The 57671-nt window shown below is 59.6% G+C and carries 51 protein-coding genes and 1 pseudogene (2 of these 52 running past the window's edge); 21 read left to right on the top strand and 31 right to left on the bottom strand.

The window, feature by feature from the left end:
* Both mutM and JQ845_RS19215 read right to left on the bottom strand, forming a co-directional pair.
* A protein-coding gene (mutM, locus tag JQ845_RS19210; protein WP_004419758.1) for a bifunctional DNA-formamidopyrimidine glycosylase/DNA-(apurinic or apyrimidinic site) lyase crosses the window boundary here: on the bottom strand, positions 1–157 show its beginning. The gene continues 656 nt to the left of window position 1, outside the view; 157 of the gene's 813 nt are visible here — the first part of the coding sequence; its start codon is at positions 155–157; its stop codon lies off the left edge, out of view.
* Positions 158–174: 17 nt separating this feature from the next.
* On the bottom strand, positions 175–987 hold the full coding sequence (locus JQ845_RS19215; RefSeq protein ID WP_177412988.1) for an HDOD domain-containing protein: 813 nt from the start codon (positions 985–987) through the stop codon (positions 175–177).
* Positions 988–1188: 201 nt separating this feature from the next.
* Here JQ845_RS19215 and JQ845_RS19220 point away from each other — a divergent pair, with 201 nt between their 5' ends.
* Positions 1189–2385: a class I SAM-dependent rRNA methyltransferase gene (locus JQ845_RS19220; protein WP_004419762.1), complete on the top strand. Its 1197-nt coding sequence runs from the start codon at positions 1189–1191 to the stop codon at positions 2383–2385.
* Positions 2386–2532: 147 nt separating this feature from the next.
* Here the strand turns inward: JQ845_RS19220 and JQ845_RS19225 are convergent, their stop codons facing one another.
* Entirely contained in the window at positions 2533–4227 is a 1695-nt protein-coding gene (locus JQ845_RS19225; protein WP_203009359.1) for a DUF4153 domain-containing protein, read from the bottom strand.
* A 317-nt stretch (positions 4228–4544) separates the two neighbouring features.
* On the opposite strand from JQ845_RS19225, the gene ilvD reads away from it, so the two are divergent.
* Positions 4545–6392 (top strand): dihydroxy-acid dehydratase, encoded by a 1848-nt coding sequence (ilvD, locus tag JQ845_RS19230; protein WP_004419765.1) that lies wholly within the window; start codon positions 4545–4547, stop codon positions 6390–6392.
* A gap of 706 nt (positions 6393–7098) precedes the next feature.
* Here the strand turns inward: ilvD and JQ845_RS19235 are convergent.
* The gene (locus tag JQ845_RS19235) at positions 7099–8154 is read right to left on the bottom strand and encodes an HAD family hydrolase (RefSeq protein ID WP_003444524.1); all 1056 of its coding nucleotides are present in this window, start codon (positions 8152–8154) and stop codon (positions 7099–7101) included.
* A gap of 218 nt (positions 8155–8372) precedes the next feature.
* On the opposite strand from JQ845_RS19235, the gene JQ845_RS19240 reads away from it, so the two are divergent.
* Positions 8373–9764, top strand: a complete 1392-nt coding sequence (locus JQ845_RS19240) for an L-cystine transporter (protein ID WP_003444526.1) — start codon at positions 8373–8375, stop codon at positions 9762–9764.
* A 50-nt stretch (positions 9765–9814) separates the two neighbouring features.
* On the opposite strand, the gene JQ845_RS19245 is transcribed toward JQ845_RS19240, so the two are convergent.
* Positions 9815–10327 (bottom strand): dihydrofolate reductase, encoded by a 513-nt coding sequence (locus JQ845_RS19245; protein WP_003444527.1) that lies wholly within the window; start codon positions 10325–10327, stop codon positions 9815–9817.
* 91 nt (positions 10328–10418) lie between these two features.
* Here JQ845_RS19245 and JQ845_RS19250 point away from each other — a divergent pair, with 91 nt between their 5' ends.
* A complete protein-coding gene (locus JQ845_RS19250; RefSeq protein WP_003444528.1) occupies positions 10419–11798 on the top strand; it encodes a DUF2868 domain-containing protein in 1380 nt (459 codons plus the stop codon).
* Complete coding sequence (locus JQ845_RS19255; RefSeq protein WP_003444529.1) at positions 11791–13155, top strand: GTPase/DUF3482 domain-containing protein; 1365 nt, start codon at positions 11791–11793, stop codon at positions 13153–13155. Before JQ845_RS19250 ends, JQ845_RS19255 begins: the two co-directional genes overlap by 8 nt.
* A 121-nt stretch (positions 13156–13276) precedes the next feature.
* Here JQ845_RS19255 and JQ845_RS19260 read toward each other — a convergent pair whose 3' ends face one another.
* The 7 genes from JQ845_RS19260 to JQ845_RS19290 all read right to left on the bottom strand — a co-directional run bounded on the left by JQ845_RS19260 (position 13277) and on the right by JQ845_RS19290 (position 22380).
* On the bottom strand, positions 13277–13834 hold the full coding sequence (locus JQ845_RS19260) for a phosphonate degradation HD-domain oxygenase (RefSeq protein ID WP_003444530.1): 558 nt from the start codon (positions 13832–13834) through the stop codon (positions 13277–13279).
* Positions 13834–14961, bottom strand: coding sequence for a TIGR03364 family FAD-dependent oxidoreductase (locus JQ845_RS19265; RefSeq protein WP_203009360.1), 1128 nt, complete (start codon positions 14959–14961; stop codon positions 13834–13836). Before JQ845_RS19265 ends, JQ845_RS19260 begins: the two co-directional genes overlap by 1 nt.
* Positions 14962–15091: 130 nt before the next feature.
* A complete protein-coding gene (locus tag JQ845_RS19270; RefSeq protein ID WP_003444532.1) occupies positions 15092–16114 on the bottom strand; it encodes a putative 2-aminoethylphosphonate ABC transporter substrate-binding protein in 1023 nt (340 codons plus the stop codon).
* Positions 16115–16161: 47 nt separating this feature from the next.
* Complete coding sequence (locus JQ845_RS19275; protein ID WP_060781710.1) at positions 16162–17886, bottom strand: putative 2-aminoethylphosphonate ABC transporter permease subunit; 1725 nt, start codon at positions 17884–17886, stop codon at positions 16162–16164.
* A gap of 1 nt (position 17887) precedes the next feature.
* On the bottom strand, positions 17888–18964 hold the full coding sequence (locus JQ845_RS19280; protein WP_003444536.1) for a putative 2-aminoethylphosphonate ABC transporter ATP-binding protein: 1077 nt from the start codon (positions 18962–18964) through the stop codon (positions 17888–17890).
* A 229-nt stretch (positions 18965–19193) separates the two neighbouring features.
* Positions 19194–20057: a LysR family transcriptional regulator gene (locus tag JQ845_RS19285; RefSeq protein ID WP_003444538.1), complete on the bottom strand. Its 864-nt coding sequence runs from the start codon at positions 20055–20057 to the stop codon at positions 19194–19196.
* 16 nt (positions 20058–20073) lie between these two features.
* Positions 20074–22380 carry a heavy metal translocating P-type ATPase gene (locus JQ845_RS19290; protein ID WP_203009361.1) on the bottom strand — a complete coding sequence of 769 codons (2307 nt, stop codon included), beginning with the start codon at positions 22378–22380 and terminating at the stop codon, positions 20074–20076.
* A gap of 84 nt (positions 22381–22464) precedes the next feature.
* Here JQ845_RS19290 and cadR point away from each other — a divergent pair, with 84 nt between their 5' ends.
* Positions 22465–22914, top strand: coding sequence for a Cd(II)/Pb(II)-responsive transcriptional regulator (cadR, locus tag JQ845_RS19295; protein ID WP_003444544.1), 450 nt, complete (start codon positions 22465–22467; stop codon positions 22912–22914).
* A gap of 121 nt (positions 22915–23035) precedes the next feature.
* Here the strand turns inward: cadR and JQ845_RS19300 are convergent, their stop codons facing one another.
* Together JQ845_RS19300 and lgt are read right to left on the bottom strand one after the other, a co-directional pair.
* Entirely contained in the window at positions 23036–24007 is a 972-nt protein-coding gene (locus tag JQ845_RS19300) for a thymidylate synthase (protein ID WP_003444545.1), read from the bottom strand.
* A gap of 53 nt (positions 24008–24060) precedes the next feature.
* Positions 24061–24864, bottom strand: a complete 804-nt coding sequence (gene lgt / locus JQ845_RS19305) for a prolipoprotein diacylglyceryl transferase (protein WP_010657386.1) — start codon at positions 24862–24864, stop codon at positions 24061–24063.
* Positions 24865–25031: 167 nt separating this feature from the next.
* On the opposite strand from lgt, the gene JQ845_RS19310 reads away from it, so the two are divergent.
* Positions 25032–25778: an NRDE family protein gene (locus tag JQ845_RS19310; RefSeq protein WP_203009362.1), complete on the top strand. Its 747-nt coding sequence runs from the start codon at positions 25032–25034 to the stop codon at positions 25776–25778.
* 63 nt (positions 25779–25841) lie between these two features.
* Here JQ845_RS19310 and ptsP read toward each other — a convergent pair whose 3' ends face one another.
* Both ptsP and JQ845_RS19320 read right to left on the bottom strand, forming a co-directional pair.
* A complete protein-coding gene (gene ptsP, locus JQ845_RS19315; RefSeq protein ID WP_203009363.1) occupies positions 25842–28121 on the bottom strand; it encodes a phosphoenolpyruvate--protein phosphotransferase in 2280 nt (759 codons plus the stop codon).
* A gap of 21 nt (positions 28122–28142) precedes the next feature.
* The gene (locus tag JQ845_RS19320; protein WP_003444551.1) at positions 28143–28622 is read right to left on the bottom strand and encodes an RNA pyrophosphohydrolase; all 480 of its coding nucleotides are present in this window, start codon (positions 28620–28622) and stop codon (positions 28143–28145) included.
* Between the two features lie 143 nt (positions 28623–28765).
* Between JQ845_RS19320 and JQ845_RS19325 the strand changes: the two genes are divergently transcribed.
* A complete protein-coding gene (locus JQ845_RS19325; protein WP_003444554.1) occupies positions 28766–29422 on the top strand; it encodes a histidinol-phosphatase in 657 nt (218 codons plus the stop codon).
* A gap of 61 nt (positions 29423–29483) precedes the next feature.
* Here JQ845_RS19325 and JQ845_RS19330 read toward each other — a convergent pair whose 3' ends face one another.
* A complete protein-coding gene (locus JQ845_RS19330) occupies positions 29484–29912 on the bottom strand; it encodes a DUF2269 family protein (RefSeq protein ID WP_003444557.1) in 429 nt (142 codons plus the stop codon).
* Between the two features lie 37 nt (positions 29913–29949).
* Positions 29950–31467: a threonine ammonia-lyase, biosynthetic gene (gene ilvA / locus JQ845_RS19335; RefSeq protein WP_203009364.1), complete on the bottom strand. Its 1518-nt coding sequence runs from the start codon at positions 31465–31467 to the stop codon at positions 29950–29952.
* Positions 31468–31687: 220 nt separating this feature from the next.
* Between ilvA and rpiA the strand changes: the two genes are divergently transcribed.
* Complete coding sequence (gene rpiA, locus JQ845_RS19340) at positions 31688–32359, top strand: ribose-5-phosphate isomerase RpiA (RefSeq protein ID WP_003444561.1); 672 nt, start codon at positions 31688–31690, stop codon at positions 32357–32359.
* 82 nt (positions 32360–32441) lie between these two features.
* On the opposite strand, the gene JQ845_RS19345 is transcribed toward rpiA, so the two are convergent.
* The gene (locus JQ845_RS19345) at positions 32442–33341 is read right to left on the bottom strand and encodes an SdiA-regulated domain-containing protein (protein WP_003444563.1); all 900 of its coding nucleotides are present in this window, start codon (positions 33339–33341) and stop codon (positions 32442–32444) included.
* A gap of 92 nt (positions 33342–33433) precedes the next feature.
* Positions 33434–34366, bottom strand: a complete 933-nt coding sequence (locus JQ845_RS19350) for an SdiA-regulated domain-containing protein (RefSeq protein WP_003444565.1) — start codon at positions 34364–34366, stop codon at positions 33434–33436.
* A 969-nt stretch (positions 34367–35335) separates the two neighbouring features.
* Between JQ845_RS19350 and JQ845_RS19355 the strand changes: the two genes are divergently transcribed.
* From JQ845_RS19355 to JQ845_RS19385, 7 genes are all read left to right on the top strand, one after another.
* Complete coding sequence (locus JQ845_RS19355) at positions 35336–36577, top strand: SfnB family sulfur acquisition oxidoreductase (protein ID WP_203009365.1); 1242 nt, start codon at positions 35336–35338, stop codon at positions 36575–36577.
* A 14-nt stretch (positions 36578–36591) separates the two neighbouring features.
* On the top strand, positions 36592–37788 hold the full coding sequence (locus tag JQ845_RS19360) for an SfnB family sulfur acquisition oxidoreductase (protein WP_003444569.1): 1197 nt from the start codon (positions 36592–36594) through the stop codon (positions 37786–37788).
* On the top strand, positions 37788–39149 hold the full coding sequence (locus tag JQ845_RS19365; RefSeq protein ID WP_003444571.1) for an LLM class flavin-dependent oxidoreductase: 1362 nt from the start codon (positions 37788–37790) through the stop codon (positions 39147–39149). The genes JQ845_RS19360 and JQ845_RS19365 overlap by 1 nt, the downstream gene beginning before the upstream one ends.
* An 82-nt stretch (positions 39150–39231) precedes the next feature.
* Positions 39232–40029, top strand: coding sequence for a MetQ/NlpA family ABC transporter substrate-binding protein (locus JQ845_RS19370; RefSeq protein WP_010657388.1), 798 nt, complete (start codon positions 39232–39234; stop codon positions 40027–40029).
* 2 nt (positions 40030–40031) lie between these two features.
* Positions 40032–41153 carry a methionine ABC transporter ATP-binding protein gene (locus tag JQ845_RS19375; protein ID WP_160626544.1) on the top strand — a complete coding sequence of 374 codons (1122 nt, stop codon included), beginning with the start codon at positions 40032–40034 and terminating at the stop codon, positions 41151–41153.
* Positions 41143–41787 carry a methionine ABC transporter permease gene (locus tag JQ845_RS19380; RefSeq protein ID WP_203009366.1) on the top strand — a complete coding sequence of 215 codons (645 nt, stop codon included), beginning with the start codon at positions 41143–41145 and terminating at the stop codon, positions 41785–41787. The genes JQ845_RS19375 and JQ845_RS19380 overlap by 11 nt, the downstream gene beginning before the upstream one ends.
* Positions 41788–41827: 40 nt before the next feature.
* Entirely contained in the window at positions 41828–42454 is a 627-nt protein-coding gene (locus JQ845_RS19385) for a class I SAM-dependent methyltransferase (RefSeq protein ID WP_127197071.1), read from the top strand.
* 45 nt (positions 42455–42499) lie between these two features.
* Here JQ845_RS19385 and JQ845_RS19390 read toward each other — a convergent pair whose 3' ends face one another.
* The 9 genes from JQ845_RS19390 to JQ845_RS19430 all read right to left on the bottom strand — a co-directional run bounded on the left by JQ845_RS19390 (position 42500) and on the right by JQ845_RS19430 (position 50539).
* Positions 42500–42958: an REP-associated tyrosine transposase gene (locus tag JQ845_RS19390; protein WP_039736989.1), complete on the bottom strand. Its 459-nt coding sequence runs from the start codon at positions 42956–42958 to the stop codon at positions 42500–42502.
* 206 nt (positions 42959–43164) lie between these two features.
* On the bottom strand, positions 43165–43380 hold the full coding sequence (locus tag JQ845_RS19395) for a TOBE domain-containing protein (protein ID WP_003444581.1): 216 nt from the start codon (positions 43378–43380) through the stop codon (positions 43165–43167).
* Positions 43381–43415: 35 nt separating this feature from the next.
* Entirely contained in the window at positions 43416–44222 is an 807-nt protein-coding gene (ssuB, locus tag JQ845_RS19400; protein ID WP_203009367.1) for an aliphatic sulfonates ABC transporter ATP-binding protein, read from the bottom strand.
* Positions 44219–45025 (bottom strand): aliphatic sulfonate ABC transporter permease SsuC, encoded by an 807-nt coding sequence (gene ssuC / locus JQ845_RS19405; RefSeq protein ID WP_003444585.1) that lies wholly within the window; start codon positions 45023–45025, stop codon positions 44219–44221. The genes ssuB and ssuC overlap by 4 nt, the downstream gene beginning before the upstream one ends.
* Before the next feature lie 7 nt (positions 45026–45032).
* Positions 45033–46181 carry an FMNH2-dependent alkanesulfonate monooxygenase gene (ssuD, locus tag JQ845_RS19410; protein ID WP_003444587.1) on the bottom strand — a complete coding sequence of 383 codons (1149 nt, stop codon included), beginning with the start codon at positions 46179–46181 and terminating at the stop codon, positions 45033–45035.
* A gap of 31 nt (positions 46182–46212) precedes the next feature.
* A complete protein-coding gene (locus tag JQ845_RS19415; protein ID WP_003444589.1) occupies positions 46213–47178 on the bottom strand; it encodes a sulfonate ABC transporter substrate-binding protein in 966 nt (321 codons plus the stop codon).
* A 204-nt stretch (positions 47179–47382) separates the two neighbouring features.
* Complete coding sequence (gene ssuE, locus JQ845_RS19420; RefSeq protein WP_003444592.1) at positions 47383–47976, bottom strand: NADPH-dependent FMN reductase; 594 nt, start codon at positions 47974–47976, stop codon at positions 47383–47385.
* Between the two features lie 268 nt (positions 47977–48244).
* Complete coding sequence (locus JQ845_RS19425) at positions 48245–48883, bottom strand: peroxiredoxin (protein ID WP_003444594.1); 639 nt, start codon at positions 48881–48883, stop codon at positions 48245–48247.
* Positions 48884–49177: 294 nt separating this feature from the next.
* Positions 49178–50539, bottom strand: coding sequence for an OprD family porin (locus tag JQ845_RS19430; RefSeq protein ID WP_203009368.1), 1362 nt, complete (start codon positions 50537–50539; stop codon positions 49178–49180).
* A gap of 497 nt (positions 50540–51036) precedes the next feature.
* Between JQ845_RS19430 and tauA the strand changes: the two genes are divergently transcribed.
* From tauA to tauD, 4 genes are read left to right on the top strand one after another with little or no spacing between them, the layout of a single operon-like run.
* On the top strand, positions 51037–52020 hold the full coding sequence (gene tauA / locus JQ845_RS19435; protein ID WP_003444597.1) for a taurine ABC transporter substrate-binding protein: 984 nt from the start codon (positions 51037–51039) through the stop codon (positions 52018–52020).
* 27 nt (positions 52021–52047) lie between these two features.
* The gene (tauB, locus tag JQ845_RS19440; RefSeq protein WP_010657426.1) at positions 52048–52842 is read left to right on the top strand and encodes a taurine ABC transporter ATP-binding subunit; all 795 of its coding nucleotides are present in this window, start codon (positions 52048–52050) and stop codon (positions 52840–52842) included.
* Positions 52839–53675 (top strand): taurine ABC transporter permease TauC, encoded by an 837-nt coding sequence (gene tauC / locus JQ845_RS19445; protein ID WP_003444601.1) that lies wholly within the window; start codon positions 52839–52841, stop codon positions 53673–53675. The genes tauB and tauC overlap by 4 nt, the downstream gene beginning before the upstream one ends.
* A gap of 56 nt (positions 53676–53731) precedes the next feature.
* A complete protein-coding gene (gene tauD, locus JQ845_RS19450) occupies positions 53732–54565 on the top strand; it encodes a taurine dioxygenase (protein WP_203009369.1) in 834 nt (277 codons plus the stop codon).
* A gap of 95 nt (positions 54566–54660) precedes the next feature.
* Here the strand turns inward: tauD and JQ845_RS19455 are convergent, their stop codons facing one another.
* Both JQ845_RS19455 and JQ845_RS19460 read right to left on the bottom strand, forming a co-directional pair.
* Entirely contained in the window at positions 54661–55320 is a 660-nt protein-coding gene (locus JQ845_RS19455) for a TetR/AcrR family transcriptional regulator (protein WP_003444604.1), read from the bottom strand.
* A 143-nt stretch (positions 55321–55463) separates the two neighbouring features.
* Positions 55464–56840 (bottom strand): glutamine synthetase family protein, encoded by a 1377-nt coding sequence (locus JQ845_RS19460; RefSeq protein ID WP_003444606.1) that lies wholly within the window; start codon positions 56838–56840, stop codon positions 55464–55466.
* Positions 56841–57118: 278 nt separating this feature from the next.
* On the opposite strand from JQ845_RS19460, the pseudogene JQ845_RS19465 reads away from it, so the two are divergent.
* Positions 57119–57671 (top strand): annotated as a pseudogene (locus JQ845_RS19465) (gamma-glutamyl-gamma-aminobutyrate hydrolase family protein) (it continues 101 nt past the right edge of the window).

Genomic DNA, 57671 nt, shown 5'->3' on the forward strand with positions numbered 1-57671 from the left:
CCAGCACGATCTTCTGCCCCGACAGACGCACATCCAGGTCTTCCGGGATCGGCCAGCGCAAACGGCGCTCGCGCACAATCACCCGGCTGACCCGTTGACCTTCAAGGTGCGGGGCAATGCCCCGGCGGGTGGTTTCGACTTCAGGTAATTCAGGCACGGGAGGCTCCTGCGAGACTAGTGGGCACCCAATTCGCGAATGCTTTCTTTAAGGTTGTCAAAGTCGTAGTCGGACAGACCAATGTAGTCCAGCACCAGGTGCCGGATGCTGTTCCATTCATGGTCTTCACGCTGGTTGCCCAGCACTGTGTGCGAGGCACAGATATGTTCGGCCATCTTGAGGATCGCCAGCAGGTTTTTAAGCTGGCTGTTGCGCGAAGAGTCGTCGCTGAAAATCGCCAGGGCATTGTGGTGATTGGCAATCGCCTCTGTCAGATGCGCAGGCAGACGCCAGGATTTTGCCGTGTAGTAGCCGACCACCGCATGGTTGGTATTGAAATGCCGGTTTTCAGTGTCAACCACACGGCTGCCAGTCCCGGCATTGGCGTAGCCCTGTTCCAGTACCCGCATGTAATCCGGGAAGCGCTTGAGCATCAACGGGATGCCACAATCGTGAAACAGCCCCAGGGCATAGGCTTCATCCAGAGCCTGGGTGCCCGTGCGCTTGGCCAGGGTCAGGCTGGTCATTGCCACGTCCTGGGCCGTGTCCCAAAACCGGTTAAGGGTCACGATGGTGTCGTCAGTCATCTCGCCCTTGATCGACTGTGCGTTGATCAGGTTGATCACGGTCCGGCTGCCGAGCACCGTGACTGCACGGCGGATCGAGGCAATCTTGTTGCTCAGGCCGTAATACGGCGAGTTGACGATTTTCAGCAGTGCCCCGGACAGCCCCGGGTCCTGGGCGATCAGGCCGGCTATCACTTCCAGATCCGGGTCCGGCATGTATTGCTCCATCTGCAAATCCACCATGATTTGCGGTTGGGGCGGCACGCTGATGCCTTGCAGGGCAAGGCTGATCTGTTCGGATGAAAGCTCTGGGGGCATAACGACGCACTCTGAATTGGACGGCGAGTCTAGCGGAAATTTCTGGCCATTTGCGCACGTAATCCGACGCAATACCGCGAATCAGCTGAGCTTGCAGGGTGCGTCTAAGGCTATAATCGCGCCCTTTTCAATACCCGGAGCGACGTCATGTCCCTGCCAAGCCTGCGCCTTAAAGCCAATGCCGATCGACGCCTGCGCGCCGGCCACTTGTGGGTCTACAGCAACGAAATTGATGTAGCCAACACCCCGCTGCACGGCTTCAAGGCCGGCGACCAGGCCGTGCTCGAAACAGCCGGCGGCAAGCCGCTGGGCATCGTTGCCATGAGCCCGAACAACCTGATCTGCGCTCGCCTGCTGTCGCGCGACATCAAATTGCCGCTGGACAAATCGCTGCTGGTACACCGCCTGAACATGGCTTTGTCCTTGCGCGAGCGCCTGTTCGACAAGCCTTACTACCGCCTGGTTTTCGGCGATTCCGACTTGCTGCCGGGCCTGGTCGTAGACCGTTTCGGCGACATTCTGGTGGTTCAGCTGGCCTCGGCCACCATGGAACAGCACAAAGACGACGTGATCGCGGCACTGGTACAAGTCATCAAGCCAAGCGGCATCCTGTTCAAGAACGACTCGGCTGCCCGTGACGCTGAAGGCCTTGAGCGTTATGTCGAAACCGTCTTCGGTCTGGTGCCGGAGTGGGTTGCGCTGGAAGAGAACGGCGTGAAGTTCGAAGCGCCGGTCATGGCCGGCCAGAAAACCGGCTGGTTCTACGACCACCGCATGAACCGCGCCCGCCTGGCGCCGTACGTTAAAGGCAAAAAGGTTCTGGACCTGTTCAGCTACATCGGTGGCTGGGGTATTCAGGCTGCCGCTTTCGGCGCCAGCGAAGTGACCTGTGTCGACGCCTCCTCGTTCGCCCTGGACGGTGTTGAGCGCAACGCTGCGTTGAACGGTTTTGCCGAGAAAGTCACCTGCATGGAAGGCGACGTATTTGAAGCCCTGAAAGAGCTCAAGGCCAACGAAGAGCGTTTCGACGTGATCGTGGCCGATCCTCCGGCCTTCATCAAACGCAAAAAGGACCTGAAGAACGGCGAAGGTGCTTACCGCCGCCTTAACGAGCAAGCCATGCGCCTGCTCAGCAAGGACGGGATTCTGGTCAGCGCATCGTGCTCGATGCACCTGCCGGAAGACGACCTGCAGAACATCCTGCTGACCAGCGCCCGCCACCTGGACCGCAACATCCAGTTGCTGGAACGCGGCGGCCAGGGCCCGGATCACCCGGTGCACCCGGCGATTGCAGAAACGCGCTACATCAAGAGCATCACCTGCCGTTTGCTGCCTAACAGCTAAGACGCCTGAATCGCTGGCAAGCCAGCTCCCACAGTGGAAATGCCCTGAGCATATCTCGTGGGAGCCGGCTTGCCGGCGATGACTCAACATCCTGCAAACCGAGTCGCCTGCCTCGCCGGAAGTCCGGCTCCCACAGGGGTGTCCTAGTTAAAGCTGCGGCGGTATCTCCGGTTGCGGGCTCAGTTGTTCATCCCCGGCCTGCAGCGATTGATAACGCGGCTTCACCACTTTCACCTTGCCCTGGCGAATCATCTCAATCATCTCCAGCGGGTTTTCGACACCTGTATAGGTGCCTGCACGCTGCCATTTGCCCTGCGCATCACGCTTGAAGAAGTACAGCGGATCAGACCAGCTGTATTTGGGTAACTGCAGCACTTCGTCCTGCCCGTCCTGATCCAGATCGACCGCCCACATGGCACATCCCGGGTACAGGCACTGCTGCCCGCCAATGCCGGGGTCGTTGAACTGCTCGCTGCCTTCCACGACAGGCCCGATCCACTCCAGAAGCCGCCCATCGGAGTCCCGCGCACCTTTACCGGCCTGGGCATCCTTGAGCCGTTTCAACAGAGCTTCGCGCGCGGGTTCTGCCAACACCCGGCCCTGCTCGACTTGCTCCAGCAATGCCTCGAACGCCTGCTTGCCCGGTGGCCCCAAGCGATAGAGCAAAGTGTCGGCATCAAAGCTCTCTACCGGACTTTTAGCCTCCAGCACGCGCTTTACCTGATTGCTGGCGCTGATCTGCAACGGACTGAACCACGGGGTATGAATCGCCAACAGCAGTACCACGCTGAGCAACGCAATCAGCGGGTTGCTGATGCGCAGGCTCCACAACCACTGACGCTGAGGCACCACCACCGCCCAGGCCGCGGCAAGGGTATGAACCAGCATCACCGCCACCAGCAACATCGCCAGAATGCGGCTGGGGGTCAGGCCATATTGTTCGATTCGCAGCCAGCTCGAATACCCCGCCAGCAGCACCAGTACCGGCAAGCACAGCAGGCACAGGTCAACCATGCGCAACAGCCATCGCGGATAACCGCTGCTCTGCTCGCCGACCTGGAACACGCCATTGAGCAGAAACAGATTGGCCGCCACCAGACACAGCATGATCGGCGTCGAATAGCCGGTGGCCCAAATGGGCTGCAGCCCGGTAAATAGCAGGGCCAGGGTGAAGACAATGGCAATCAGCGAACTCAGGGGCAGCAGAAAGCGGCACAAGGTCAGCAAAATGCCGCGTAACAGACCGATGACACGATCGTTGTCGCGGCCCATCTGCAGGCCCAGGGCAAACACCATCATCGAACTGATGCAGATAAACCCGGTGGTGGAAAACAACTGATTGAGCGCCACAATCCCGAGCATCTTGAACAGGCTGCCCCACAACAGCAGCAGCGCCCAGAACACGCCGTTCAACAGCAAGCCCAGCAACACGATAAACACCGTGTCCCAGGCGTGGCGGAACAGGTCTTCGTAGCGCGGGAAGCGCCCTTCGCGGATCGGCCAGCTAAGGATGAAAGCCGTCACTATATAAGTGATCACCACGGCAAAGCAGACCCAGGTGCCGGTCAGCCAGCTGCTGCTGCGCAAACTGTCGCCGCCCTCCCAGTACACCCAGGCGCTGATGGCGCTCATCACCAGCGTCAGCCCGAGCACCAGCCAGGCCGTACCGCGCTGACGCACGTCTGACCCCAGCAGCACCAGGTTGATACCGCCGACCAATACCGCAGTGGCCAGGGCAAACTGGAGCCCCGGCTCGGTCAGGGCGCTCGCCAGCCACAGCAGCAGCCCTTGCGCCAGGCCAATGGCCAGGCAGGTTCGCACGGATCGGTTGAGGGTCAGCATACGAATGTCCTTATCGAAAAATCATGCCTGCACTCTATAGCCTGAACACTGCCAACGCCTACCGGCCCGCCAAATGCAATGACTCCTCACGCAGGCAGCCAACCCTCTACCCCATTCCCTCCCGCCGCCAGCCGTGTAGAATCGACGGATTCATCGCCAATCATCCCCGGCGGGTTTATGAGCTCAGGCCCTGACGCGCGGCGATCCCGCAGCGTTAACGGCAGCTTGCTGACACGTGGTCATTTTCTGTGTAGTCCGCCAGTCATTAGAAGCTCACTTCCCTGTTTGTTACCTGATTAGCCGCCCGGAGTTGTTCCATGCCTGACTATCGTTCGAAAACCTCCACCCACGGCCGCAACATGGCCGGTGCCCGCGCTTTGTGGCGCGCCACGGGGATGAAAGATGCCGACTTCAAGAAGCCGATCATCGCCATTGCCAACTCCTTTACCCAGTTCGTACCCGGCCACGTCCACCTCAAGGACATGGGGCAACTGGTAGCCCGCGAGATCGAGCGCGCCGGCGGCGTTGCCAAGGAATTCAACACCATTGCCGTGGATGACGGCATCGCCATGGGCCATGACGGCATGCTGTATTCGCTGCCGAGCCGCGAGATCATCGCCGACTCCGTCGAGTACATGGTCAACGCTCACTGCGCCGACGCCATCGTGTGCATTTCCAACTGCGACAAAATCACCCCTGGCATGCTGATGGCTTCTTTGCGCCTCAACATCCCGGTGATTTTCGTCTCCGGCGGGCCGATGGAAGCGGGCAAAACCAAACTCGCCAGCCACGGCCTCGACCTGGTAGACGCCATGGTCATCGCCGCCGACTCCAGCGCTTCTGACGAGAAGGTTGCCGAGTACGAGCGCAGCGCCTGCCCTACCTGCGGTTCGTGCTCCGGCATGTTCACCGCCAACTCGATGAACTGCCTGACCGAAGCCCTGGGCCTGGCGCTGCCGGGCAACGGCACGGCGCTGGCGACCCACAGCGATCGCGAGCAACTGTTCCTGCAGGCAGGCCGCACCATCGTCGACCTGTGCCGTCAGTACTACGTCGAAAACGACGAAGCGGTACTGCCGCGCAACATTGCCAACTTCAAGGCATTTGAAAACGCCATGACGCTGGACATCGCCATGGGCGGTTCGACCAACACCATCCTGCACTTGCTGGCAGCAGCCCAAGAGGCCGAAATCGACTTCGACCTTAAAGACATCGACCGTCTTTCGCGCCACGTACCGCAGCTGTGCAAGGTGGCACCGAACATCCAGAAATACCACATGGAAGACGTGCACCGCGCAGGCGGCATTTTCTCCATTCTCGGTTCGCTGGCCCGCGGCGGCCTGCTGCACACCGATCTGCCGACCGTGCACAGCAAGACCATGGCCGAAGGTATCGCCAAATGGGACATCACCCAGACCGACGATGAAGCTGTTCACACCTTCTTCAAGGCCGGCCCGGCCGGTATCCCGACGCAAACCGCGTTCAGCCAGTCCACCCGTTGGGAAACACTGGATGACGACCGTGAAAACGGCTGCATCCGCAGTGTTGAGCACGCCTACTCGCAAGAAGGCGGCCTGGCCGTGCTGTACGGCAACATTGCGCTGGATGGCTGCGTAGTCAAAACCGCAGGCGTCGACGAATCGATCCACGTGTTCGAAGGCAACGCCAAAATCTTCGAAAGCCAGGACAGCGCCGTGCGCGGCATCCTGGCTGACGAAGTCAAAGCCGGTGACATCGTGATCATTCGTTACGAAGGTCCGAAAGGCGGCCCGGGCATGCAAGAGATGCTCTACCCGACGTCCTACCTGAAATCCAAAGGCCTGGGCAAAGCCTGCGCCCTGCTCACCGATGGCCGCTTCTCGGGGGGTACTTCGGGCCTGTCCATCGGTCACGCTTCGCCGGAAGCGGCTGCCGGTGGCGCGATTGGTCTGGTACAGGACGGCGACAAAGTGCTGATCGACATTCCGAACCGCTCGATCAACCTGTTGATCAGCGACGAAGAAATGGCCGCTCGCCGCGTCGCCCAGGACCACAAAGGCTGGAAGCCGGTGGAAGTGCGTCCGCGCAAAGTCACCACCGCCCTCAAGGCCTACGCCTTGCTGGCCACCAGTGCCGACAAAGGCGCGGTACGTGATAAGGCCCTGCTGGACAAGCTGGTGCCATAAGCCGACGCGTCAAACAAAAATCCCGGCCATGTGCCGGGATTTTTTATGCCCGATACAAATCCATTTGTGGGAGCCGGCTTGCCGGCGATAGCAGCACCTCGACCCGATCGCCTCAATCGCTGGCAAGCCAGCTCCCACAGGGAGGGCAGAGTCCCTGCTTTTATGTTCAGCATGAATCCACTGTGGAAGCCGGCTTGCCGGCGATAGCAGCACCTCGACCCGATCGCCTCAATCGCTGGTAAGACAGCTCCCACAGGGAGGGCAGTGTCACTGCTTTTATGTTCAGCATGAATCCACTGTGGGAGCCGGCTTGCCGGCGATAGCAGCACCGCGACCCGATCGCCTGAATCACTGGCAAGCCAGCTCCCACAGGGAGGGCAGAGTCTCTGCTTTTATGTTCAGCATGAATCCACTGTGGGAGCCGGCTTGCCGGCGATAGCAGCACCGCACCCGATCGCCTGAATCGCTGGCAAGCCAGCTCCCACAGGGAGGGCAGAGTCCCTGCTTTTATGTTCAGAACAAATCCACTGTGGAAGCCGGATTGCCGGCGATAGCAGTACCGCGATCCGATCGCCCGAATCGCTGGCAAGCCAGCTCCCACAGGGTAGGCAGAGTCCCTGCTTTTATGTTCAGCCTAAATCCACTGTGGGAGCCGGCTTGCCGGCGATAGCAGCACCGCGACCCGAGCGAGGGTTGTGCAAGCCTGTTACTGGATCTGATCCGGTTTGACGATCACCCAGTTCTTGTCCGCAGTCACCGGCAACCCTTCCCTGGCCTGGGCCGCCGCGTTTTGGGCCATCATGCCTTCCAGCTGGGTCATGTATTTGTCCTTGCGGTTGATCCACAGATGAATCCCGCCTTTGGCCACGTCCACCCCGTGGAACAGCATGTAGCCGTCACTGGTCGGGGTGTCGCCGCCCACCAGCACCGGTTTTTTCCATTGGTCGATGTAGGTCAGGATCGCCGCCTGCTTGCCCGCCATCCAGGTAGCCGGGGTCCAGAGATAAGGCGTGAGTTCCAGTCCAAGGTTGGCCTTTTCGTTGTAGGTACCCGCGCTGATCTGTTTACGGGCCGTGGTCAGCTCGCCGGTCTTGCGGTCTTTGAGCAAGGTGCTCACGCCAATCACGTTCTGCGGTTTGACGTTGTACCCGTACTTGGGGTCTGCCGCGACCATGCGCACCAGTTCTTCCGAGGCGGCCGTCATTACGTACACCTCGATGCCATTCTCCATCAGCTTGTTGAACAGCTCGACCTGGCCGGTAAACACCTTGGGCGGCTGTACCTCTGAAGTCTTGAGCGCGTCACCTTCGAAGTAAGTCACAGGCACCGGTTTGCCCGAGGCCATCAACTCGTCAACGTAGCCCTTGAGTTGCTGCAGGGTGAACCCGGAAAACACCTGCGCCACCCAGGGGTAGCAGACCATGTCGTCAACTTCGCACAATCGGTAGTAATAGCTGAACAGGCTCTCCTTGTGCTCGGCCGTGTCTTTGAAAGGGATCAGCTTGAGTGACGGGTCAAGGCTGTCACGGGTGATCAGGCCGCGGTTTTCCATATAGGGCAGCAGCGCTTCTTCCAGATCGTTGCGATAGCTGGTGTTGTCCATGTCAAAAACTGCAAAGTTACCCTTGTTCGCGTTTGCGGCGATCATCGCGTCCAGCTGTTTGGCCTGATCAGCCGGCCAGTGCTTCAAATCAGTGGCCAGGGCCTGGCCGGCAAGGCCCAGACACAGGGTTGCAGCGATCAACTTTAGACTCAGGTTCATCAGCTATGCTCCTATTTAAAGGCATCGACGCTAACAAACCTGCGTGACAGTTTTAACGTGAGCGCGACCGTTGACGTTCTAATAGCGCCACCGCCTTATTCCCAAAACCTAGGTACTCATTCCACAACGGTATATTTGCAGATATATCAACCTGTTAGGATTTCCGGTTCGAAATCGCTACAACTCAAGACTGGTACAAGTCGTCCCTCGGAGCTTTCATGAATTTCCCGCTGATCCTCAATCTGCTGGTGTTCCTCGCGTTGCTGTTCGGCTTGTCGCTGACCCGCCATACCGCGTGGAGCCTGGCGAAAAAAGTCTTGTTGGCGCTGGTTATCGGCGTGCTGTTCGGCCTGGGCCTGCACCTGGTCTACGGTGCCGACAGCACGACCCTGAAGACCTCCATCGGCTGGTTCGATCTGGTCGGCAGCGGCTACGTGCAATTGCTGCAAATGATCGTGATCCCGCTGGTGTTCGCTTCGATCCTGAGCGCCGTGGCGCGACTGCATAATGCCTCTTCCCTGGGCAAGATCAGCTTTCTGACTATTGGCACTCTGCTGTTCACCACCATGATCGCAGCCCTGGTCGGGATCGGCCTGACCAACCTGTTCGGCCTGACGGCCGACGGCCTGGTGGCAGGCGCGGCTGAAATGAGCCGCCTGCACGTGATCCAGAGCGATTATGCGGGCAAGGTTTCGGACCTCAATGTGCCGCAACTGCTGCTGTCGTTCATCCCGCAGAACCCGTTTGCCGACCTGGCCCGGGCCAAGCCTACGTCCATCATCAGCGTGGTGATTTTCGCTGCGTTCCTGGGGATTGCAGCGCTGCAACTGTTCAAGGACGAGCCGGAAAAAGGCGGGAAAATCCTCAGCGCCATCGACACCCTGCAAGCCTGGGTAATGCGCCTGGTGCGCCTGGTGATGAAGCTGACCCCTTACGGTGTGCTGGCCCTGATGACCAAAGTGGTCGCCACATCCAACCTGCAAGACATCATCAAGCTAGGCAGTTTTGTGGTGGTGTCCTACATCGGCCTGGCGCTGATGTTTGTCATCCACGGCGTAATCGTGTCGATATCCGGGGTTAACCCGCTGCGCTTCTTCCGCAAGGTATGGCCGGTTCTGACCTTTGCCTTCACCAGCCGTTCGAGCGCGGCCAGCATCCCGCTGAGTATCGAAGCACAAACCCGTCGCCTGGGGATTCCGTCCTCGATCGCCAGCTTTGCCGCCTCGTTTGGCGCCACCATCGGTCAAAACGGCTGCGCCGGTCTGTACCCGGCCATGCTGGCGGTAATGGTTGCGCCGACAGTGGGCATCAACCCGCTGGACCCGGTGTGGATCGCGTCGCTGGTAGCGATTGTGACCTTGAGTTCGGTCGGCGTGGCAGGCGTGGGGGGCGGTGCTACCTTCGCCGCCCTGATCGTGCTTCCGGCCATGGGCTTGCCGGTATCGCTGGTGGCGTTGCTGATTTCGGTCGAACCCTTGATCGACATGGGCCGTACGGCACTCAACGTCAGCGGTTCGATGGTAGCCGGTACGGTGACCAGCCAGATCCTGCACCAGACCGACAAGGCCATTCTGGCTGAAGACGATCACGGTGACCTGGCCCACGCCTGAACACCGCATCGCCCTGCAGGAGCTCGCTCCTGCAGGGCAGGTGCAACCCCTCAGATTTTTTCCCACACCTCAAAGCTGAACGCCGGTTTGTCATCCACCGCCGGGTGCGGCTCGTTCGATACCAGCTTCCACTGCGCCTGATCAAACTCGGGAAACCACGCATCGCCTTCCGGGCTCAGCCCCACCCGCGTCAGGTACAAGCGGTCGGCATCTGCCAGCCCCTGGCTGTACAGCTGCGCGCCACCGATCAACATCAGCTCGCCCACGCCCTGCTCTTTGGCCCACTCTTCAGCGCGCTCAACCGCGGCCTCCAGTGATGCAAAAACTTCGGCACCTTCGAGCTGCAGACCGGTCTGACGACTGACCACCAGGTTCAAGCGGCCCGGCAACGGGCGGCCCAGGGAATCCCAGGTCTTGCGCCCCATGATGATCGGCTTGCCCAGGGTGGTGGCCTTGAAATATTTGAAATCCGCCGGCAAATGCCACGGCATGCTGTTGTCGACGCCGATCACGCGGTTTTCACCAAGTGCCGCGATCAGGCTGAGGGGGAGTGATTTTTTCATGGGCGCGAGGATACCAGAGCCGCCCGCGCCAGCAGTACCCGGTCCGACGTAACAGCGGGTATGCTCTTGGCTCACTTGAATGGAATGTCGCGTGACTCAACTTTCCCCCCTGCACCGCCTCTGGCTGACCGAAACCGTGCGCCTGCGCGAAGAACACGCTGGCCCGCTGGATGATCTTGAAGCCAGTCGCCGCGCCCGCACGGGCGGCGGTGATTTATCCACACGCCTGCAAAACCGGGCCCTGTGGCTGGCCGAACGCGATGGTTTACTCAGCGCCATGCAGCATTGGCTGCAAGGTGCCCGGCTGGCGTTACTGGTGCTGGCCGTACTGGCCGTGATCAGTGGCGCCGGGCTGGCCTTTGCCGCCCTGGGCGACGGACAAAACCCGGTCAATGTGTTCTGGGCACTGGGCAGCCTGCTCGGGCTCAATCTGATTCTGCTGCTGAGCTGGGCACTGGGCCTGCTGTTTGCCGGTGAACACGGCGCCAGTCTGGGCCGCCTCTGGTTGTGGCTGAGCGAAAAATTCGCCCGCGACGCCAAGGCCGCGCAACTGGCGCCGGCGTTGCTGCTGTTGCTGCAACGCCACAGGCTCAATCGCTGGGCACTCGGCTCGCTGGTCAATGGCCTGTGGCTGCTGGCAATGCTCAGCGCACTGCTGATGATGCTGTTGCTCATGGCCACCCGCCGGTATGGCTTCATCTGGGAGACCACCATTCTGAGCCCGGATGTGTTTGTGGCGGTGACCCGCAGCCTCGGCGCACTGCCGGGCTGGCTGGGGTTCGGTGTACCGACGGATGAGATGATCCGCGTCAGCACTGACACCCGCTACAACAGCGAATTGCTGCGTCAGGCCTGGGCGGTCTGGCTGGTGGGCATCGTGCTGTTCTACGGGGTAATACCGCGTCTGCTGCTGGCGACGTTCTGCCTGTGGCGCTGGAACCACGGGCGCAACGCCCTGCAACTGGACCTCAACCTGCCGGGTTACAACCAGCTGCGCGAGCGCCTGATGCCCAGCAGCGAACGCCTCGGCGTCAACGATCTGGCCCCCGAACAACTGCACAACGTGCAGGCCGGGCACACCGACTTGCAAACCGATGGCGCGCTGATTGTGGCCATCGAACTGGACGATCAACACCCCTGGCCGCCCAAACTGCCCGCCACGGTCAAGGACGCCGGCATCCTCGACAGCCGCGAATCCCGGCAAAGGCTGCTGGAGCAAATGACCCGCTTCCCGCCGGCCCGCCTGGCCATTGCCTGCGACCCGCGCCGGTCCCCGGATCGCGGCAGCCTGGCGCTGATTGGCGAACTGGCACGCAGTGCCGCCCAGACCCGCATCTGGCTGCTGCAGGCACCGTCAGGCCAGGCGCTGGACGCTGACCGCCTGAGCGACTGGCATAACGCATTGCAACAACTGGAGCTGCCGTTCGCCACCAGCGCCCCCCTGAACTGGCTGGAGACAGGCCATGACTAAGCCACTGACCCTGGCCGTGGTCGGCCATACCAATGTCGGCAAAACCTCGTTGCTGCGCACTCTGACCCGGGATGTCGGCTTTGGCGAGGTCTCCCATCGACCCAGCACCACCCGCCATGTCGAAGGCGCGCGGCTGTCGGTGGACGGCGAACCGCTGCTGGAGCTGTACGACACTCCCGGCCTGGAAGACGCCATTGCCCTGCTCGACTATCTGGAGCGCCTCGACCGTCCCGGCGAACGCCTCGATGGCCCGGCACGGGTGGCACGGTTTCTGGAAGGCAGCGAGGCGCGCCAGCGTTTTGAGCAGGAAGCCAAAGTCCTGCGCCAGCTGCTGGCCTCGGACGCCGGTCTGTATGTGATCGACGCCCGCGAGCCGGTGCTGGCCAAATACCGCGACGAACTCAGTGTGCTGGCCAGTTGCGGCAAGCCGCTGCTGCCGGTGCTGAATTTTGTCAGCAGCCCCCAGCATCGCGAACCCGAATGGCGCGAAGCCCTGGCCCGCCTTGGTCTGCATGCACTGGTGCGGTTTGACAGCGTGGCCCCGCCCGAAGACGGCGAGCGTCGACTGTACGAAAGCCTGGCGCTGCTGCTGGAACATTCACGCGAGGCCTTGCAACGCCTGATTACCGACCAGCAGGCACAGCGCGAGGCACGCAAACACAGCGCCCTGCGCCTGATTGCCGAATTGCTGATCGACTGCGCCGCCTGTCGACGCAGTGTGGTCAGCGAGAAAGCCGCCGAGCAACAGGCCATCAACGAACTGCGCCAGGCAATCCGGCAGCGGGAACAGCGCTGCGTTGAAGCCTTGCTCAAACTCTACGGCTTTCGCGCCAGCGATGCTGCGGCCAGTGATTTGCCGTTGCTGGACGGCCGCTGGGGCGATGACCTGTTCAACCCCGAAACGCTCAAGCAACTGGGGGTTCGCGTGGGCAGCGGGATTGCCGCCGGCGCTGCAGCCGGGGCGGGAGTGGACTTGATGGTCGGCGGCCTGACGCTGGGTGCGGCAGCGCTGGCCGGAGCCATAGCTGGCGGCGCCCTGCAGACCGCGCGCAGCTATGGCAGCCGCTTGCTGGGTAAATTCAAGGGCCAGCGCGAACTGACCGTGGACGACAGCGTGCTGCGGTTGCTGGCTCTGCGCCAGCGCCAACTGCTGCATGCATTGAATGCCCGTGGGCATGCGGCGGTGGACAGCATCAAGGTTGCCACCCCGCAGGACAAGACCTGGCGTGAAGGCAAACTGCCGCAAGAACTGAACAAAGCCCGTGCGCACCCGCAGTGGTCATCGCTCAACCCGCACCCGAAACTGAGCCAGAGCGAGCGCCAGGAGCAGATCGGGCTGCTGGCCCAACAGATCTGAACCCTGCCCTCTGTAGGAGCAGCCGGTCGACGCTCGATTGCTCGCGAGCTCTTCATGACCGCAGATTAAAAGCTCGCGAGGCAAGCTCGCTCCTACAGGTCATGGGCAAAAGGGCAAAAGGTCAGCTGGCCAACAGCCGCACTGCCTTGTCCTTGAGAATTTGCAGGTCGATGACCGGCACCTGCATCTGCTTGGCCTGTTCGTCCCAGACCCGCATCCGCAAGCTGAGCTGGCACAGCGGGTCTTGCTCGAAGGCATCGGCTTCTGACTCGCTCATCACCCCGCCCTGGTAGCCCAGGGTACGAATGCTGGCTTCACTCAACAGCTGGTAATAGCCCGGTTGACGCAGGGTCAGGTAGCGCTTGGCCTGCACGTGGTACTCCACCAGCTTCGCCATCCGCTCGCTGAAGCCTGCGCGGCGCAAGTAATCAGCCCCGACCCGTTCATGACTGACCACCCCATAACCGCCCATGTTCTTCGCATCTTTGCCACACAAGTGCCCGATATCGTGAAAGAACGCAGCAAGCACCACTTCATCGTCACAGCCTTCAGCCAACGCCAGCTGTGCGGCCTGGGACATGTGTTCGATCTGCGACACCGGCTCGCCAATGTAATCATCAGCGCCGTACTGGCGGTACAGGCCAAACACCTCTTCCACCACTTGCTGCGCCTCGCTCATCACACCTCCTCCAGCAGCCGGGCAATATTGCCTTCGGCCATGGCCGGGCCCACGCTCATGCCCACTCCGGTTTGCATCAGGGCGGCATTCAAGCCGGGGGCTACCTCCAGCCAGGTGAACGGTTTGGCCCCCCGGGCACCATAGACCCCCTGCCAGCGTTCAACCACCTGCACTTCACAGCCAAGGGTTTGCTCGCACAGTTGCAGCATCCAGTTGTCCACCTGTTCGCCGTTGAACGGTGATGGATCGCCACCGTAATCGTGGGAATCACCGATGATCAATTCGCCGTAAGGTGTCGGGCTGACCAGCAGATGAATCCCGTGCCGGTCCAGATGCGGGCTGTCGCGCAGAATCTGGGCCTGTACCGCTGCCGCTTCCGGCAAGTCGGCAAAGGCGCCGTAATGCACGCAACTGAGGCCGGTCATCAGCGCATGTTGCAGCTGCAAATCAATTTTTGGTCGTACACGCAGCATTTGCAGTCGGCAGATCTGCGGCTCGAGGCGGGCCAGCGGTTCAGCCAGCAGGGTCAGGTAGTCATGCCCCGAACACACAATCACCTGGGCGCCTTTAAAGCTGCCGGCAGTGGTATGGACCAAGCCTGGTTCGACCTCGCGGACCAGGGTCGAGAAGTGAAACTCGACCCCCAGCTCCCGTTGCAGGTACTGGATCAACGCCGGGATCGCTTCGCGCGAGTACAGCTGCAGGTCATCCAGCCCGTGCAGTGCGGCGCGATGATGGCTGAACTGGCCACCGTAGAGGCGCTGCATATCGGCGCCGCGCAGGAGTTCGGCGCGGTAGCCGAATTCAGGGCCACGGCCCTGGCAGAAGGTGTGCAGAAGATGCTCTTCGGCCTCGGTACGGGCGAACAGGTACGAACCGTTTTGCTTGAGATCAAAGCCCGCATGCTGCGCCCAGCCGGTCCAGATTTCACGGCTGGCGCGGGCCAGATCCAGCATCACGCCCGGCGGCTGGCCCGTCACCAGCGCCATGCCGAAATTGCGCACCGAGGCCCCCAGCGGGGTGCTGGTGCGCTCGAAGACCTGAACCTTGAGCCCGCGCCTGGCCGCCGCATAGGCGTGGGACAGCCCCAGAATACCGGCGCCGACGATAAGGATTGTTTGAGTCATAAGCATGTCCTGATGGAGCGGGCTTCTGTAGGAGCAGCCGGTCGACGCGCGATTGCTCGCGATTTCTTCATGACCGCGATTAAAAGCTCGCGAGGCAAGCTCGCTCCTACGGGTTTTATTTGCTGAGAAATTACTGCGCCACTTTCTCGGACTTGCCGTCATAGCGCTTGCGCCATTCGGCCAGGATGCTGTCACGATTCTGCGAGGCCCAGGCGAAGTCGTTCTTGATCAGGCGCTGTTCGTAGTCCGCTGGCAGTTCGGTCTGCGGCTTGGCGATGCCGGGTTGCGCGAGTACGGCGAAGTTCTCTTTATAAAGCTCCATCGCTGCCGGGCTGGCAGAGAAGTCGGCCAGCTTTTTCGCCGCCTCTTCATGGGGCGTGCCCTTGATCACCGCAGTGGCTTCGATTTCCCAGCCCAGGCCTTCCTTGGGCAACACGATATCCAGCGGAGCACCCTGGCGCTTGAGTTGCACCGCCGGGTATTCGAACGAAATACCGATCGGGAACTCGCCAGAAGCCGCCAGTTTGCATGGCTTGGAGCCGGAGTGAACGTACTGGCCGATGTTCTGGTGCAGGTCATCCATGAACTGCCAGCCCTGTTTCTCGCCGAAGGTTTGCAGCCAGGCACTTACGTCCAGAAAACCCGTGCCCGAGGACGCCGGGTTGGGCATCACGATCTTGCCCTTGTATTCCGGTTTGGTCAGGTCCTGCCAGCTCACCGGTTTGCTCAGACCCTGTTTTTGTGCCTCGATGGTGTTGAAGCAAATGGTCGCGGCCCACACGTCCATCCCCACCCATGCCGGTGGATTGGCTGGATCGCGATAGTTGGCGCCGATCTTGGCCAGGTCTTGGGGTGCATAGCTTTGCAGCATGCCCTGCTGATCAAGTATCGCCAGGCTGGAGGCGGCCAGCCCCCATACCGCATCGGCTTGCGGGCGGGCTTTTTCCGCCAGCAGCTTGGCGGTGATGATGCCGGTGGAGTCGCGCACCCACTTGATCTCAACGTCCGGGTTGGCCTTCTCAAAAGCCTGCTTGTAGGTTTTCAGCTGCTCGGCTTCGAGGGCCGTGTACACGGTCAGCTCGGTTTTGGCAGCAAAGGCGTTGAAGCTAAAAGCAGTGAGGACAGCAGCGGCAAGGGCAAGCGGCTTGAACATGGTGCGGTTCCTTTTGGTTGTAGAGGGCAGGCTTTGATGGGCGCGGATCATTGCGCAGGTACGCCCTGGCGCCAGGCCTGGGAGCGGCGTAACAAGCCGCGTGAAGCCCAGGCCAGCAGCAGGGACACGCCCGCCGAGGTGAACAGAATCAGGGTCGACATGGCCGCCGCGCCGCCAACATTGCCGGCGTCGTCCATGTTCAGCACCGCCACCGCCGCGAGGATGGTGTCGGGGCTGTAGAGAAAGATCGCCGCCGACACCGTGGTCATGGCCGAGACGAACAAGTAGCGCACGATGTCGAGCAACGCGGGCAGACAGATGGGAACGGTGACGCGCCAGTAGTGGCGATACAGCGGCGCCTTCAGTGACAGCGCGGCCGCTTCAAACTCACTGTCCAGTTGCCGCAGCGCGGTGGTCGCGGTCATTTGTGCGGTGGTCAAATAGTGAGCAATGGTGCACACCACCAGCAGCGTCATGGTTCCGTAGAGCACATGCAGCGGGTTGCCCGGCAGGTTGAAAAAGAACACGTAGCCCAGACCCAGGACCAGCCCCGGTACCGCCATGGGTACGAAACTGAGCATGCGCAGCGCCAGGTTCAGGCCTTTCTGGCCTTTGCTCTTTTCCATCAGGTAGGCGCCGGTGAAAATCAGCACGCTACCGATCAGTGCCGCGCATAACGCCATGGTCACGCTGTTGCGGTAGGCCAGCCAGCCCCCGCCTGCCGTATCGTTGAACTGGTAGTGATTGAGCGACAGCGACAGGTTGTACGGCCAGAATTTGACCAGTGACGAGTACACCGCCATGCCGAACACCAGCACCAGGGTGGCGCAAATCAGCAGCACAATGGCCAGGTAGCAGCGGTCGCGGACTTTCGAGGGCAGCGGCTTGAAGACCTGGGCCCGACCGCTCATCGAGTCGCCATGCTGACGGCGTAGCCAGGCATCCACGGCGAAGCTGAACAGCGCGGGCAACAGCAGCACCATGCCGATCAAGGCACCGCGGCCGAATTGTTGCTGTCCGACCACAGCCTTGTAGGCTTCCAGCGCCAGCACCTGGTAATCGCCCCCCACCACCACCGGTACGCCAAAGTCGGTGATGGTCAGGGTGAACACCAGACAAAAGGCGGCGAACACCGCCTGGCGGGTGCCCGGCCAGGTGATGCTGCGAAAGGCTTTGAAGGGCCCCGCCCCCATACTCGCTGCGGCGTCGAACAAACGCGCATCAGCCAGGGACAGCGCAGACAGCAGAATCATCAGGGCGTGGGGGAAGGTGTAAATCGCCTCGCCCAGCACGATGCCCCAGAAGCCATAGATATTGTCCGAGATCAGCCCGCGCAACATGCCCTGATTACCAAACAGGTACACCAGGGCAATGCCCGGCAACATCGACGGCGCCATCAGCGGCAGCAGCGAAAGACCGCGCCAGATGCGCTTGCCGGGGATCATGGTGCGTTGCAGCGCGTAGGCAAAGAGGTAGGCCAGCGGGACGACAATCGCCGCCACACTCAGGGATACCTTGAGGCTATTACCCACCAGCCAGTGAAAATTATCGCTGGTAACCAGCTCCCGCGCTGCCACCCAGCCACCACCCTGGCCATCTTCGGCGCTGAAGCCGCGCCAGAAGATCGCCAGCAATGGCATCAATACCGCCACACCCAGCAGCAGCAAGAGCAGCAGCTTGCCGCCGACCACGAAAATCCTGTCGCCGAGTTCAGCGCTGGAGGTTTTGGCTATCACTTTGCCGGGCACTGGCAGGGCCATTTCAGCGGCCATCTCAGGCAAACACCTGCAAGCTGTTGGGCGGCAGGGCGACAAAGATGTCCGGAGCGCCAAGGCGCGGCAGATCCTGGGTGCCGACTTCGGCAGTGAGTGCATGGCCTGGCAAATGATTGAGCTCAAAGCTCATGCGGCAGCGATTTCCAAGAAAGGTGATCTCGCGCACCCGCGCCGGGAACAGGTTCTCCTGATGCAGCAGCGGGTTCACGCTGATGGTTTCGGGGCGGCAGAACAGGCGGCCCGATGCAGCACGCCCGGCGTCGTCCGCCAGACGCATGTTCATGCCGCCGACCTGGGCGTGGGTGGCGCTGTTGCGCTCAAAGGGCAACCAGTTGCCTTGCCCGACGAACTCGGCCACAAAGGGCGTCGCCGGCCTGTCGTAGATTTCCTGCGGCGTGGCGTATTGCTCGACCTTGCCGTTGTTCATCACGGCAATGCGGTCGGCCATCAACATCGCTTCGTCCTGGTTGTGGGTCACCATCAACGTGGTAATGCCCAGGCTGCGCTGCAGTTGGCGCAGTTCGGTACACAGATGCTCACGCACCCGGGCGTCGAGGGCCGACATCGGCTCGTCGAGCAACAACAGCGAAGGTGATGGCGCCAGGGCTCGGGCCAGGGCTACCCGCTGCTGCTGGCCGCCGGAGAGCTGGCCGGGGAATTTCTTTTCGCTGCCGGTCAGGCCCACCAGCTCGAGCATGGCTGCCACCCGCTTGCGCACCACGTCGCGATTGCTACCGGCCAGGCCGTAGGCGATGTTGGCTTCGACTGTCAGATTGGGGAACAGCGCGTAGGACTGAAACAGAATCCCGTAATCACGAGCTTGAGGTGCGAGGTCAGATACATCGCGATCACCCAGATACAGCACACCGTTGTCCTGGCGTTCGAGCCCGGCGATGCAGCGCAGCAGGGTGGTCTTGCCGCAGCCCGAAGGCCCGAGCAAACACACCAGTTCGCCAGCGGCGACCTCCAGCGACACATCATCCAGCGCATTGAAAGCGCCAAAGCGTTTGCTCACATTGCGCACCTTCATCGGTACGCCCGGTTGGGTAAAAGCGGTTGCGTTCGAGCTGTTCATGGATGCACCTCATCAAGCAGATGGGGGTCATCCTAGAGACGCAATGCGTACAGAATGTGGCAAGAACGCAAAATCAGCCGATAGGGGTATTGGTGGATTTTGGATACAGAGCCCCATAGATTCCCGCAGGAGCGAGCTTGCCTCGCGATACAGGTAACTCGGTTAACCAGTGAAAACGGGGTGATTCGATCGCGAGGCAAGCTCGCTCCTACGGTTTTTTTGTATGGGCTCAGGCCGGGGCCATTTCCTGCGCCAGGCCCAAAAAGGCTGCCGGCAGCCGCGCCGATTTGCGCTCTTTGAGGCAGTACAGGTATTCCGCGATCTGCGGCGCACCTTCGAGGGTCAGCACCCGCAATTGCGGATCGTGGGGCACTTCCTGACGGGCAATGATGCTGATCCCGATGTTGCGCAACACCGCCTCGCGAATCGACTCCCGACTGCCGATTTCCAGCAGCGGACCAAAGCCCACACCAGCGCCGTCCAGCAGCTGCTCCGTGAGTTTGCGGGTGGTCGAACCCTGTTCGCGCATCAGCAGACAATGCCCGGCCAGCGCGCTGAGCGGCACGTGTTCGAACTTGGCCAGCGGGTGATTGCGATGCACCGCCAGCACCAGCGGGTCGGTGCCCAGAGTCCGGCGAATCAGCCGTGGATCCTCCACCAGTTGCGACGAAGCGGCGATATCAACCCGGTACTCGTCCAGGGCTTCGAGCACTTGCTGGGAATTGCCGATGTCCACCGACACGGCAATTTGCGGCAGTCGCTCGCGAAAGTTTTTCACCAGATCGAGGATGTAGTACGGCGCAGTGGCCGCGATGCGCAAGGTGCCAGTGCCCTGACCACTGTTGCGTAGAAAAAACTCGATATCGCCCTCTTGCTGAATCAGCGCCTTGACCATCGGCAGCAAACGCACGCCGTCATCGCTGAGGGTCAGGCGCCGCCCGCCGCGGTAGAACAACTCCACCGCGTACTGGCTTTCAAGCTGGCGAATCTGTGTGGTCACGGTCGGCTGACTGAGCCCGAGCTTTTTCGCTGCCTGAGTAATGCTGCCCAATTGGGCCACCCGGTAAAACGCTTTCAGCTCGGCACTCAGCACTGCGGCCTCTCATGATCTATTTGCGCAACAGGCGCAAACCGTTGAACACCACCAACAGGCTCACGCCCATGTCGGCAAACACGGCCATCCACATGGTGGCCAGACCCAGGAAGGTTACCGCAAGAAAGATCCCTTTGATGACCAGTGCCAGAGCAATGTTTTGCTTGAGGATGCTGGAGGTCTGACGTGACAGACGAATGAATGCCGGTATTTTGCGTAGATCGTCGTCCATCAGGGCGACATCGGCGGTTTCTATCGCGGTATCGGTGCCTGCAGCCGCCATGGCAAAACCAATTTCGGCACGGGCCAGTGCCGGGGCGTCGTTAATCCCGTCGCCGACCATGCCCACGTGATGCCCCTGGGCGTACAGCGCCTCAATCGCCTTGAGCTTGTCGTCGGGCAACAAGTTGCCCCGGGCCTGATCGATACCCACCTGGGCCGCAATGGCACTGGCGGTATGCGGGTTGTCGCCGGTCAGCATCAGGGTTTTGATCCCCAGTTCATGCAACTCGCGGATCGCTTCGCGGCTGGATTCCTTGACCGTATCGGCCACGGCGAACAACGCCAGCGGACCTGAACTGTCGCAAAGCAAAATCACGGTTTTACCCTGCTCTTCCAGGGCAAAGAGTTTTTCTTCCAGGGCCGGGGAGCACAGGTTCAACTCTTCAACCAGACGATGGTTGCCCAGGTGGTAGAGCTTGCCGTCGATTTCACCGCGTACGCCGCGTCCGGCCAGGGCAGTGAAGTTATCCACAGGCCGTAGCGCCAGGTTTTTATCCACCGCGGCGTTGGCCACCGCCAGAGACACCGGGTGATCGGAGCGGCTGGCCAGACTCGCTGCCAGCAACACGGCGCTCTCGGTCATCAGCGGGTCGAGTGGCAGGTAATCGGTTTGCACCGGCTTGCCGTGGGTGATGGTGCCGGTTTTATCCAGTGCCAGGAAATCCAGCTTGTGACCGCTTTCGAGGTACACCCCGCCCTTGACCAGAATACCTTTGCGCGCCGCTGCCGCCAGACCGCTGACGATGGTCACGGGAGTCGAGATCACCAGTGCACAAGGGCACGCCACCACCAGCAACACCAGGGCGCGATAGATCCAGTCAAACCATACGCCCCCCATAAACAGGGGGGGAATCACGGCCACCGCCAACGCGAAGATGAACACCACCGGGGTGTAGATTTTCGCGAAGCTGTCGACAAAGCGCTGAGTCGGAGCCCGGGCACCTTGGGCTTGCTCCACGGCGTGAATGATTCGCGCCAGGGTCGAATTGCTGGCCGCAGCAGTAACCCGGTATTCCAGCGAGCCGGCCTGGTTGATGGTGCCGGCAAAAATTTTATCGCCGACAGTCTTCTCGATCGGCAGGCTTTCACCGGTGATCGGCGCCTGATCTATGGTCGAACTGCCCGAAACCACTTCACCGTCCAGACCGATGCGCTCGCCGGGGCGAACCCGCACGATAGCGCCCAGTTCGACGTCTTTTACCTCAAGTTCCCGCCACGATCCATCAGGCTGTTGCACGGTGGCCTTGTCCGGCGCCATTTGCATCAGGCCGCCGATGGCGTTGCGCGCCCGGTCCAGGGATTTGGCTTCGATCAGTTCGGCCACGGTAAACAGGAACATCACCATGGCCGCTTCTGGCCATTGGCCGATCAGCACCGCGCCGGTCACGGCAATGCTCATCAGCGCGTTGATGTTCAGGTTGAGGTTCTTCAGGGCGATCCAGCCCTTCTTGTAGGTGGTCAGGCCGCCGCTGAGGATCGACACCAACGCCACCAGGGCAATCACCCAGGCAGGAGCGGCATCGGTAAAGTGCAGCACTTCGGCCGCCAGTGCGCCAACACCGGCCACAGCCAGCGGCCACCAGTGTTTCTTGGCCGGCGGGGTGACGGGGCCGGCATCCGTATCCGATTCCAGCGGGTCGGCCTGCATGCCCAGGGACTTGATGGCCGCAATGATCGGCTCGGTGGACGGCAGGTCATGGGTCACACCCAGCACCCGATTGATCAGGTTGAATTCCAGTTGCTGCACACCCGCCAGCTTGCCCAGTTTGTTCTGGATCAGGGTTTGCTCTGTGGGGCAGTCCATGGCTTCGATACGGAAGCTGCTCAAGCGGGCGCCCGCCGTAGGGGCAGCGCTGAGCTTGATCACGCTCGGAGCTTCGGCCGCAGTGCAGCAGCCGTGCCCATGGCCGGCATGTTGATCTTTCTTGCCGTGATCGTGATCGTGATCGTGATCGTGATCGTGATCGTGATCGTGATCGTGATCGTGATCGTGATCGTGATCAGCATGGGGCTTGTGGTGGGTGTGAATGGAATCGCTCATCAGGTTGCGTCCGAAAAGGTGCCTGTTGCCAAGTAAAGACCCTGTAGCCACTATAGGGTCAAGCACCCTTTCGGAGATAACCTGATGAAAATTGGTGAACTGGCGAAATTGACCGACTGTCAGGTCGAAACCATCCGTTATTACGAGCGCGAAGGGCTGCTGCCGGAGCCGGCACGCAGTGAGGGCAACTACCGCCTGTATACCCAGGCCCATGTAGAGCGACTGACGTTTATTCGTAATTGCCGCAGCCTGGACATGACCCTGGAGGAGATTCGCAGCCTGCTGAACCTGCGGGACAGTCCGCAGGATCAGTGTGAAAGCGTGAATGCGCTGATCGACGAGCACATCCACCACGTCAAGGCCCGGATCGACAGCTTGCTGGCCTTGCAGACACAGCTTTTTGACCTGCGCCAACGCTGTGGTGAAGGGCCGAACGGCGAACATTGCGGGATTTTGCAGCAGCTGGAAGTCAGCGGCTCAGTCAGCGCCCCGGAAGGCGAGCCGAGTCATGTGGGCAGAAGCCACGGGCATTGATAACAGCAATAACAGCAATAACAGCAAAACCTGTAGGAGCGAGCTTGCCTCGCGAGCCTTTTAAGGATCGCGAGCTTTGTAAGGTGCGCGAGACAAGCTCGCTCCTACAGGGGACAGGGGTTTACACCGCCATCGGCGCAGTCATGGGCGCATGGTGCTGGTAGCCTTCGAGGCTGAAGTCACCCGGCTCGATCAGGCCCAGCCACTCCGGCTGGTACACGCCGGTCTTGGCAAATTCCGGTACACGGTCCGAAATCACCAGTTTGGGCATCGGGAACGGCTCGCGGGTCAGCTGTTCGTTGAGCATGTCCAGGTGGTTTTCATACACGTGGGCATCACCGATGAAGTAGGTGAACCAGCGTGGCGTGTAACCGGTCAGGCGACCGATCAGGCTCAGCAGTGCGGCGCCTTCGGTCAGGTTGAACGGCGTGCCCAGGCCCAGATCATTGGAGCGGATGTAGAGCGTCAGGGAAATTTCCCTGGTCTCGACATTCGGGTGGAACTGATACAGCAGATGGCACGGCGGCAGGGCCATTTCGTCGAGCTGGGCGCAGTTCCAGCCGTGGAACAGAATTCGCCGGCTGCCCGGGTCGTTGATGATGGTGTCGACACACTGGCGCAACTGATCGATGGCCTTGTACAGCACCACGTAGGCCTGGCCGTCTTCTTCGCCCTCGGCAATCTGCCGGTAACCCTGGCTCAGGCACAGCTCGATAGCCGCCTGGTTGCTGCTGGCGATTTGCTTGTATGCCGGCCATTTGCGCCATTGCACACCGTAGATTTCACCCAGGTCGTCTTCACCCTGACGGAACGGGTTGGCCAGCCACTGGGCGTTTTCGTTGGCATTCTGGTCCCACACCTTGCAACCCAGGGCGCGGAAATCTGCAGCACTGTTCACCGGGCGCAGAAAACCGCACATCTCGCCAATCGCGGATTTGAACGCCATACGGCGAGTGGTGATGGCCGGAAAGCCTTCCTTGAGGTCATAGCGCAACATGGCGCCGGGCAGACTGATGGTCTTCACCCCGGTGCGGTTGGCTTGCAAGGTGCCATTTTTGATGACGTTGGCGACGAGGTCGAGATATTGCTTCATGGTTTTCCTACCGTTTGAATGCAGGGCGCTGTACGCCCTGCGATTCGAATTCATTACGCAGCTTTATGAGCCGCTGGATCGCGCTGGTATGCCCACCAGATCAGGAGCAGACCGCCGAGGATCATCGGGATGCAGAGAATTTGCCCCATCGTCACCCAGCCGAACGCCAGATAGCCCAGCTGGGCATCCGGCACGCGGACGAACTCGACGATAAAGCGGAAGATGCCGTAGAACAGGGCGAACATCCCGGAAACTGCCATCGTAGGCCGTGGTTTACGCGAGTACAGCCAAAGGATCAGGAACAGTGCCACACCTTCCAGCGCAAACTGATAAAGCTGCGACGGATGGCGCGCCAGTTGCTGGGGATCGGTAGGAAAGATCATTGCCCACGGCACATCGCTGGCCTTGCCCCACAACTCGGCATTGATGAAGTTACCGATACGTCCTGCGCCCAGGCCAATCGGCACCACAGGCGCAATGAAGTCCATGATCTGGAAAAACGACTTGCCGTTGCGTTTGCCGAACCACCAGACGGCCAGCATCACGCCGATCAGTCCACCGTGGAACGCCATGCCGCCTTTCCAGACCTCCAGAATCAGCAGCGGGTTGGCAATGTAGGCGCTCAGGTCGTAGAACAGCACGTACCCCAAACGGCCGCCGACAATGACGCCCATGGCCACCCAGAACACCAGATCAGAGAGTTTCTCCTTGGTCCAGGTCGGGTCGAAGCGGTTGAGACGTCGCGACAGGATCAGCCAGGCAGCGCCAATGCCGATCAGGTACATCAAGCCGTACCAATGGATTTTCAGCGGACCAATGGCCAGTGCCACCGGGTCAATCTGCGGGTAAGGCAGCATTGCGACTCCTTGTTAGATCAGGAAACTCAAACCGGCACAGGACAACAGCGCCGCATACAAATTTGATCGGCATGGTAACGGAAGGGAGGCCTTGGGCTCTAGTGAATGGCGTGACAGGCTCAGGCAATCTATAAGTACAGTGATTAAAAAAACATTAAGGACTGCCCATGTGTCTGATTGTGTTCGCCTGGCGCCCCGGCCACGCCCAGCCTCTGGTCGTGGCGGCCAACCGTGATGAATTCTATGCACGCCCGGCAAAGCCCCTGGCGCAGTGGGTCGATACGCCTCAAGTGTATGCCGGCCGTGATCTGGAGGCCGGGGGCACCTGGCTGGGCATTGGCGCCAACGGGCGCTTTGCGGCGCTGACCAATATTCGTGAGCCGCACAAGCCGCCTTCACGGCGTTCGCGGGGGGAGCTGGTATCTGACTTTCTGAGTGGCAACCAGTCAATTGGCGAGTATTTCGTCGATGTTGGCCGCCGTTCTGTGGAATATGCCGGGTTCAATCTGTTACTGGGCACTGCCGATCAGCTCTGGCACTACAACTCCCAGGATGTCGCACCGCAGCTGCTCGACGCAGGAATATATGGCTTGTCGAATGCCGGGCTGGATACGCCATGGCCCAAGTTGCTGAAAGCCAGGGCGGCTCTGGCCGAGGTTCTCAATGACCCTCAACCCCAGGCCCTGCTCGCACTGCTCAGTGATCGCCAGACGGCGCCCTTCAGTGATTTGCCTGATACCGGTGTGGGCCTGGCCACGGAAAGCTTGCTGTCGAGCGTATTCATTTCCAGCCCCAGCTACGGCACCCGCGCCAGCACCGCGCTGATTGTCAACGCAGACGGCTCGAGACTGATGGTTGAACACAGCTTTGGCCCGTTGGGTGGGCGCCTGGGAGAGGTAAGAATCCAGGGATGACTCGGATTCCACTGTAGGAGCGAGCTTTTAACAGCTCGCGCCTACAGTCCTGCAGAGGGACGATCAATACGGCTTGATCGCCGCCGGATTCATCATGCGGGTCAGGCCCATGTTTTTCAGGGCCAGTTGCACGGTGCTGCGAATCACCTGCGGGTTGTCGATGGTCATCACTTCGGCCAGCAGTTCCTTCGAACGGCTCAGGCTGACCTGACGCAACATCCACTTCACTTTCGGCAAGTTGGTGGCGTTCATCGACAAACTGTCAAAACCCATGGCCATCAGCAAGATTGCCGCCGCCGGATCACCCGCCATCTCACCGCAAATACTGACCGGCTTGCCTTCGGCATGTGCATCGCGCACCACTGATTGCAGGGCCTGCAGCACCGCCGGGTGCAAGTAGTCATACAGATCGGCTACCCGCGGGTTGTTACGGTCCACGGCCAGCAGGTATTGGGTCAGGTCGTTGGAGCCCACCGACAGGAAGTCCACCTGGCGCGCCAGTTCCTTGGTCTGGTACACCGCTGCCGGAATTTCGATCATTACCCCGATTGGCGGCATCGGCACATCGGTGCCTTCGTCGCGCACTTCACCCCAGGCACGGTGCAGCAGGTGCAGGGCTTCTTCAAGTTCGTGGGTGCCGGAAATCATCGGCAGCAAAATACGCAGGTTGTTCAGGCCTTCGCTGGCCTTGAGCATGGCCCGGGCCTGCACCAGAAAGATTTCGGGGTGGTCGAGGGTGACGCGGATCCCGCGCCAGCCAAGGAACGGGTTGTCTTCTTTGATGGGGAAGTACGACAGTGACTTGTCGCCGCCAATGTCCAGGCTGCGCATGGTCACCGGTTGCGGATGGAAGGCTGCGAGTTGCTCGCGATAAATCGCCAGCTGCTCCTTTTCGCTCGGAAAGCGCTGATTGATCATGAACGGCACTTCGGTGCGGTACAGACCTACGCCTTCGGCGCCACGCTGCTGTGCACGGGCCACATCTGCCAGCAGGCCGGTGTTGACCCACAATGGCATGCGATGCCCGTCAGGGGTGATGCACGGCAGCTCACGCAAGGCATCCAGGCCTTGTGACAGCTGGCGTTCTTCTTCGACAACCTCGGCATATTGCTTGCGCAGCACATCGCTGGGGTTGGTGTAGACCTCGCCATGGTAGCCGTCGACGATCATCTGGATGCCGTCGACCCTGGAGTACGGCAGGTCAACCAGACCCATTACCGTCGGAATCCCCATGGCCCGGGCCAGAATCGCCACGTGGGAGTTGCCCGAACCCAGTACCGACACCAGGCCCGCAAGCTTGCCTTCGGGTACTTCACCGAGCATGGTCGCGGTCAGCTCTTCGCTGACCAGGATGGTGTGGTCGGGGTAGACCATGGTTTGCTGGCGGTCATGTTGCAAATACGCCAGCAGACGCCGCCCGAGGTCACGCACATCCGACGCCCGCTCGCGCAGGTAGTCGTCGTCCATCAATTCGAAACGGTTGACGTGATCAGACACCACCTGGCGCAACGCGCCCTGGGCCCACTGGCCGGTCTTGATCACATTTTTGACTTCGCTGCCCAGCGACGCATCGTCGAGCATCATCAGATACACGTCGAACAGCGCCTGTTCTTCGGGCCGCAACTGGGTGGCGAGTTTTTTCGACACCGCGCGCATATCGTTGCGCACACCTTCGAGGGCGGTTTTGAACAGCGCAATTTCAGCCGGGATATCGGTAATGCTCTTGTCCGGAACCACGTCCAGATCGGCCGGGGGCAACATGACCACCGCCGTACCGACCGCCGCACCGGGCGAACCCGGTACACCGACGAACTTGGCTTCCTGAATGCCCTTGCCCTGACGTCCCAGGCCGCGGATCGAGCCCGTGGCTTCGGCATGGGCAATAACCCCCGCCAGCTGCGCGCTCATGGTCACGAGGAAGGCTTCTTCACCCTCATCGAACTGACGACGTTCTTTTTGCTGGATGACCAGAACCCCCACCACTCGGCGGTGGTGGATGATCGGCGCGCCGAGGAAAGAGGCATACCGCTCTTCACCGGTTTCTGCAAAGTAACGATAACGAGGGTGATCGGCGGCGTTTTCGAGGTTCAGAGGTTCTTCACGGGTGCCCACCAGACCCACCAGGCCTTCGTTGGGCGCCATGCTGACCTTGCCGATCGAGCGCTTGTTCAGGCCCTCGGTCGCCATCAGGACAAAACGATTGGTCTCTGGATCGAGCAAATAGACCGAGCAGACCTGACTGCCCATGGCCTCTTTGACGCGCAGCACAATAATCCCCAACGCCGCCTTGAGATCCTTGGCGGAGTTAACTTCCTGGACGATCTTGCGCAGCGTATTGAGCATGGCTCGGGGTCGAACTCCGTGTCAGGCGCGCGTTAAAAGGCGCGGGGCAAGCTCTTTGAGAGCGCGACGGTAAACCTCGCGCTTGAATGTCACCACCTGGCCCAACGGATACCAATAACTGACCCAACGCCAGCCATCGAACTCCGGTTTACCGGTCAAATCCATCCGCACCCGTTTCTCGTTGGAGACCAGGCGCAGCAAAAACCACTTTTGCTTCTGACCGATACACAGCGGTTGGCTATGGGTACGGACCAGACGTTGCGGCAAACGATAACGCAACCAGCCTCGCGTGCAGGCGAGTATTTCCACATCTTCGCGCTCAAGGCCAACTTCTTCGTTCAACTCACGGTACAAGGCGTCTTCCGGCGTCTCATCAGGGTTGATACCACCCTGGGGAAACTGCCACGCGTCTTGATTGATTCGGCGAGCCCAAAGTACCTGACCAGCATCATTTGTCAGAATAATCCCGACATTAGGGCGGAAACCATCGGGGTCGATCACGGCAACAACCTCGCAAACGCATGTCACCGCATTGTTCCACAAAGGTTGTGAAAGCAGCAACGCGCCTTCCCGCCTTATGTGCACTCTTATGAAAAGACCGTATTCTTGTGGCCTTTTAACAGACACTTCAGCGGGTAATTTCAATGCGACTGGCTTTATTCGACCTGGACAACACCCTTCTGGGCGGTGACAGCGATCACGCTTGGGGCGATTACTTGTGCCAGCGGGGCATTCTCGACGGCGACGCTTACAAGGCGCGCAACGATGCCTTTTATCAGGATTACCTGGCCGGCAAACTCGACAACGCCGCCTACCTTAATTTCAGCATGGAAATCTTTGGCCGGCATGACATGGCTCAACTGGATCAATGGCACCGCGAATTCATGCGCGATTGCATCGAGCCGTTGATGTTGCCCAAGGCACAAGCCCTGCTGGAAAAACACCGTGCAGCAGGCGACACGCTGGTCATTATCACGGCCACCAACCGCGTGGTAACGGCACCGATCGCCCAAAAGCTCGGCGTGGAACACCTGATTGCCACCGAGTGCGAAATCGTCGATGGCCGCTATACCGGGCGCAGCACAGACGTGCCGTGCTTTCGTGAAGGCAAGGTGACACGCCTGAACCGCTGGATCGAAGAAAATGGCTACAGCCTGGAAGACAGCTGGTTCTATAGCGACTCGATGAACGACTTGCCGCTGCTGGAGCAAGTGACCCACCCGGTGGCGGTTGATCCTGATCCGAACCTGCGGGCCGAAGCCGAAAAACGCGGCTGGCCAGTGATGACGCTGCGCGACTGATCCGACACCCACCCCCACAACCTACTGCAGGAGCGAGATCGCTCCTGCAGATGCAACAGGGTCAAACCGGCTTGGCACCCATCAGCCCGGCAATGGCGATAAAGCAAATCGTACAAAAAATCGCCAGCCCCAGCGTAAATCCAGGATGTCTGGCCACTCGCCCCAACCGCAGGCGATTGAGCCGTACCAGCAACCACAACCAGCTCAAGCCGCCCACCAGGTACAAACTGCTGCCCGCCAGCAACCACAGCTGACTCAGCGGCCAGCCGGCCATATGCACCAGAAACCAGCCGCTCACCGGCAACGCCACCAGGCACAGGGCCATTAGCGCCCAGACAAAAGCCCAGGGCCGTCTGACGATGCCGCCCGACAGGTCTTTATCCCCTGCCCGCCAGCGTCGAATCACCACCACCAGCAACACAATGGCGCTGACCAACAGCAGCAGTGTCGATACGCCATGCAGCAGTTTTAACGCGGTGAACGTTTCCATTTGATTAATCCCTTGAGCCGTTCAGTCAGCGTAGCGGCTATCGGCCAAGAAACAGCTGATACGCCGGGTTATCGCTCTCATCCCAATATGGGTAGCCAATCTCGGCCAGCGCGGCAGGCACCAGATGACGCTCATCGGCAGGCACTTGCAGCCCGGCCATGACCCGACCATCGGCCGCCCCGTGGTTACGGTAATGGAACATCGAAATGTTCCAGCGCCCGCCCAGCTTGTGCAGGAAGTTGAACAGCGCGCCCGGGCGCTCCGGAAACTCGAAACGGAACAGCAGTTCATCGCTGACCTTGGCTGCATGCCCGCCAACCATGTGCCGGATGTGCAACTTGGCCAGTTCGTTCTCGGTCAGGTCGATCACCGGGAAGCCCTGTTCGGCCAGGCTGGCCAGCAGTGCGCTGCGGGGATCGTTTTCCGGATGGGTCTGCACCCCAACAAAAATGTGCGCCTCGCTGCCGGTGTGGTAGCGATAGTTGAATTCGGTGATCTGACGCTTGCCGACGGCCTGGCAGAACGCCTTGAAACTGCCCGGCACCTCAGGAATGGTCACCGCGATAATGGCTTCGCGGCCCTCACCCAGTTCGGCTCGCTCGGCCACATGGCGCAGGCGGTCGAAGTTGACATTGGCACCGGAGTCGATGGCAACCAGGGTCTGGCCACGCACACCGCGCTGCTCCACATACTTCTTGATCCCTGCCACACCCAGGGCGCCGGCAGGTTCGGTGATCGAGCGGGTATCGTCGAAAATATCCTTGATTGCCGCACAGATTTCGTCGGTGCTGACGGTGATGACTTCGTCGACGTAGTCTTTGCAGATATCGAAGGTGTGCTGGCCAATCTGGGCCACGGCCACCCCATCGGCGAAAATCCCGACCGCAGGCAGCACCACGCGCTCGCCGGCCGCCATCGCGGCTTGCAGGCAGTTGGAATCATCGGGCTCGACGCCAATGATCTTGATCTCGGGACGCAGGTATTTCACATACGCGGCAATCCCGGCGATCAGCCCGCCGCCGCCCACCGGCACGAAGATCGCATCCAGCGGTGCCGGGTGCTGGCGCAGAATCTCCATCGCCACGGTGCCCTGCCCGGCAATGGTATGCGGGTCATCGTAGGGGTGAACGTAGACGTAGCCTTCCTTCTCGACCAATTGCAGCGAGTAGGCCAGGGCTTCCGGGAAAGTATCGCCATGCAGCACCACGATACCGCCCCGGGAACGCACACCTTCGACCTTGATCTCGGGGGTGGTTTTGGGCATGACGATGGTGGCCTTGACCCCCAGTACCTTGGCTGCCAGGGCCAGCCCCTGCGCATGATTGCCCGCCGACGCGGTGACTACGCCACAGGCGCGCTCGGCGTCGCTCAAGTGCATGAGCTTGTTGTAAGCGCCGCGAATCTTGAACGAGTACACCGGCTGCAAATCTTCGCGCTTGAGCAAAATATGGTTGCCCAGCCGCGCGGTGAGCTGGTTGGCAGCTTGCAAGGGAGTTTCTACGGCAACGTCATAAACGCGCGAGGTGAGGATTTTCTTAACGTACTGTTCGAGCATCGGAAAGCTTCACTGGGCGGGTTGGCAGGGACCAAGGAGTCTACCCCAGCGTTTGCGCAACCGACCACACGAAAGGGAAGGTTTATTGGCCCGCTCCCCCATCCAGCGGCAGCGGGCTTGCCAGCGACCAGCATGGCGCCAGACATCAGGCCGTCCACATCCCCGGTTAGTTGCCTCTATAATGCCGGCCTTTCTGTTCCCCTTCCCGCCCGGAGCCCCCATGACCCAGGACCAACTCAAACAGGCCGTAGCCCAGGCTGCCGTCGACTTCATCCTTCCAAAGCTGGATGACAAGAGCGTTGTAGGGGTCGGTACCGGCTCCACGGCCAACTGCTTTATCGATGCCCTGGCTCTGCACAAGGGTGCCTTCGACGGCGCCGTAGCCAGTTCCGAAGCCACTGCCGCCCGCCTCAAGGGCCACGGTATCCCGGTTTACGAACTGAACACCGTCAGCGACCTGGAGTTCTATGTCGATGGCGCAGACGAAAGCGACGAAAACCTGAACCTGATCAAAGGCGGCGGCGCAGCCCTGACCCGCGAGAAGATCGTGGCCGCTGTGGCCAAGACCTTTATCTGCATCGCCGACGGCAGCAAGCTGGTCCCGGTACTGGGCGCGTTCCCGCTGCCCGTTGAAGTGATCCCGATGGCCCGCAGCCATGTAGCCCGCGAACTGGTCAAGCTGGGCGGCGACCCGGTTTACCGCGAAGGTGTGGTGACGGACAACGGCAACATCATCATCGACGTGTTCAACATGCAGATCACCAACCCGGTAGAGCTGGAGCGTCAGATCAACGCCATCGTCGGCGTCGTGACCAATGGCCTGTTCGCTGCCCGCCCGGCTGACCTGCTGTTGCTGGGTACCGCCGAAGGCGTGAAAACCCTGACCCGCTAACCCCAACTTGTAGGAGCGAGCTTCCCAAACCGCCATCAAGAGCTCGCGAGCGAGCTCGCTCCTACGGTTTGTTTTTAATGTTTTATGGCTTTTTGAACACGTAAAACAGATTCGGCTCACTCACCACGTATAACGCTCCTTCGTCGTCCATGGCGACACCTTCCGCTTGTGGCACTGTTTTTTTCAGGCCATGACGGCCCTTTTTCAGCGACAGCGTGCTGATGGGCCGCCCGTCTATATCCAGCTCCAGCAACAACCTCGACTCATCGGACAAGGCCAGCAAATGCCCGCTGCGCTCGTCAAACTGCAAACTCGACAGATCGCGCACAAATAACCGGGCATCGCGCCGCGCATTGCTCACCACGTGGATGGCATACGGCGTTTGGGGATTGTCCTGAGGGAAGCCCCGCACTTCGTAAATCAGCATCGGATCCCGCTCCTTGGCCACAAACAGACGCTTGCCGACCGAGTCGTAGGCCAACCCTTCAAATCCCTTGTTACCCCGCTGATGGATCCCCAGCGTCAGCTGCTTCGCCTCCCGGGCATCGAGTACCTGAGTGTTGTCATCAACCTTGACCTTGAACAGCCGCTGCTCATGTTCGTCGGCAATCACGTAGGTATTGGCGTCAATAAACTCGACTGCCTCGGCATCGCCAAACCCGATCAGGGCAATACGCCGCAGAATCCGGCCATCCAGGCTCAACTCCACCAGTTCGCTTTTTTTGTTGGTCACGGTAAACAGGCTTTTACGCAGCGGGTCGTAGGTCAGTGCCGAGACATTGTCCTCAAGCCCTTCAATCACCTGGCCTTGCAGCACGGCGCGATACTCGCCCAGATTGATTGCTGCGGGGTTGGCCTGTTGCCATAGCCGGCTGACCTTGAACCAGGTGTGCTCGAACAGACGGTAATGTTGTGCGGCGAAACCCGCAGCCAGCAGAGTCAGGCACAGCACAAGAGCGGTAGCACGATTGAAGCGGCGCATTGAGACGAACCCTAAACAAATCAGGCGGGTGAAATACCACGACTGGCTGAACTCAAACTTAATAACGCCGCCGGTCTTGCGCCGCAACCGGCTCAAGGTTTTTTCGGAGTTTTCTCAAAGCGATAAAACAGATTCGGCTCACTGACCATATACAGGGTGCCGTTTTCATCGATCGCCACCCCTTCAGCCCGGGGAATGGTGTTTTTGAGACCATTGAAACCGCGCAGCAAGGTCATGAAACTGACTTGCTCGCCCAGTTCATCGAGCTCCAGCAACATGTGCGAATCCGCCGAAAGCACCAGGGTATGGCCCGTTCTCGGATCAATGCTCAAAGCCGAAAGGTTGCGCAAATCCAGTTCATCGCTAGGCACCTTCTGCTTGCTTCCAGAGAGGACCTGGCCGCCGTCGCTTTTCCATACATACAACTGCGGCGGGCGCTCTTCGCCCAGCAACAGTTGCTGGCGGCGCGGGTCCCAGGCAATGGCCTCGAAGGCTTTGTTCTGGTTCCTGGAAGGGCCCAGGTTGTACTTGGGGAAGTCGGCGATATTCAGGGTTTTGGTGTTGGCATCGATATTGACGATGGTCAGCAAGTGCTCACGCTCATCGACAATGGCCAGCAGACCATTTTCCATCACCGTCAGGCCTTCAGGGTTGCTCCAGCCCACCAGCGGAATTTTGCGCAGGACATCGCCATCGAGGGTCAGCTCCACCAGAAACGGGTTCTTGCCCATCACCGAAAACAGGGTTTTGCTCAGCGGGTTATAGGCCAGGTCCGACGCTTCATCCTTTTCCATCCCCGGTAATGGCTTGCCATCAATAACCGCCGTGTAGTCCGGCAACCACACGCTTTCGTTCTGTTCTTGCGGGTTCTCAAATTGCTCCAGCACCCACAACGCCCCCCGGTCATCCCAATGCATGATGGCCGCCACCCCATAGAGCACGGCGCCAAGCAGTACAAGCCAGTAATACCAGCGTAGGCTGAAGCGAGAGCGTGCAGGCGGGGTCAGCTGAGGGTCTGAAGCCATTTGAATAATCTTCCGGGAAATTTGGCAACGTCTAAATATCACAAAGCGGGCAAATCCACTGCCTGGCTCGAACCTATTATGCAGATGCGTTGTGAAATAAATGATAAATGCAGCGAAATACACACCGGAATCGGGGGGCTGTGAAAAAATGTTACGAGGCAGGCCTGCCACGGCTTACAAAGGGGTTTTCTAGCGCCACTGAGGAGCGCGTCTGGATCGTGCTCAGTGGGTCCCCTGAAAGGGTTTGAGTGGTTTGATCAAATACGTATGCAACATGAATCAAAGATAAAAAAATCACAGCATATATAGACATGCCGATTAAAAAGCCGCACTTAAAGTTTCAGTGCGGCTATGTTCATGGGTCGTTCTGTTAATTATGCGATCGGGTGTCGACTCCAGGAATACCTGAATGTAATGGACGTTATCTTTAAAGCCTCCCTGGTTTGATAGTCAAGCCAGGGCGGCTCGTCCTTTCTCGAACGAGAGCTTAAAAATAGGAGCGAGGGGTACTAGAAGGTAACTGAAGAGGTGTAGCCGGCGAGGGTGACGTAGCTGACCAAGGTGTATTAACGGCGCTTCTGTTCGCTGAGTTGGTCTGCCCCGGATTTTGTAAATCACCACGGGACAAATACGGCAAAAGCCTCTCACGGACTGGTCCTTGTTCCAGCAAACAGGACAGATCCATATCGCGCATGGGTGGCACTCGCAGGGCTCCCCCGGGTAATGCAAAGCCGCAGCCCCTCTGGCGCAACAGCCAGCCAGGACGAATCGTCTATCCATATTCCTAAAAGTTAGTTCTTTTAATTTTTATACTCAATTAGGGTATATGCACCGGACCACCGGACTTTCCAGCTTTTATCTGCACCGCTCAAGCGGTGCTCCAATGAGATGCGAGGTAGGTATGGTCCGTAACACAATTACCCTTGTGGAAATCGCCAGGGCATTGCGTGCAGCCAAGGAGCAGCAGTGATGTCCAATCTGGCTAATGCACACCTGCAAAGCGACCTGGATGTCGCCCCCTTGTTGCTCGCAGCGCACATCCTGCGCACCGACAACGAAGCCCTTGAAGCCGCACGCGATCTGGCTGCCGCCGCCCGTGAGCACGCGGCCAGGCGCGATCAGCAACGCAAATTGCCCTGGTCACTTATTGAGCAGTTCACCCGCAGTGGACTTGGCAGTATCTCCATTCCCCGGGAGTTCGGCGGGCCACAGGTTTCCTTCGTCACCCTGGCTGAAGTGTTTGCCATTATTTCGGCCGCCGACCCGGCGCTGGGGCAGATTCCGCAGAACCAGGTGGGCATTCTCAATCTGATTTCCAGCACCGCGAGTCAATCGCAAAAAGAGCAACTGTTCAGCAGCGTGCTGCAGGGCTGGCGCATCGGTAATGCGGGGCCTGAACGCGGCAGTAAAAACACCCTGGACTTGAAGGCACGCATAACCGCTGACAAGGATGATTTCGTCATCAGTGGTCAGAAGTTTTACTCCACCGGTGCACTGTTCGCGCACTGGATTGCAGTCAAGGCGCTCAACGACGACGGCAAACCGGTCATGGCCTTTGTTCGCCGCGGGACTCCCGGCCTGCGCGTTGTCGATGACTGGTCCGGCTTTGGCCAGCGCACCACTGCCAGCGGTACCGTGTTGCTCAACAGCGTGCGCATTGATGACGAACTGGTCATCGACAGCTGGCGTTTGGGCGAAGTGCCGAACATTCAGGGCTCGGTGTCGCAACTGATCCAGGCCGCCATCGATCTGGGCATCGCCCGCGAAGCCATCACCGACACCATCAGTTTTGTACGCGAACGTTCCCGGCCGTGGATCGACGCCAGGGTCGAGCGCAACAGCGATGATCCCTATGTCATCGCCGACATCGGCAAATTGAAGATCGAGTTGCATGCCGCCGAAGCCTTGTTGCGCAAAGCCGGCCGGGTACTGGATGAAGTCAGCGCCGCACCGATTGACGCGCAGGCCGCCGCCCGGGCCTCGATTGCCGTGGCCGAAGCCAAGGTGCTGAGCACCGAGCTGTCGTTGCTGGCCAGCGAAAAACTTTTCGAACTGGCGGGCAGCAGCGCCACCCTCGCCCGTTTCAACCTTGACCGACACTGGCGCAACGCACGGGTTCATACCCTGCACGACCCGGTCCGCTGGAAATACCACGCCATCGGCACCTACCGCCTCAACGGCACCCTGCCTGCCCGGCATTCCTGGATTTGACTACGGAGATACCCATGTCCCTGATATCCAAACAGGTCCCGGTCATCCGCAGTGATGCCGAGGCCCTGAGCGTAGCCCGTGAACTGGCCGCACATTTCAAACGCGAAAGTGCTGTACGCGACCGCGATCGACGCCTGCCGCTTGATGAACTCGAACTGTTTTCCCACACCGGCCTGTGGGGCATTACCGTGCCGCAGGCCTGGGGTGGCGCCGGCGTGTCCAATGTCACGCTGGCTCAGGTGGTGGCATTGATTGCTGCTGCTGACGCCTCGCTGGGGCAAATTCCGCAAAACCATTTCTATGCACTTGAAGTACTGCGGGTCAATGGCACGCCGGCACAACAGGCGCGGCTATATGCCGAGGTCCTGGCCGGACAGCGCTTTGGTAATGCCCTGGCCGAAATCGGCACTAAAACCGCCCACGACCGTACCACCCACCTGGCCAGGGCCGAAGACGGCTACCGCATCACCGGTCGCAAGTTTTACGCCACCGGCGCCCTGTATGCGCAGCGTATTCCGACCTCGGTGGTGGATGATAACGGCGTACAGCACCTGGCGTTCGTGCCCCGCGACAGCGACGGCCTGACCGTGATTGACGACTGGAGCGGCTTCGGCCAGCGCACCACCGGCAGCGGCTCGGTGCTGTTCGACAATGTGTTCGTCGCCGCTGATGACGTGATTCCGTTTCAAAGCGCCTTTGAGCGCCCGACCCCGGTTGGCCCGCTGGCGCAAATCCTCCATGCCGCCATCGACACCGGCATCGCCCGCGCCGCCTTTGAAGACGCGCTGCATTTTGTGCGCACCAAGACCCGGCCCTGGATCGACGCCACCAGCGATATCGCCAGCGAAGACCCGCTCACCCTGAAAAGCTTTGGCCGCCTGAGTGTGCGTCTGCATGCCGCCGAAGCCTTGCTGGAGCGCGCCGGTGAACTGCTGGATATCGCCCAGGCCAATACCCATGCCGGCACCGTGGCAGCTGCCTCGATTGCGGTGGCAGAAGCGCGCGCCATCAGCACCGAGATTTCGCTGGCCGCAGGCAGCACCCTGTTTGAACTGGCGGGCAGCCAGGCCACCCTCGCCGAACACGGGCTCGATCGCCACTGGCGCAACGCCCGGGTCCACACCCTGCACGATCCGGTGCGCTGGAAATATCACGCGGTGGGCAATTACTACCTCAACGATACGAACCCGCCATTGCGGGGGACCATCTGATGAGCAAAAAGAAAATCCTGATCAATGCCTTCAACATGAACTGCATTGGCCACATCAACCACGGTCTGTGGACGCATCCACGGGACAACTCCACCCAGTTCAACACCCTCGAATACTGGACTGAGCTGGCGCAGCTGCTGGAGCGCGGGCTGTTTGACGGGCTGTTTATCGCCGATATCGTCGGCGTCTACGACGTCTATCAACAGTCGGTTGATGTGCCGCTCAAGGAGTCGATTCAGCTGCCGGTCAACGACCCGCTGCTGCTGGTATCGGCCATGGCGGCCGTAACCAGAAACCTTGGCTTTGGCCTGACCGCAAACCTGACCTACGAGCCCCCGTATTTATTCGCCCGTCGCATGTCGACACTGGACCATCTGACCCGCGGCCGTGTGGGCTGGAACATCGTCACCGGGTATCTGGACAGCGCGGCCAAAGCCATGGGCCTGAGCGAACAGGTCGAACATGACCGGCGTTACGACCAGGCCGATGAATACCTGGAGGTGTTGTACAAACTCTGGGAAGGCAGCTGGGAAAACGGCGCCGTGGTCAACGACCCGGCACAGCGCATCTATGCCCGTCCCGACAAGGTGCACAAGGTCAGACATGCCGGCGAGTTCTACCAGGTCGAGGGCTATCACCTGTGCGAACCCTCACCCCAGCGCACGCCGGTACTGTTTCAGGCCGGCAGTTCGGATCGCGGTCTGGTGTTTGCCGGGCGCCATGCCGAGTGCGTGTTTATCAGTGGCCAGACCAAGGCGGCGACCAAAACCCAGGTCGACAAGGTTCGCGCCAGCGCCGCGGCGGCAGGACGCAACCCGGATGACATCAAACTGTTTATGGGCCTCAACGTGATAGTCGCGCCCACCGAAGCCCTGGCCCGGGCCAAGCGCGACGAGTACCTGGGCTATGCCAGTGCCGAAGCCGGGGTGGCGCATTTTTCCAGCTCCACAGGCATCGACTTTGCCGACTACGAACTGGACGAGCCGATCCAGTACGTGAAGAACAACGCCATCCAGTCCGCTACAAAAGTGCTGCAAAACAACGACTGGACCCGGCGCAAACTGCTTGAACAACACGCACTGGGCGGGCGCTACATGACATTGGTGGGCTCACCGCAACAGGTGGCCGACGAGCTCGAATCGTGGATCGAAGAGACCGGTCTGGACGGCTTCAACCTGACCCGCATCGTGACGCCGGAAAGCTATGTCGACTTTATCGATCTGGTAGTCCCCGAGCTGCAACGCCGGGGCTCCTACAAGACCGCATATGACACCGGCAGCCTGCGGCAAAAACTCTTTACCGAGGGCGACGCGCACTTGCCTGAACGGCATACGGGCGCCGCTTACCGCCAACCCGAATAACCCTGCAGGAGCGAGCTCACGAGCCGTCTGATGCTCGCTCCTGGAGGATTTGAATTCTGAATTTTTGAATGGAATTTGCCCCATGCACAAAAAACACTTAACCCCACTGGTTCTGGCGCTCGGACTGTTCAGCGGCATCGTCTTCGCCAGCGACGCCCCGCTCAAGGTCGGCACCACGGCGGCCTTTGCTCCCGCCCTTGAAACGACGGTGAACGAAGCCAGGAAGCAAGGCCTGGATGTCGAGCTGATCGAGTTCAGCGACTGGATCGCTCCCAACGTCAGCCTCAACAGCGGCGACATCGACGTGAACTACTTCCAGCACATCCCGTTCCTGGAAAATGCCAACGCTGCCGGCGGGTTTAACCTGGTGCCCTATGCCAAAGGCATCATCAACAACGTGGGCCTGTACTCGAAAAAATACCAAAGCCTGGACCAACTTCCCCAGGGCGCTACGGTGGCCATCGCCAATGACCCGATTAACAGTGGACGCGGCCTGCAACTGCTGGCCAAGGCCGGCCTCATCACCCTCAAGCCCGGCGTAGGCTACAAGGCGACCGAAGAAGATATCGTCGCCAATCCGAAAAACATCAAGATCCTGCAGGTCGAAGCCGTACAGCTGGTACGCGCCTATGACGATGCCGATCTGGTGCAGGGGTACCCGCACTACATACGCCTGTCGAAAAACTTCGATGCCAACTCGGCGCTGTTGTTTGACGGCATCGACCACCCGGAATACGTCATTCAATTCGTGATCCAGCCCAAGAACAAGGACGACCCGCGACTGGCCAGATTTGTCGATATCTACCAGCATTCGCCTGTGGTCAAAGCCTCGCTGGATAAGGCCTACGGCACCCTGTATCAACCTGGCTGGGATAACTGAACATGAACGTGGCAATTGCTCGCGAGCGGCTCGATCAGCCGCAGCCAAGCGCGACCCACACCCGGCTGCACCCTGAACTGAGCCAGGCCCATGTGCGTTTTATCGGCGTAGGCAAAACCTATGACGGCCAACAGGGGCCGGTGGATGCCCTCAAGGATATCGACCTGGCGATTCAGCACGGGGAGATTTTCGGCATTATCGGTCGCAGCGGCGCCGGCAAATCCTCGCTGATTCGCACCATCAATCGCCTGGAACAACCCAGCAACGGTCGCGTGCTGATCGATCAAATCGACATCGGTGACTTCGATGAAAACCGGCTGGTGGCGCTGCGCCGACAAACCGGCATGATCTTCCAGCACTTCAACCTGATGTCAGCCAAGACCGTGTGGCAGAACGTCGAACTGCCGCTCAAGGTAGCTGGCGTACCCAGACTGCAGCGGGAACAGAAAGTCCGCGAGTTGCTGGAGCTGGTGGGCCTGCAAGGCAAGCACAAGGCCTACCCGGCGCAACTGTCGGGAGGGCAGAAACAACGGGTTGGCATTGCCCGCGCGCTGGTCCACGACCCGGCCATCCTGCTCTGTGATGAAGCCACCTCGGCCCTTGATCCGGAGACCACCCAGTCGATTCTCGGTCTGCTGCGCGAGATCAATCAGCGCCTGGGCCTGACCATCATCCTCATCACCCACGAGATGGCGGTGATTCGCGATATCTGTCACCGCGTGGTGGTACTGGAACAAGGCCGGATCGTCGAGCAGGGCCCGGTGTGGCAAGTGTTCGGCGACCCGCAGCATGAGGTCAGCAAAACCTTGCTCGCACCACTGCAGGACAACCTGCCCGAAGCCCTGAAAAACCGCATCAGCGCGCAGCCGGCATCGTCACATTCGAGTGTGATTCTGCGTCTGCGTTTTACCGGCAGCCAGGAGCAGGAACCGGACCTGGGTGCGTTGTTCAGCGCCCTGGGCGGTCAGGTGCGGCTGCTGCATGGCGGGGTTGAGCAGATTCAGGGGCACGCCCTAGGCCAACTGTTGCTCAGCGTGACCAGCAGCTCTCTGGGGGCGGACGAATTACGCAAGCGCGCCGGACAATGGGCACAACAGGTCGAGGTCGTGGGTTATGGGATTTGAACGTCTATGGCAGGGTGTGATCGACACCTTTTTAATGGTCGGTGTGTCGTCACTGATCGCATTAGTCCTGGGCATTCCGCTGGCGGTGATTCTGGTCACCAGCGGCAAGGGCGGTATTTATCAGGCCCCCAGGCTGAACCAGGCACTGGGCGCGTTCGTGAACCTGTTCCGTTCCATTCCCTTTCTGATTTTGATGGTGGCGCTGATCCCCTTCACCCGCCTGATTGTCGGCACTACCTACGGCGTCTGGGCTGCCGTCGTACCCCTGACCATCGCCGCTACGCCGTTCTTCGCACGGATCGCCGAAGTCAGCCTGCGCGAAGTGGATCACGGCCTGATCGAGGCCGCGCAAGCCATGGGTTGCAAACGCCATCACATCATTTGGCACGTGCTGTTGCCTGAAGCCTTGCCGGGCATTGTCGGCGGTTTCACCATCACCCTGGTGACCATGATCAACTCATCGGCCATGGCCGGAGCCATAGGCGCCGGCGGCCTGGGTGACATTGCCTACCGCTACGGTTATCAGCGCTTTGACACCCAGGTCATGCTGACCGTGATTGTGTTGCTGGTGGTGCTGGTGGCGGTGATTCAGCTTGGCGGTGATCGCCTGGCCCGCGTACTGAACAAACGCTGAGGTATAGTCGGCGGCCAGACTGCCGCCGACCGAGCCTGCCATGACCCTCGATGCAAAAACCCTCGAACAGATTGCTGCCACCACGCTGGAGCATTATCAGCAGAGTGCCGAAGGCTTTCGCGAAGGGACTCGCGACCATGATGTGAGCCAGAACATCGACGCATTACTGCGGCATATCCAGGGCAGAGCGCCATTTACCCTTCTGGATTTTGGCTGCGGTCCGGGGCGCGATCTGCAAACCTTCACCCGCCTGGGGCATGTAGCGGTCGGGCTCGACGGCACTGAACGCTTCACCCAGATGGCCCGCCAGGACAGTGGCTGTGAAGTATGGCATCAGGACTTTCTCAAGCTGGACCTGCCTGCCGAACACTTTGACGGCATCTTCGCCAACGCCTCGTTGTTCCACGTACCGACCCAAGAGCTTGCGCAAGTACTGGGCAAGCTGCACGCCACCCTGAAGCCTGGCGGCGTACTGCTGAGTTCCAACCCGCGCGGGGACAATCGAGAAGGCTGGAATGGCCAGCGTTACGGGGCATACCACGATCTGGAAAACTGGCAGGCGATGCTCACCGGGGCGGGTTTTGTCGAACTGGAACACTACTACCGCCCCCCCGGCCTGCCCCGCGACCAGCAGCCGTGGCTGGTGAGTGTGTGGCGCAAAGCCTGACTCCCCGCCTTGAAAGCTCGCGAGGCAAGCTCGCTCCTACAGGGGTTAGAGCCATATGGCATCCCAGTGCGGGTAATCGCCCAGGCGCTGCACCAAACCTGCCCGCAGGGGGTTGGCGACGACATAGCGGGCGACGCTTGCCAGATCTTCGTCATAACGAATCGCCCGGTCGTGATAGCCCTTTTGCCAAAAATGATTATTGCGTTTACAGGCCGCGTTAATCACTCGAGCACTGCACGATTTTGTCCGTCTCATGACTGTCGCTAGGCTGGCGTCTTGTAGTTCGATCAACCAATGAAAGTGATCGGGCATGACGACCCAGGCGAGTGATTTAACCAATCCCTCGCTTTGAGTTCTGCGAAGTTCATTGATTAAAAGTCGAGCGCTATGAAAGTTGCTGAAAGTCGGTTCACGGTCTTTCACCACGGCCGTGAGCAGATAAATCCGACCCGTCTCAGAGACTCTGCCTGTGCGAAGCCGACATCCATGGATAGAGCCTGACATTCCTTTACCCTCTGAATAAGTATCAAAAGACAAAGACTAATGGGGGCTCAAAGCTCTGAAACACGATGGTAGTTCTGAATATGTCTGGTCTGTAGGAGCGAGCTTGCTCGCGAGCTTCAAAGGCTCGCGAGCAAGCTCGCTCCTACAGATAAAGCATAAAAAAACCCCGAGGGGCTTACACCGCTCGGGGATCGGTCTTTCATGCTTTACAACTTGGCGATGGATACTTCGGTGGATTTTACAAAGGCGATTACTTCGCTGCCCACTACCAGCTCCAGCTCTTTGACCGAACGGGTGGTGATGACCGAGGTAACGATGCCCGATGCCGTCTGTACGTCGATTTCCGAAAGCACGTCGCCCAGCACGATTTCCTTGATATGGCCTTTGAACTGGTTGCGAACGTTGATGGCTTTGATGGTCATGGTGTCGATTCCTGTCTTGGGATAGAAAAGTGCGGTTATTGCGCCCAGCGCAGTTGCGTAGGCAGCGGTGCAACGGGTTCCGGCTCAGGGGGCGAGCCAGGCAAGGCAAGTACCCGGTTGAGTACTTCTGTTTCCAGTGCCGCCAGCCGGTGCGATCCGCGCACCCGGGGGCGCGGCAGTTCGACTGTGAGGTCCAGCCCCACTTCGCCGTCTTCGATCAGGATGACCCGATCGGCAATCGCAACGGCTTCGCTGACGTCGTGGGTCACCAGCAATACGGTGAATCCGTGCTGGCGCCACAGGCGTTCGATCAGTTGCTGCATCTCGATGCGGGTCAAGGCATCCAGCGCACCCAAGGGTTCATCCAGTAACAACAGGCCCGGCTGGTGAATCAGCGCACGAGCCAGGGCCACACGCTGTTTTTGCCCGCCCGATAAAGCCGCCGGCCATTCATTGGCGCGCTCGGCCAGACCCACCTCTTCCAGCGCTTTTAGCGCCTTGGCACGCCAGTCGCCCTTGAGCCCTAGCCCGACGTTGTCGATGACTTTTTTCCAGGGCAGCAAACGCGCTTCCTGAAACATCAGCCGCGTGTCTTCGCGGACTTCTTCCAGCACTGCCGTGCCTGCCAGCAGTTGGCCAGCCGTCGGTTGATCGAGCCCGGCCAGCAGGCGCATCAGGGTGCTTTTGCCACAACCGCTACGCCCTACTATCGCCACGAATTGACCGGCAGGAATATGCAGATTGATGTCACGCAGGACCTGACGCTCAGCAAAAGACTTTTGCAGGCCTTTGATGGCCAGCGGAATGCCCTGACGCAAACGCGGAGGTTGTTGAGCCGTCATGCTGCACCGCCTTTAACCACTTGATAGGCCGGGTGCCAGCGCAACCACACACGCTCCAGGCCCCGGGCCGCGGTATCGGCCAATTTGCCGAGCACCGCGTACAGAACAATCGCCAGCACGACCACGTCGGTTTGCAAAAACTCCCGGGCGTTCATCGCCAGGTAGCCAATGCCGGAGCTGGCGGAAATGGTTTCGGCCACGATCAGGGTCAACCACATAAAGCCCAGGGCAAAACGCACCCCCACCAGGATCGAAGGCAAGGCACCGGGCAGGATCACCTGGCGAAACAGGCTGAAACCGGACAGCCCGTAACTGCGCGCCATTTCCACCAAAGCAGGGTCTACGTTGCGGATGCCGTGATAGGTGTTGAGGTAGATGGGGAATAAAGTCCCCAGCGCCACCAGGAAAATCTTCGCCGACTCGTCGATCCCGAACCACAGGATGACCAGAGGGATGAGCGCCAGGTGCGGTACGTTGCGGATCATTTGCACCGAACTGTCCAGCAGGCGCTCGCCCCATTTCGACAAGCCGGTGATGAAGCCCAGCACCAGGCCGATGCTGCCACCGATGACAAAACCGACCCCGGCCCGCCAGCCGCTGATGGCGAGGTGTTTCCAGATCTCGCCACTGCGCACCAACTCGACCCCGGCCGCGAATACGGCGCTAGGGGCAGGCAGAATGCGGGTCGACAACCAGCCCGCCGATACCGACAGCTGCCATACCGCCAGCAGCAATACCGGCAAGGCCCAGGGCGCCAGTTTGTGGCCGATGCTATTGAGGCTTGAAGCCTTGCCCTTGCTCATGGCCGCCTCAACTCTGCGCAGCAGCTTTAGGAAGAATATCGTTGGCCACCATTTCGCCAAACGGACTCACGTATCCCGAACTTTTCGGCAGTTCCGGGCGCTCGATATCGAGGTGCGGAAACAGCAGTTCAGCCACCCGGTACGACTCTTCCAGATGCGGGTAGCCGGAAAAAATAAAGGTGTCGATGCCCAGATCGGCGTATTCCTTGACCCGTGCTGCCACTGTCGGGCCGTCACCCACCAGAGCCGTACCCGCACCACCGCGCACCAGACCGACCCCCGCCCACAGGTTGGGGCTGACTTCCAGATTGTCGCGGCTGCCGCCGTGCAGGGCAGCCATGCGCTGCTGGCCGACGGAATCGAAACGCGCCAGTGAAGCCTGGGCCCGGGCAATAGTGTCGTCATCCAGATGAGAAATAAGTTTGTCTGCCGCTTTCCAGGCCTCGTCGTTGGTTTCGCGCACGATGACGTGCAGGCGAATGCCGAAACGTACGGTACGTCCGTGTTTGGCAGCCTTGGCCCGTACCTGGGCAATTTTTTCGGCGACCGCAGCCGGTGGCTCGCCCCAGGTCAGAACCATTTCAACCTGCTCTGCGGCCAGATCCTGCGCAGCTTCCGAAGAGCCGCCGAAGTACAGCGGCGGACGCGGTTGCTGAATCGGCGGGTACAGCAACTTGGCGCCTTTGACCGTGATGTGCTGACCGTCGTAGTCCACGGTTTCGCCTTCGAGCACGCGGCGCCAGATGCGGGTGAACTCTACCGAGGCCTGATAGCGCTCTTCGTGGCTCAGAAACAGGCCGTCACCGGCCAGTTCTTCCGGGTCACCGCCGGTCACCAGATTGAACAGCGCGCGTCCGCCGGACAGTCGGTCCAGGGTCGCGGCCTGACGGGCTGCCACGGTCGGCGAGACGATACCCGGACGCAGTGCCACCAGAAATTTCAGGCGCTGAGTGACAGGGATCAATGCTGCCGCCACCAGCCACGAGTCTTCGCACGAGCGCCCGGTAGGGATCAGAACTCCGCCAAAACCCAGGCGGTCTGCCGCTTGTGCCACTTGTTGCAGGTAACCGTAATCAACGGCACGGGCGCCTTCGGAGGTGCCAAGGTAATGGCCGTCACCGTGGGTAGGCAGGAACCAGAAAATATTGAGGCTCATGGAGTTGTCTCCTGAATGGGTACGGCAAGCGTTAGTTGGCTTTGGCCACAGCGGCCGGTGGTGTCCAGATCACATCTTTCACAACCAGCGGCTTGGGAATCAGCTTGAGCTGGTAAAAACTGTCAGCGATTTTTTGCTGGGCGTTGACCACTTCAGGGGTCAAGAACTGCGCGCCGTAGCCCTGGCGCTTGACCGCCGTGCGGGTGATATCAAGCGCCAGGCCCAGGAGCGGCGCCACTTGCTGCGTGACTTCTTCCGGGTTGGCTTTGGCCCACTCACCGACATTGCGCACTTCTTCGATCAGGGTCTCGATGACCTTGGGATGCTGTTCGGCGTAAGGCTTGGTCGCCAGGTAGAACTGATGATTGTCGGCAAGCGCGCTGGCATCACGCAGGGTGCGTGCCTGCAGCTGTTGTTCGGCAGCGGCCTGGTACGGGTCCCAGATGACCCAGGCATCGACACTGCCCCGCTCAAACGCAGCACGGGCATCGGCGGGCGGCAGGAATATGGTCTGGATATCGCTGTACTTCAGGCCGGCGTCTTCCAGGGCACGCACCAACAGGTAGTGAACGTTGGAGCCTTTGTTGAGCACGACCTTTTTGCCTTTGAGGTCTTTGACCGATTTGATCGGCGAATCCTTGGGCACCAGAATCGCTTCGCTGGTCGGAGCGGGCGGCTCGTAGGCGACATACAGCAGATCGGCACCGGCGGCCTGGGCGAACACCGGCGGGGTTTCACCCGTCACGCCGAAGTCGATGGAGCCGACGTTCAGGCCTTCAAGCAATTGCGGGCCACCGGGGAATTCAGTCCATTGCACCTCGACACCCTGCTCGGCCAGACGCTTCTCCAGCGTGCCCTTGGCCTTGAGCAGCACCAGGGTGCCGTACTTTTGATAACCGATACGCAGGGCATCGGCCTGAGCGTGTAAAACGACGCCAAAGGACACGGCCGCAGCTAACAGTGCGACCACTCCACGACGCAAAATGACAGGGCGCATGGCGCTCTCCTATTAAGGTTCGAGATTCGGGTTGCACCTGCCGGGCCGTTAGCGGATCGGTAAGGCGGAATTGCTTGAAACTGTGGGCTGTATCTGTGGGAGCTGGCTTGCCGGCGCTGGCATCACTGCATCGCGTCAGGCAATCCGGGGCGCCTCAATCGCTGACAAGCCAGCTCCCACACAGATGCCGTGGCATCGATTGGTTCAGATACTCCAGCGAGCCGTGCGCAGGCGCTCGTTGAGAATGTTCGGGTCCAGCGGTTTCGGACGGCGGGCCAGGGCGCTGTAAAACTGCTCCAGAGCCTCGCTCAAGCGTTGTTCCAGGATCGGCACCAGTTGCGCTTGTGCGCCGCCTTCGCCGTAAGCAATCTGGCTGTCATCGGCAAAAATGCCGTGCAGCATTTCCTGAGCCTTGAGCGCAGAGAGCACCGGCTTGAGGGCGTAGTCCACGGCCAGCATGTGGGCGATGCTGCCACCCGTAGCGATGGGCAATACCACTTTATGGCTCAGGGCGCGCTCAGGCAGCAGATCAAGGATGGTTTTCAGTGCACCGCTGAACGAGGCCTTGTACACCGGCGTCGCAATCACCAGGCCATCGGCATTTTCGATGTGTTGCAACAGATTGATGATTTGCGGACTGTCAAAACGTGCGTGGAGCAAGTCTTCGGCCGCAAAGTCACGTACCTGGTAACTCACGACTTCTACGCCTTGCTGGTTGAGCCAGTGTTTGGCGCGGTCCAGCAGCACCCCGGAGCGGGATCGTTGGCTTGGGCTACCTCCGAGTGTCACGACCAGCATCGGGCATTTCCTTGAGTGAATGTGTGCAATTCGCTGTCAGCGTTTTCGCTTGAGTGAGAAGACCTTAACAGGTGATTTATATATCTATAAATCATATTTATTCATTTGTTTATTCCTTAAATGAATATGAGATTTGACGATTCAAAGCGCAAAAAAAAGGGCCGTCGAAACGGCCCCAAACCCTGTTGCACTTGAAGATGGAAACTCTGCAGGAGCGAGCCGTGCAGATCAAAAAGATCGCGAGCAAGCTGGCTTCTACAGGAGAGGATTATTTGTTTGGCTGTGGCGTGAGGCGCAGGTAGGGCTTCACGGCGCGGTAGCCCTTGGGGAAGCGCTTCTTGATTTCGTCTTCATCCTTTAGCGACGGCACGATCACCACTTCGTCGCCGTCCTGCCAGTTGGCCGGGGTGGCAACTTTGAAGTTGTCGGTCAGTTGCAACGAATCGATCACGCGCAAAATTTCATTGAAATTGCGTCCGGTGCTGGCTGGATAGGTGATGGTCAGGCGAATCTTTTTGTTCGGATCAATCACGAACAGCGAGCGCACCGTCAGGGTATCGCTGGCATTGGGGTGAATCAGATCGTAGAGATCGGACACTTTGCGATCGGCATCGGCCAGGATCGGAAAGTTGACCTGGGTGTTCTGGGTTTGGTTGATGTCTTCGATCCAGCGGTGATGCGAGTCCACCGGGTCGACGGACAGCGCGATGGCTTTGACCCCGCGTTTGGCAAATTCGTCCTTGAGCTTGGCGGTGAAGCCCAGCTCGGTGGTGCAGACCGGGGTGAAGTCCGCCGGGTGTGAAAACAGCACGCCCCAGTTATCGCCCAGCCATTCATGAAAACGAATCTTGCCGGCGCTGGAATCCTGTTCGAAATCGGGGGCGATGTCGCCGAGTCTGAGGCTCATGGTGCAGCTCCTTTTTATAGGGAATGGCAGGGCGTGATGGACTTACTCTGCCTGCACCATGAACTAATTAAAAAGAATAAATATCGATTTGGTTAGAGCATAAGGGAATATTAAAAACTGTTTCATTGGACACGGCCAAGGCATGGGGCCACTCTGGATTCAGGTTTAGGCAAGGGGAGCGGCAGGGAGCTGCGACATTCAAATGTGTTGCGAATTGATCGATTCGGTCTTCGGTAAACACCCTGCCCGGCATTGCGCCGGGCAGGATTTTTCTTGCCTGTTACTACAACCGGCTTACAGCAACGGAATCGAGTAGCTGACGATCAGACGGTTTTCGTCCTGGTCGCGCTGGTTGGCAATGTCGTTGCGCCACATGGCGTTTTTCCACATGAAGCCGAGGTTTTTCAACGCGCCTTCCTGTACCACGTAGGCCACAGTGATATCGCGTTCCCACTCGGAAGCGCCATTGCTGGTCTGCTTGTTGCCGCTGTAGGTGTCGATGTTGTCGCCACGCAGGTAAACCGCGCCCGCCGTCAGGCCGGGAACGCCAAGCTTGGCGAAGTCATACGAGTAGCGAGCCTGCCAGGTACGTTCGCCAGCACGGGCGAACTTCTGGATTTGCATGTCGGTAGTCAGGTAAGCCGACGAACCGTCGCCCTGGTTCAGCCAAGGGAAGTCACTGCTGCCGTTGCTGACCTGGTAACCGCCACCGAAGGTGTGACCTTCAACGGTGTACAGGAACAGACCGCTGTACAGGTTGTTATCAACCTTGCCTTTGCCGTTGCCCGTCGAGCTATGGGCGTAGTCACCGGAGGTGTAATACAGCGGATCATGGCCGTTTTTACCATCATCGGAGCTGTTGAAGTAGCGCAAGTCAGTTTTCAACACGCCCGGACCGATGGACCAGTTGTGGGTCAGACCCAGGAAGTGTTGCTTGTAGAAATCTTCCAGATTGCCGTAGTAGTACTGCAGCAACAGGTCTTTGTTGACCTTGTAGTCGGCACCGCCGTAATAGAACTTGTTAACAAATTTGCCGGTGTCGTAGTTGGAGCCACCGTTGGCGCCAGCAATCGACAGGCCTTCGTTGTTGGTGGAGTTACGACCCTTGGCGTGTTCGATCTGGCCGCCGGTGAAGGTCAGGTCCTTGAACTCGCTGGAGGTGATCTGGCCACCCTGGAAGGTTTGCGGCAGCAGGCGACCGTCGTTGGTCACGATGACCGGCAGTTTTGGCTGCAAGGTACCGATGCGCAATTCAGTCTGGGAAATCTTGGCTTTAGCCGTCAGGCCCAGGCTGGAGAAATCGTCCACAGCGTGGTCGCCGTCGCTTGGGAATACCGAGCCACCGGCGTTCAGGCCAGTCGGGTTACCGTGCTTGGCAGTGCTGGAGTCCAGCTTGACGCCCAGCAGGCCAATTGCATCCACACCAAAACCAACTGTGCCCTGGGTGAAACCCGAGGTGTAGTCCAGCTGGAAGCCTTGGCCCCATTCAGCGGTGTAGTTGGAGTTCTTCGGCGCACCCGAATCACGGTTATCGTTGTTGATATAGAAGTTACGCAGTTTCAGCGTGGTCTTGCTGTCTTCAATAAAACCGGCAGCGCTTGCCTGTTGCGCCAACAAACCTACGGCCACAGCGATGGCCAAGGTGGACTTGTTCATGGTGTTGCTCCTATGCGTTTCTAATTTTTGTAGTTCTTTAACCCAAGATCTGACGTCTCGGTGCTACAGATGCGCGATTAGCGCCGGACAATGACTGACAAGTCAATCGTAACCAATCATGTCTACGACCTTTGTCTAGTCGTCTGCCATTTATGCGCAGGATAATGGCTACTCCATAAAACTAAAAAGAATTGTTTAGAATTTTTTCAGATCGAATGGATATATGTCTAAATATTACCCGCGCAAAATCGGAGGAATCCTATCGGCCTTTTGTCTAATTCCTAAACAAAAATTTATGAATTTTTTAATAACATTTAGCGCTTAACTACTACCCGATCAGTTGCCAGGCGAAACACCGGAGCAGATAGAGCTCGCGCGCGTTTGTGCATGTTGCGGAACAACATAAGCTAATGCTTAAAAGTTATTTATTTACGCATTCTTAGATCATTTAACCTCGCGCTCTGCCGATATCCGGCCACCTGCCGAGGAGCTACTTGATGAAACTGCACTCTCCATTACGCCTTTTGGCAGCTTTGTCCCTGGCGGGTGCCAGCTTCTTTGCCCAGGCCGCAGCCAACGACGTGACCGTGGCCTACCAAACCACCGTAGACCCGGCGAAAGTCGCCCAGGCCGACGGCGCTTACGAGAAAGCTACCGGTGCCAAAATCAACTGGCGCAAATTCGATAACGGCTCCGACATCATTGCCGCCATTGCCTCGGGCGATGTGCAGATCGGCTACCTGGGTTCAAGCCCGCTGACCGCAGCCATCACCCGCAAGGTGCCGGTGGAAACCTTTTTGATCGCAACCCAGATCGGCGGCGCCGAAGCCCTGGTGGCCCGTGACGGTTCCGGGATCAATGGCCCGCAGGACCTGATCGGCAAGAAAATCGCCGTGCCCTTTGTCTCTACCGGCCACTACAGCCTGCTGGCAGCGCTCAAGCACTGGAATATTGATCCTTCGAAAGTACAGATTCTGAACCTGGCGCCGCCGGCCATTGTGGCGGCCTGGAAGCGTGGCGATATCGATGCCACCTATGTGTGGGACCCGGCATTGGGCGCAGCCAAGGAAAACGGCAAGGTGCTGATCACCTCTGGCGAGCTGGCCAAATTCGGCGCACCGACCTTTGACGCCTGGATCGTGCGCAAGGACTTCGCCGCCAAGCACCCGGAAATCGTTAAAGCGTTCGCCAAAGTCACCCTGGATGCTTACGCCGACTATCACAAGGACCCAAAAGCCTGGCTGGCCAATCAAAGCAACGTCGACAAGGTGGTGAAGCTCTCGGGCGCCAAAGCGGCTGATATTGCGCTACTGCTGCAAGGCAACGTCTACCCGCTGGCCGCCGATCAGGTGGTTCTGCTGGGCGCACCTACCACCAAAGCGCTGACCGACACCGCGACCTTCCTCAAAGAGCAAGGCAAGGTCGACGCGGTTCTGTCGGACTACGCGCCGTCGGTTAACGCCAGTTTCATTACTCAATAATTTTCGCCCGCTGAGGAGTCGACCGTCATGGCCTTGTTATCACTGGAGCGTATCAGCGCACAGTACCCGGGCGCAGCTGAGCCGGTGCTGTCGGATATTTCCGTCAGCCTCGGCCCTCAGCAACTGCTGGTCGCCCTTGGCCCGTCGGGCAGCGGCAAAACCTCCTTGCTGAATCTGATCGCCGGTTTTGTTGAACCCAGCGGCGGACGCATCACCCTCGACGGGGCTCAGGTCAAAGGGCCAAGCGCCGAACGCGGAGTGGTGTTTCAGGACGATGTACTGCTGCCCTGGCAGGACGTGCTGGCCAATGTGGCCTTCGGCCTTGAACTGGCAGGAGTCCCCCGCAACAAGCGTGAAAGCCGCGCCCGTGAAATGCTGGCGCTGGTGGATTTGTCGGGCTTTGAACAGCGCCGCGTCTGGGAGCTTTCGGGCGGCCAGAAACAACGTGTCGGCCTGGCTCGGGCCCTGGCGGCCGACCCGCGCGTGTTGCTGATGGACGAACCTTTCGGCGCACTGGACGCCTTCACCCGCGAACAGATGCAAGAGTTGCTGCTGCAAGTGTGCAAGCGCACGGACAAACCCGTATTTCTGATTACCCACGACATTGAAGAAGCGGTTTTTCTGGCTACCGACCTGATTTTGCTCGCGCCCAATCCGGGCCGCATTGTTGAGCGGCTGAGCCTGGACTTCGGTCAGCGTTACAACGCCGGCGAATCGGCCCGTTCGATCAAATCCGATCCGCGCTTTATCGAAACCCGTGAACACGTGCTGGAACGTGTGTTTTCCCAACACGGTGCCGCCCGGCACCAGGAGCACGCATGAGCAGTTATGAAGCCGTCGCCGAAGCTGCAGTTGCAGCGCCCCACGCACCGCGCCCGGTAAAACGCAGCCTGAGTACGCGCTGGATCAGCGTCCTGACCATCCTCACGCTGCTTGCCGTCTGGTGGGCCGTGACTGCCGCCGGACTCATCGAGCCGCTGTTTTTGCCGCCACCTTCGGCCGTGCTGGAGAAAGGCTGGTTGCTGGCGACCACAGGTTATATGGACTCCACCTTGTGGCAGCACCTGGGCGCCAGTCTGACCCGTATCGGCCTGGGCCTGGGCTTTGCGATTCTGACCGCGGTGCCGGTGGGCATCGCTATCGGCCACAACCGCATCGCGCGGGGGATTTTCGACCCGCTGATCGAGTTCTATCGGCCTATTCCGCCGCTGGCCTATTTGCCGTTGATTGTGATCTGGTGCGGGATTGGCGAACTGTCGAAAGTACTGCTGATTTATCTGGCGATCTTTGCCCCGATTGCAATTGCCACTGCCACCGGCGTGCGTACCGTCGACCCGGCCAAAGTCCGCGCCGCCCAGTCGCTGGGTGCCACTCGCTGGCAGTTGATTCGCCATGTGATTTTGCCCAGCGCCCTGCCGGACATTCTGACCGGTGTGCGTATTGGTCTGGGCGTGGGCTGGTCGACCCTGGTGGCAGCCGAGTTGATCGCCGCCACCAGCGGTCTGGGTTTTATGGTGCAGTCCGCTGCGCAATTCCTGGTCACCGACGTGGTGGTCTTGGGGATTCTGGTGATTGCCATCATCGCCTTTGCCATGGAAATGGGCCTGCGCGCCCTGCAACGCAAGCTGGTGCCGTGGCACGGCCAGGCTCACTAGACACTTCGAATTGCACTCGACGCTGATCAATCGGCGCGCTGATAAAGAGATAGACCATGAGCCTGACCATTACCCCGATTAGCTCTGCCCTTGGCGCCCAGATTGACGGCGTCGATCTGACCCGGCCTCTGAGCCCGCTGCAGCGTGATGCCATCGAGCAGGCGCTGCTCGAATATCAGGTGATTTTCTTTAAACAACAGTCGATCACCCCGCAACAGCAAGCACGCTTTGCGGCCAATTTTGGCGATCTGCATATTCATCCGATTTATCCCAACGTACCGGAACAGCCTGAAGTGCTGGTGCTGGACACGGCCGTTACCGATGTCCGTGACAACGCGGTGTGGCACACCGACGTGACCTTCTTGCCGACCCCGGCGCTGGGCGCGGTGCTGAGTGCCAAGCAGTTGCCGGCTTTTGGCGGCGATACCTTGTGGGCCAGCGGGATTGCAGCGTTCGAGGGTCTGTCCAGGCCACTGCAAGTGCTGCTGGATGGTTTGACCGCTACCCACGACTTCACCAAATCGTTCCCGCTGGAGCGTTTTGGTTCGACACCCGAAGATTTTCAGCGCTGGGAACAGACCCGCAAAAACAACCCGCCGCTGTCGCACCCGGTGATCCGCACGCACCCGGTCAGCGGGCGCAAATCGTTGTTCGTCAACGAAGGCTTCACCACCAGAATCAATGAACTTTCAGAGGCTGAAAGCGAAGCGATCCTCAAGTTGCTGTTCGCCCACAGCACCCGCCCGGAGTACACAATCCGCTGGCGCTGGCAGGAGAACGACGTAGCGTTCTGGGACAATCGCGTGACCCAGCATTACGCCGTGGATGATTACCGCCCGAATCGCCGCGTGATGCACCGCGCGACGATCCTCGGTGATGCGCCCTTCTGACCTGCAGAAGCAAGCCTGTTGTAGGAGCGAGCTTGCCTCGCGAGCTTTTAACGCTGAATCCCGGGTCGTGAAAAGCTCGCGAGGCAAGCTCGCTCCTACAGGGGTAAGGCCGGGCTTGGGCGTTTGGGCAGGTACGGCGGCAGGTACAACCCCAGATAGGCATCGACCACCCGCGCGCCTTCTTCGGCCATGCGCGGGGTGATGCTGCCGTTTATCTGGATGGAGCGCGCATACACGCGGTCACCCAACTCCATGGCCAGGGCAAAAACGTCCACCTCTTGCGGCAGTACCGGAAGCTCGAAGTGGCGCATAAACAACCCGTGCATCAACTGGCCCAGTTCAAGGTCGTGCTGACTGTCGGCCCGGGTCACTTCGGTAAGCCCGTGCTGGGCCAGAATCAGCTGCCGGGCGGCCGCATCCTGGTGGTAAATGGTCAGCATGCGTTGCTCGATAATCCGCGAAAGATCACGCCAGCCATTGAGCTCGTCATGGGCAACCGGTTGTTTCAGGCAGGCGCGGAACGCGCCGTGGACATCACTCGTCAGGGCCTGGAGCAACGCCGGCACACTGGGGAAAAAGTGATAGACCGATGACGGCGCAATTGCCGCACGCTGCGCCACACTGTAAATCGACAGGCTGGACACCCCCTCGGCGGCGAGCAATGTGCGGGCGGCGTCGAGTATCGAATCAATTCGGACCTGACTGCGGGCGCGGGGCTTGCGAGGTGTAGCGCGGGGCGAGGCGGGGCGCGTCATGGGTGTCTCCTGCGGGGCAGCAGGCATTGTACGAGCCGGGCTGGATGTTCGCCACAGACCTTCGCCTGGATCGCCGGTGCTGGTGCGCACATAAAAAAACGCCACCGGCTGTTGGCCGATGGCGTTTTCAGGACTGCAACCGCTTACACGGTATGCAAGTACCAGTTGTACTCGAGGTCGGAGATGGAATGTTCAAACTCTTCCAGTTCGCTCTCTTTACAGGCCACAAAAATATCGATGTATTTAGGGTCGATATATTTGGCCATCACTTCGCTGTCATCCAGCTCGCGCAGGGCATCACGCAAGTTGTTCGGCAGGCTTTGCTCGTTCTGCTCGTAGGAGTTGCCTTCTACCGGTGGTGGTGGCTCGATCTTGTTGGTCAGGCCGTGGTGCACGCCCGCCAGAACCGAGGCCATCAACAGGTACGGGTTGGCATCGGCGCCAGCCACCCGGTGTTCCAGACGCACGGAGTCAGAAGAACCGGTCGGTACCCGCAGGGCCACCGTACGGTTGTCCAGGCCCCAGCACGGCGAGTTCGGCACGTAGAACTGTGCGCCGAAACGACGGTAGGAGTTGACGTTAGGGCAAAGGAACGCCATCTGCGCCGGTAGGGTCTCGAGCACACCGCCGATCGCGTGACGCAATGCGGCGTTCTGCTCGGGATCCTCGCTGGCAAAAATATTTTTGCCCTCTTTGTCCAGAATCGAAATATGTACGTGCAACCCGTTACCCGCCTGGCCCGGATAAGGCTTGGCCATGAACGTGGTGTCCATCTCATGGTCGTAGGCGATGTTTTTGATCAGACGTTTAAGCAGTACTGCGTAGTCGCAGGCCTTGATCGGGTCGGCAACGTGGTGCAGGTTCACTTCGAACTGCGCCGGGGCACTTTCTTTAACGATGGCGTCAGCCGGGATGCCTTGCTCTTTGGCACCTTCCAGAATGTCCTGGAGGCAGTCGACGTATTCGTCGAGATCGTCGATCAGGTAAACCTGGGTCGAATGCGGACGTTTGCCGGAGATCGGCGAGCGCGGCGGTTGTGGACGCCCGTTAACGTTCTCCTGGTCAATCAGGTAGAACTCGAGCTCGAAAGCGGCGCAGATGGTGAGACCCATGTCGTCAAATTTCGTAACAACTTGACGCAATACTTCGCGAGGGTCGGCGAAGAACGGCTCACCTTCGAGTTCGTGCATGGTCATCAGCAGTTGCGCAGTGGGGCGCTTTTGCCATGGTTCATTGCACAGGGTGTCAGGAATTGGATAACAGATTCTGTCTGCGTCACCGATATCCAGACCCAGACCGGTGCTTTCCACCGTTGAGCCATTGATATCCAGCGCAAACAGAGAGGCTGGCAGGTTGATGCCTTTCTCGTAAACCTTGTGGAGACTGGTGCGTTCAATGCGCTTACCGCGCACCACACCATTCATATCCGCAATTAGAAGGTCAACGTACAGAACCTCAGGATGTTCCTTAAGGAACGCGTTCGCTTCGTTAAGCTGAACGGCACGCGGGGGTACCGACATGATGCAACACCTTTGTTGTTAAAAATATCAATCATTGAGCGCTACGGGATTCAGTCAACCCGAACGGCATACCGAAGTCAAGCAGCCTATTTTTTGCCCTGAAAAAGGGCTTAAAGGCCATTTTTGACGCTTTTCAGGGCGTCTTTGCCCTTTTAAAAACCTTGCCGCCCGCAGGCTTGAGCGGGGCGTATTGTATTTTTTACGGGGGTGTTGTGTAAAAAAATGAACAAGGCTAAGCTCGATTCAAACCCATAACAGCAATAATACCGGGGTGTTACATGTCACGCCTGCCGTTAATCGGCGTCACCGCCTGCACCAAGCAGATCGGTTTGCATCCTTATCACATCACTGGCGATAAGTACGTGCGAGCAATCGCGGTGGCCGCCAAAGGCTTGCCTCTGATCCTTCCGTCCTTGGCGGAACTGATTGATCCGACCAATATTCTGGACAGTCTGGACGGACTGCTGTTTACCGGGTCACCGTCCAATATCGAACCTCATTTATATCACGGCCCCACCAGCGCGCCTGACACGCTGCATGATCCTGACCGTGATCGCACCACCCTCCCCCTGATCCGTGCCGCTCTCGCCACAGGTGTTCCTGTGCCGGGGATCTGTGGCGGGTTTCAGGAATTGAATGTAGCCCCGGGTGGCTCACTTCACCAGAAATTGCACGAAGTCGAAGGCTTCATCGAGCATCGAGAAGACCCCAGCGCACCGAGTCACGCCATGCAACATTCAACCGGGCGGCGTACTGGCAGGCCTGGCTCCGGACGGCCTGGTGGAGGCGGTTTCGATCGAAGGCGGCAAGGCTTTTGCTTTAGCCGTGCAA

Source organism: Pseudomonas paraversuta (genome assembly GCF_904063065.1).
GTDB lineage: Bacteria > Pseudomonadota > Gammaproteobacteria > Pseudomonadales > Pseudomonadaceae > Aquipseudomonas > Aquipseudomonas paraversuta.

Bases quoted from the DNA above. Each gene is read 5' to 3' on its own strand.
- JQ845_RS19220 (WP_004419762.1), top strand. From the start codon at position 1,189: ATGTCCCTGCCAAGCCTGCGCCTTAAAGCCAATGCCGATCGACGCCTG.
- JQ845_RS19225 (WP_203009359.1), bottom strand. From the start codon at position 4,227: ATGCTGACCCTCAACCGATCCGTGCGAACCTGCCTGGCCATTGGCCTG.
- ilvD (WP_004419765.1), top strand. From the start codon at position 4,545: ATGCCTGACTATCGTTCGAAAACCTCCACCCACGGCCGCAACATGGCC.
- JQ845_RS19235 (WP_003444524.1), bottom strand. From the start codon at position 8,154: ATGAACCTGAGTCTAAAGTTGATCGCTGCAACCCTGTGTCTGGGCCTT.
- JQ845_RS19240 (WP_003444526.1), top strand. From the start codon at position 8,373: ATGAATTTCCCGCTGATCCTCAATCTGCTGGTGTTCCTCGCGTTGCTG.
- JQ845_RS19245 (WP_003444527.1), bottom strand. From the start codon at position 10,327: ATGAAAAAATCACTCCCCCTCAGCCTGATCGCGGCACTTGGTGAAAAC.
- JQ845_RS19255 (WP_003444529.1), top strand. From the start codon at position 11,791: ATGACTAAGCCACTGACCCTGGCCGTGGTCGGCCATACCAATGTCGGC.
- JQ845_RS19260 (WP_003444530.1), bottom strand. From the start codon at position 13,834: ATGAGCGAGGCGCAGCAAGTGGTGGAAGAGGTGTTTGGCCTGTACCGC.
- JQ845_RS19265 (WP_203009360.1), bottom strand. From the start codon at position 14,961: ATGACTCAAACAATCCTTATCGTCGGCGCCGGTATTCTGGGGCTGTCC.
- JQ845_RS19270 (WP_003444532.1), bottom strand. From the start codon at position 16,114: ATGTTCAAGCCGCTTGCCCTTGCCGCTGCTGTCCTCACTGCTTTTAGC.
- JQ845_RS19275 (WP_060781710.1), bottom strand. From the start codon at position 17,886: ATGGCCGCTGAAATGGCCCTGCCAGTGCCCGGCAAAGTGATAGCCAAA.
- JQ845_RS19280 (WP_003444536.1), bottom strand. From the start codon at position 18,964: ATGAACAGCTCGAACGCAACCGCTTTTACCCAACCGGGCGTACCGATG.
- JQ845_RS19290 (WP_203009361.1), bottom strand. From the start codon at position 22,380: ATGAGCGATTCCATTCACACCCACCACAAGCCCCATGCTGATCACGAT.
- cadR (WP_003444544.1), top strand. From the start codon at position 22,465: ATGAAAATTGGTGAACTGGCGAAATTGACCGACTGTCAGGTCGAAACC.
- JQ845_RS19300 (WP_003444545.1), bottom strand. From the start codon at position 24,007: ATGAAGCAATATCTCGACCTCGTCGCCAACGTCATCAAAAATGGCACC.
- lgt (WP_010657386.1), bottom strand. From the start codon at position 24,864: ATGCTGCCTTACCCGCAGATTGACCCGGTGGCACTGGCCATTGGTCCG.
- JQ845_RS19310 (WP_203009362.1), top strand. From the start codon at position 25,032: ATGTGTCTGATTGTGTTCGCCTGGCGCCCCGGCCACGCCCAGCCTCTG.
- ptsP (WP_203009363.1), bottom strand. From the start codon at position 28,121: ATGCTCAATACGCTGCGCAAGATCGTCCAGGAAGTTAACTCCGCCAAG.
- JQ845_RS19325 (WP_003444554.1), top strand. From the start codon at position 28,766: ATGCGACTGGCTTTATTCGACCTGGACAACACCCTTCTGGGCGGTGAC.
- JQ845_RS19330 (WP_003444557.1), bottom strand. From the start codon at position 29,912: ATGGAAACGTTCACCGCGTTAAAACTGCTGCATGGCGTATCGACACTG.
- ilvA (WP_203009364.1), bottom strand. From the start codon at position 31,467: ATGCTCGAACAGTACGTTAAGAAAATCCTCACCTCGCGCGTTTATGAC.
- rpiA (WP_003444561.1), top strand. From the start codon at position 31,688: ATGACCCAGGACCAACTCAAACAGGCCGTAGCCCAGGCTGCCGTCGAC.
- JQ845_RS19345 (WP_003444563.1), bottom strand. From the start codon at position 33,341: ATGCGCCGCTTCAATCGTGCTACCGCTCTTGTGCTGTGCCTGACTCTG.
- JQ845_RS19350 (WP_003444565.1), bottom strand. From the start codon at position 34,366: ATGGCTTCAGACCCTCAGCTGACCCCGCCTGCACGCTCTCGCTTCAGC.
- JQ845_RS19355 (WP_203009365.1), top strand. From the start codon at position 35,336: ATGTCCAATCTGGCTAATGCACACCTGCAAAGCGACCTGGATGTCGCC.
- JQ845_RS19360 (WP_003444569.1), top strand. From the start codon at position 36,592: ATGTCCCTGATATCCAAACAGGTCCCGGTCATCCGCAGTGATGCCGAG.
- JQ845_RS19365 (WP_003444571.1), top strand. From the start codon at position 37,788: ATGAGCAAAAAGAAAATCCTGATCAATGCCTTCAACATGAACTGCATT.
- JQ845_RS19370 (WP_010657388.1), top strand. From the start codon at position 39,232: ATGCACAAAAAACACTTAACCCCACTGGTTCTGGCGCTCGGACTGTTC.
- JQ845_RS19375 (WP_160626544.1), top strand. From the start codon at position 40,032: ATGAACGTGGCAATTGCTCGCGAGCGGCTCGATCAGCCGCAGCCAAGC.
- JQ845_RS19380 (WP_203009366.1), top strand. From the start codon at position 41,143: ATGGGATTTGAACGTCTATGGCAGGGTGTGATCGACACCTTTTTAATG.
- JQ845_RS19385 (WP_127197071.1), top strand. From the start codon at position 41,828: ATGACCCTCGATGCAAAAACCCTCGAACAGATTGCTGCCACCACGCTG.
- JQ845_RS19390 (WP_039736989.1), bottom strand. From the start codon at position 42,958: ATGTCAGGCTCTATCCATGGATGTCGGCTTCGCACAGGCAGAGTCTCT.
- JQ845_RS19395 (WP_003444581.1), bottom strand. From the start codon at position 43,380: ATGACCATCAAAGCCATCAACGTTCGCAACCAGTTCAAAGGCCATATC.
- ssuB (WP_203009367.1), bottom strand. From the start codon at position 44,222: ATGACGGCTCAACAACCTCCGCGTTTGCGTCAGGGCATTCCGCTGGCC.
- ssuC (WP_003444585.1), bottom strand. From the start codon at position 45,025: ATGAGCAAGGGCAAGGCTTCAAGCCTCAATAGCATCGGCCACAAACTG.
- ssuD (WP_003444587.1), bottom strand. From the start codon at position 46,181: ATGAGCCTCAATATTTTCTGGTTCCTGCCTACCCACGGTGACGGCCAT.
- JQ845_RS19415 (WP_003444589.1), bottom strand. From the start codon at position 47,178: ATGCGCCCTGTCATTTTGCGTCGTGGAGTGGTCGCACTGTTAGCTGCG.
- ssuE (WP_003444592.1), bottom strand. From the start codon at position 47,976: ATGCTGGTCGTGACACTCGGAGGTAGCCCAAGCCAACGATCCCGCTCC.
- JQ845_RS19425 (WP_003444594.1), bottom strand. From the start codon at position 48,883: ATGAGCCTCAGACTCGGCGACATCGCCCCCGATTTCGAACAGGATTCC.
- JQ845_RS19430 (WP_203009368.1), bottom strand. From the start codon at position 50,539: ATGAACAAGTCCACCTTGGCCATCGCTGTGGCCGTAGGTTTGTTGGCG.
- tauA (WP_003444597.1), top strand. From the start codon at position 51,037: ATGAAACTGCACTCTCCATTACGCCTTTTGGCAGCTTTGTCCCTGGCG.
- tauB (WP_010657426.1), top strand. From the start codon at position 52,048: ATGGCCTTGTTATCACTGGAGCGTATCAGCGCACAGTACCCGGGCGCA.
- tauC (WP_003444601.1), top strand. From the start codon at position 52,839: ATGAGCAGTTATGAAGCCGTCGCCGAAGCTGCAGTTGCAGCGCCCCAC.
- tauD (WP_203009369.1), top strand. From the start codon at position 53,732: ATGAGCCTGACCATTACCCCGATTAGCTCTGCCCTTGGCGCCCAGATT.
- JQ845_RS19455 (WP_003444604.1), bottom strand. From the start codon at position 55,320: ATGACGCGCCCCGCCTCGCCCCGCGCTACACCTCGCAAGCCCCGCGCC.
- JQ845_RS19460 (WP_003444606.1), bottom strand. From the start codon at position 56,840: ATGTCGGTACCCCCGCGTGCCGTTCAGCTTAACGAAGCGAACGCGTTC.